Genomic DNA, 55,084 nt, shown 5'->3' on the forward strand with positions numbered 1-55,084 from the left:
TAAAATATCTTCCCTTGCTTCACATCCCGCAAGCGACGTTTATCACGGCTTGTAAGCGTTTCGGAAGAAGGTTGAGGGGATAATCGGCGTAATTCACGCTCATGTTCTCGACGTTTAATGCTCTCATCTGTTTCCGTATACATCGTAGTGGCTACCGAAGCAGGTCCACGTTGTTCAATCAACTGACGCACCTCAACTTCAAAAATGGTTTGTAGTTTTCGAATCGTTAAGAGATCTCCCACAGCGACATTGCGCGCAGGTTTTGCCTCAGAGCCATTGACTTTCACGCGCCCTTTATTGATTTCGTCAGTCGCTAAACGTCGGGTTTTATAGAAACGCGCAGCCCATAACCACTTATCTAAACGCATAAAGATTTCCCTCCATTTCGTTATATTAGATCAAAAAAAAAATTGCAAGCATTTCCCCACAAAAAAAGCCGTTATAACTACGGCTTTTTTTAGATAACTCATTGTTTGATAAAATTTTAATAATATTCAATATAAAATGACACATTACCAAAATACAACCAACACTAACTTATTTAGTCTCTATTGATTCCGATGCGACTTTCTCTGTCAACTTATGTTCATCTTCTGATAAAACAATATTTAACTCAAGTACATCGCAATCACCATCACGATCCATAGAGATATTAATCTGCTCTGCATCTACTGGAATATATCGTCGTACAACTTCAAGAATATCCCGTTGTAAATCTTGCATAAAAGCAGGATTTCCACCCTCGGCATTCTTAAGTCGCTCATGGGCGACAATAATCTGCAAACGCTCTTTTGCAATAGAGGCTGTATTACTTCTTTGGCGTCGACCAAATAGACGTTTTAACATGACTAACCTCCAAAGATTCGACCGAAGAAACCTTTTTTAGGTGCTTCGATAAAGCGATGAGGTAAGTCCTTGCCCAAGAAACGATCCACAATATCGTTAAATGCTTGTCCTGCATCTGAATCTTCATTCATAATCACAGGTTCACCGGCATTTGAGCATTGTAGAACTGCTTGCGACTCAGGCACAACACCTAAAAGAGGGATACCTAAAATATCTAAAATATCAGTAACAGAGAGCATATCACCGCTATCTGCTCGCGCAGGATTATAACGATTAATAATAAGGTGTTGCTTAACCTCTTTCCCCTCTTCTGCACGTTTTGTTTTGCTTGCAAGAAGACCTAAGATGCGGTCAGAGTCGCGAACCGATGAGACTTCAGGATTTGTCGTCACAATCGCATCATCCGCAAAATACATTGCAAGCTGCGCGCCTTTCTCGATACCGGCAGGAGAATCACAAACGATAAATTCAAAGCCCATATCTGCAAGATCCTTCATCACTTGCTCAACGCCCTCTTTTGTTAATGCATCTTTATCACGAGTTTGAGAAGCAGGAAGCACATAGAGATTTTCAAGACGACGATCTTTAATTAAAGTCTGCGCAAGGCTCGCCTCACCTTGTACCACATTGACGAAGTCATATACCACTCGGCGCTCACAGCCCATAATCAAATCGAGGTTACGTAAACCTACATCAAAGTCAATGACTACTGTTTTATGCCCATTTTTCGCAAGCCCGGATGCGATGCTTGCACTAGTGGTTGTCTTACCAACACCACCTTTTCCTGATGTTACAACTACGATTCTTGCCACGTGTCGCTCCCAATTACTGACGCTATTTATTTCATTTTAATCATCTGCAACAAACTCGTTGCCTAATTAATATTTACTATATTAATCAATAGTAAACCAATATAACACCTTTTAAATTCGATACAATATTGCGCTTTATTAAATTTGCTAAAAGTAATATTTAGGTCATATCTTTTGGAGAAAATGAGCTTTTTTGATTACTTCCCAAGGAATGCAATATGATCTTTTAACGAATTAAAGGAATGATCTTCAATTCTTCATCTTCTAAGAAAATTTGTACACTTTTACCCCAAAGTGCAGCGGGGATATCTTCTTGCATTTTATAGAAACCCGCTATCGATAATAACTCTGCTTCCAATGATTGACAGAAAATACGCACAGACTGATTTCCGTTGATGCCGGCTAATGCACGTCCTCGAAGACTGCCATAAATATGGATATTACCATCCACCAATAATTCCGCACCTTCATTGACTGAGTTCACAACCACAAGATCCCCTTTGGGTACTGATAATTGCTGCCCAGATCGCACTTGCTGCACATGTAACGTAGTATCAATGGGCACAAAAACTTCTTCCACTCTTTCAATCACTTTGACTTTCTCTGCCACAGGTTTTGTGGTAGTTGTAGCAGTTTTGGGGGCTTCCGTGGATGCTAAGGCTTCCACTTGTCGAGATTTATTTGCGGAATCCGCTAAGATAGCCCAACCTGAGCTTTTCGCTTTCTCTTGAAGGCTCTCATTAACGTTACGAAGCCCAACAGGCACAAGGTCGCGCGCTAATAATAAATTCTTTAACCAATTGAGATCAATACTGTTGCCCGTTTCAATGGCAATAAGATCAACAACGATGGGAAGACCTTTAAAAAGCTGAGGCGATCTTTCAATTTGTTTTGAAAGATCATCCTCTAAAGCTTTTAGATCGATTCCATTAATATAGAGAACCATCAACGTTGATAGTTCTCCTTTAATTTGAAACGTTTTTTGATGTGACATAGAGATTTTTAACCGCTAACACATAAATAGGTCGATATTAGTGGTCGTGTCCTGCAGCATGAACGTGGCCATGAGAGAGCTCTTGTTCTGTTGCATCACGAAGAGAAACAACTTCCACTTCAAAGTTTAAGTTTTGACCTGCTAAAGGATGGTTGCCGTCGAGTTTGATTTTCTCTTCAGAAACTTCTAAAACTCTAAACGGTTGCATATGACCATCAGGTGTTGTACCTGTTACTTGCCAACCCACTTGAATATCTTCACCCTCAGGGAAAGCTGTGCGAGGAACTTCAATGATGAAATCTTCATTCGCTTCACCGTAACCCTCTTCAGGTGTCACGCTAAATGCAACAGTTTGACCTTCAGTCGCGCCTTCTAACGCTTTTTCAAAGCCAGGAATCATCATACCGTGACCATGGATGAACTCAAGCGCCTCTTGCCCTTTATTAGAATCAAGCACATTGCCTTGATCATCAGTTAATGTGTAAATTACGCCGACTACTTTATCTTTTGCTACTGGCATTCGATGTTTCCTTTATCAATTTTACGAGTATAATTATGATGTACCACTATAACATTAAACGAGGGTTGATATAAAACTCTTTAAATCTTGATAATTTTTGCGGGTCTTTTATAACGGCCATATTCCTTGCAAAAAACCGTTATCACTTCGATGATTTAAATTTTGAGAACTCCCTCATATTCCCTCTTAATCTATTTATTTGTTTACCCCGGAAAGACTAATTTTATGACCTTACAACAGAAACAGAAAGAAGCCGTCGCTCAAGCTGCACTGACTTATATTCAGCCCAATCAAATCCTCGGTTTAGGCACAGGTTCTACCGTTGACTGCCTTATCGCCCTATTCCCAACACTCCCTTTCAAAATTAAAGGCGTAGCTTCAAGCTCAGAGCGCTCCTCTAAACAAGTTGAAGCACTCGGGATTCCGGTCGTGAATCTTGAAGATATTACCAGTATCGATACCTATATCGATGGGGCAGATGAAATCAATCATCATTTAGCAATGATCAAAGGCGGCGGTGGAGCACTTACACGTGAAAAAATCGTCGCCGCTCACGCAAAGCAATTTGTCTGTATTGCAGATGAATCAAAACTGGTTGAAACCTTGGGGAAATTCCCACTTCCTATTGAGGTCATCCCGATGGCTGCACACTACGTGATCCGTAAAATGGAACAGATGGGCGGAAAGGCGCAGATTCGTGAGGGCTTTATTACAGATAATCATAATCTGATTGTCGATGTAGAAGGCCTTAAAATCACAAGCCCAATTCAATTAGAAGCCTCAATCAATCAAATCACCGGCGTAGTGACGAATGGACTATTTGCGGCACGCGGCGCTGATATCTTACTACTTGCGGATCAAAACTTACAAGTTCGAACGCTACGTAAATAAAGGACATCAACAGAGGATCTTACAAGCAGGATTCGCTGTAAGCATCATCTCTTAACACCTTGAAAGCACTCTCTTTTCGGAAAAATAGCGATACAATCAGCATCTTATTGCGAAAGTACGCTAAACACCGCATAATAATGGGAGTGCTTTTATATTACGCTTGCACGAATGTAATGAATGTCCTTCACTAAAAAACAGTCAATAAGGCGCTTATGGTATTTGCGACGATATTTAAACGATTTTTTCAACTTTTCGTACTCGCTGCGCTCTGTTATCTCGCCTGGATTATCTACCGAGATAGCCAAGAAGCACCTGAAATTGCCTCAAATGAACCGCAAATGGTTCTCTCCTCTTATGAGATCAAACGCTATACCCCACAAGGGACATTAGAATACACACTTATTGGCTCTGCTCTACAACATTATGATAACGAGAAAGGCAGCACACTCACAGATCCTCGTCTCTTTCATTACGACATCACCCGAACTGAAAACTCCCCGCCACTTCGCAAAGAATATCCTTATGATTGGCGTGCCGAGAGTGATATTGCTTTGATTAGTCAAGATCGTAACCTCATCACAATGATCAATAATGTTGAACTCTTCTTACCGGATATCCAAGAGCCGATTAACGATCTTACGTTAAATACGGAAAAACTCTATATCCATGATCAAGGCGATCGAGCGACTTCAGAATTATTTGTTAAAATTACGACACCTACTCGTCTATTAACCGGCATTGGCCTTGATGCCTATCCGCCTAAAAAGATGTTTACCCTACTCGATGATGTTCATTCGACTTTCTTAATGAATCAGGAATCTGACCATGAATCAACACCACAATAAATGTGAATCTGTCAAACAAACGCATTTTCATCGCATCATACTCAGCGCACTATTCACCATGATCGGCTTAACGTTGCACACCGCTTTTGCCCTTCCTGAAGATCGGCAATTACCACTCTATATTGATGCTGACTGGTCAGAGTTTACCAATGGAACACCAACCGGAATCTATAAAGGTAATGTTGTAATGGTACAAGGAAATCTTGAGATTTTAGCGGATGAAGCGATTTTCCAAATGGTTGATGGGGAACTAGAATATATTATTGCCACTGGCGATATGGTCAAAATTAAAGATCTCCCTAAACTCAATGAGCCTTGGGTCTTTGGAGAGGGTCGAAAATTAAGTTACTTTCCAAAAAGACAGATTCTAGAACTAGAAACAGATGCACAAGTAGAACAAAATCGCGATATCGTTGTTGCGAATAAGATTATCTATAACCTTGAAACACGTGTTATTAATGCTGAACGCAAAGAGGATGGCCGAGTACACTTCACCATTCAGATGGAAAATAGAGATCAAAAATAGGATATTCACATGCGCTTAACTGCCCAAAACCTTATTAAACGTTTTAAGAACCGTACCGTTGTCAATGGTGCGTCGTTTCATATAAATCAAGGCGAAGTTGTCGGTCTTCTTGGGCCTAATGGTGCCGGTAAAACCACGAGTTTCTATATGACTGTCGGCCTTATTACACCGGATGACGGCAATGTATATCTAGATAAAGAGGATATTTCCAAAAGTCCGATGCATATCCGTGCACAATTAGGGATCGGCTATCTACCGCAAGAAGCCTCTATTTTTCGTAAAATGACCAGCCGAGATAATATTCTTGCGATCTGTCAAACCCGTAAAGACTTAGACAAAAAAGCACAAGAAGCGCTTGCGGATCAATTACTCGAAGATTTCAAAATCACCCATATTGCCCATTCTCAAGGGATTGCATTGTCAGGAGGGGAGCGTCGTCGAGTTGAAATTGCGCGAAGTCTTGCGCTTAATCCCAAGTTCCTCTTACTCGATGAGCCATTTGCCGGCGTCGATCCACTCTCCGTCTCCGACATTCAATCGATTATTATCGATCTCTCTAAACGTAATATCGGCATTTTGATTACGGATCATAATATTCGAGAAACGCTCTCTATTTGTGAGCGCTCCTATATCTTAAGTGCCGGCACAGTTATTGCAGAAGGGGATACAGAGCACTTATTAGGCCATGAAGATGTACGCCGCGTCTACCTAGGGGAGAATTTCTCACTCTAATCCTTCTTTACTAATCCTTCTTTATTCTGTCTTTCTCCACTATTCTGACAATATTAATAATAGAGCCATTCATGACAACGACCTTCTTTTTTTATGACCTAGAAACCTTTGGCCTAAATCCAAAAGAGGATCGCATTGCCCAATTTGCAGGGATTCGTACAGATAGAGATTTTAATATTATCGGTGAACCAGTCAATCTCTATTGCCAACCGCCAGAAGAGTATATTCCTGATCCAGAATCCATACTCGTCACCGGCATTACTCCGCAAGAAGCGATGGAAAAAGGATTGCCTGAGGCTGAGTTTGCGCGGCAAATCCATGCGCTTTTTAGCGAACCCAATACTTGTATTTTGGGCTACAATAATATTCGTTTTGATGATGAGATGATTCGCTATCTCTTCTATCGCAATTTTATCGATCCTTATGCATACACGTGGCAAAATGGGAATTCTCGCTGGGATCTACTTGATGTTGTGCGAGCAACTTATGCCTTTCGCCCTGAAGGGATCGAATGGCCACATAATGAAGATGGTGCTGTGAGCCTGCGCTTAGAACATCTTTCAAAAGCCAACAACTTACTACATGAGAAAGCGCATGATGCATTAAGCGATGTCTACGCTACAATTGGTATGGCACAACTGATTGCCCAAAAGCAACCAAAACTATTCACATACTATTTTGAACATCGGAAAGCAAGAGATCTACAGCCGCTGATCGACTTCGAACGTTTAACACCCCTATTACATGTCTCCGGGATGTTTGGCTATGCACGTGATTACTACTCGCTCATTATGCCGCTCTTCTTTCATCCTCAAAATAAAAATCAATTAATCACGATTGATCTCATGGGCGATATCGAACCCCTCTTAACGCTCGATAGTCCAGCGATCGCTGAAAGGCTATACAAACCAAGCACTGAACTACTTGAGGGGGAATCCCGTATTCCACTCAAGGGTATTTATCTCAATCGCGCGCCCATCTTAGCGCCTGCCTCTATTCTCAAAACACTTCCTAATCCTAAGATAGATGAAGCTTACTGTTTCGAGAATTATCAGAGAATATTGAGTAAACGCACGTTACTGCAAAACAAACTCTTTGAGATTTACCAAGCACCTTCTCCTTTTGAAGCTGAGAATCAAGATGCGCCAGTTGAATCTCTGCTTTATCATGGCTTCTTTGAAGCACAAGATCGTCATAAAATGGCCAAAATTCCTATGATGAATGGTATAGCGCTTCGTGATTTCGAGTTCGATTTTCATGACCCTCGCCTAGAACCTCTACTCTTTATCTATCGGGCACGAAATTTCTTTGCAACCCTCTACACTGATGAACAGGCGCAATGGCAAAACTATGTTCGACTCAAAAGAACTTATTTCATCAATGAATATCAAGCCAAATTCAATACACTTCTACAAGAAGCAGAAACCACAGACAATAAACCGCAGATTGCATTACTTCGCTCACTTCAGTACCTCTATCAATCACAATAGTACATCGAGCTCTTTCCATAATACACATCGATCATTATGCCCATGCCCCCAGCGACAATATTAACCATTGCTTCTTGCAATCTACACAATCTTCATGAAAATTCGCACCCTGATAAAATTGCGCACCTGATCAAAGCGATTACTGAAGATTTACAACTTCCCGATATTATTGCCCTACAAGAGATCGGCTCACAAACGCTTAATATTGAGGGGGAAGCCATTGCGATTGTTGCCGATATCATGATTGATGCCATAAAAACAACCACTCAAACGACCTATCGCTATATTGATATTCCACCAAGAGAGAATAGTAGTGGCGGTGCTCAAGATCTTAATATTCGCCCAGCCTTTTTGGTTAAAGATCATATAACAATCTGCGATTATCATAATCATATTGGCGATGTAAGCGCTTTTGAGGGCGACCTTGAATGCGACTACAAACCTTCTCGAAAACCGCTTCTATTAAGCGTTATAACAGCTTTAGGGCCACTCACACTTATCAACTGCCACCTTAAATCGCAGATGATGCCCACTAAACAGGAAAAACGGATCGCGAAGCGACAACGTAATGAGCAAGCAGCCGCAATTCGTTCTTTTTATGAAAAAAACAATGTGCATCCTACCATTGTACTCGGCGATTTTAACGATACACCTAATAGTGATACGCTCAAAATTCTAACCGGCGAGCGACTCATCTCTATGTGGCAAAATTATAGTGGCAAGCTCTATACCACTCGCTATAAACAGTGCCCTATTGTGCTCGATTACATACTGATTCCAAAAACAGTAATCTATCAAAATCCCCAGGTGCATCATCTTAATACTAATCTTAAGTATCCTTATCGATTTTCAGATCATGACCCGATTACCATTGAGATTACAGAGCTATAAGTAGGTAATAGTAAATAGATCGATCATACGCATCTGAGAATCGAATAATCTAACGACCTTAGAGATTCATCAAGATGCTATTAGACTACCTTTTACCTCGTTATTGTAATCACTGTTTAGATCGTATTAAAACAACCATCATCCCTCATCTATGCCCACAATGTGCCAGTGAAATTCAACCCACTGAACGTAAATGTATCTTTTGCGATACAGAAGGCCACTTTCTGTGTCATTTTTGCAAAAGACTCTACCCTTATTTAACGGATGCCTCAATCTGCTGTCAATATAGCGGACCTATTAAGCAATTGATTAAGCGCTTTAAATATCAATTAAAGCCCTATTTAAGTGAAACACTCATCACCCTCACCGAGCAATATGCCGGTCAATTCTTACAACAACTTCCGGCTAATACACTCATTATCCCTATGCCAAGCGATCGAATTCGCGTGGCACAAAGAGGATTTAATCCCCCAGCACTCATTGGCAAAGCATTAGCAAAAAAATATCAGTATCTCTATAGTGATCAAATTTTACAAAAAAGAGCCTTTTCCCTACCGCAAGCCCATCTCTCTTTTGATGAACGCTTAGATAATCATCACAATAGCTTTATGCTTAACAAACGACAATATTTCAAATTTTTCAATAAAAATCAAAGTGATATTGAATCGACTCCATCTGTCCTCTTTATTGATGATGTCATTACAACAGGAAGTTCTTTTCTACGGGCAATGGAAATATTGAATAATCCTCAGCCAAAAAGCGTTTATGCCCTCTTTATCGCGCAATCTCCATTTGAAAAATAGCCTAATCTATGTAAAACTATTGTTGATGCGTTCCTGTTATGTACGAGCGTTTTTATTGTCATACACCTCTTGATCCTAAATATGATACTTTGGAGTTAGCTGTTATTAGATCGCGGTGTGCAAGCTGATTTAGTTCAGAAGCCTAATGTGATTTATGCAGTGTCCACTTGAACCTACGCGTTCAAGAGTCTTGGCAATTTGCAACCGACTACTACGGGGCGCATCCTTTTTTATTTCTACTTCTGATCTCTATTTTTCGTGATACAAAAGTGAAACAACAAATAGCAAAAAAGCACTCTGAGATTTCAGAGTGCTTTTTTAATACTTTCAGACTATAGAATTAAATCAATTAATTAGTCTACGTTTACTTTTCTTACAGCTTCGATTTTAACGTCTACACGGCGGTTTTTAGCACGGCCTTCTGCAGTTGCGTTATCGAATGTATAGCTGATACCATCGCCTTGAGCTGTGATTAATGATGGGCTAACGCCTCTTTCGATTAAATAATCACGTACTGAATCTGCACGACGAAGTGATAATTTTTGGTTGTAAGCAGCGCTACCTACTGAGTCAGTGAAACCAGTAAGTTGAATTGATTTTACACCATTTTCGTTTTTAACAAGCTCAGCTGCTACTTTGTTAAGTAACTCACGACCTTGTGGACGAAGTGTTGCTTTGTCAAAATCAAAGAAAGTATCTGCAGAGAAAGTAAGATCTTGGATCACAACGCCACATCCAGGAACACCATCTTTTACTAATACGCACTCACCTTGACGGTCTTTAACAAAATCACCTTGTCTATCGATCAACGAATCTGTCGCCGCTACAGCTGTAGAAGTCGCGAATAGACCTGCTAATGCAGCAATAATTAATTGCTTTTTCATATAAGTCTCCACTTAATTACGAATTAAAATAAATGTATTACAGACAGTTGTAACAAGTTACCTTCAAATAATACAAACTAACGGGTTAATCATATCTTATTTTTATTAGAATTGATACATTTTTGCATCAAATTTCCAACATTGTGGGATTTTTAATACAAAAAATTTTTGTGCTATTTCAATACAATCGCTTTAAACTGCTTCTTCTTGCTTATCTACACGATAAAGCTTAGCGTAAAAACCACCTTTTTCAAGTAGATCTTCATGTCGACCAATTTCAACAATTTCTCCTTGATTAAACACAACAATTTTATCAGCATGTTCAATTGTTGATAATCGATGTGCAATAATAATGGTTGTTTTTTCAGTACTAATACTTTTTAAAGCTTTTTGAATCGCATATTCACTTTCATTATCTAAACTACTCGTGGCTTCATCAAAAATGAGAATGGGCGCATCTTTCAATAATGCTCTTGCAATAGCAATTCGTTGGCGCTGTCCTCCCGACAACTTCGCACCATTTTCCCCTATCACTGTATCATACCCTTCCGGCAATGCTTCAATAAAATCAGCAGCATTAGCAAGCTTTGCCGCTCGCTCGATATCCGCTCGAGTATAATCGCTATTACCAAAACCAATATTATTGGCAATAGTATCCGCAAAAAGAATCACATGTTGACCGACATAGCTAATATAGCTACGGTAATCCATCAATTCAATCTCTTCAATGGGATGCCCATCTAGTGAAATCTCCCCTTCAGTAACAGAGTAGAAGCGCGAAAGAAGATTCGCAAAAGTACTCTTACCACTACCCGAGGCCCCCACTAGTGCCACCGTCTCTTTAGGTAAAATCTCAAGATCAATCCCTTTTAAGGCTAATTGTTCACTACGGGCATATTGAAATTTCACATCATGATAAACAATGTGTCCGTTCACTTCTGGCAGAATCACCTTCCCACGATTTTCTTCAGGCTCGGCATCTAAAATACCAAAAACCCCTTCAGCACCTGCGGCACCTCGTTGTAACGACTCATTCATACTCACTAATCGTTTAATAGGTGTTAACATCCCCACCATTGCCGCTAATAATGACAAAAAGCTACCGATGGTAATCGCATCTTCTGTTGCTTGATTCGAAGCATACCAAATGACCATTGCGATAAAAATGACCAAGAAAACTTGTGAAATAGGGCTTGCTAACTGACTAGCCACTAAACTTTTCATACTCAAGTGACGAAGATGATGATTTACCCTGCTAAAGCGATTATTCATCTGCTCATAGGCATTAAAGAGCTTCACCTCTTTTTGTCCCCGAATCCCTTCCTCTAATACGTGGTTAAATTCCCCCATATGACCTTGCATCGTCCGGGCAATACCCCGCAAACGCCTTGAAACATAACGCAAGATTAGATAGAGAACCGGCGCCATCAAAAAGACCATTAAGGTAATGACCCAATCATTGACGAACATGACAATAATCAGACCTAAAATCACAGCACTATCTTTAATAATAGAGACAAGTGTCATGGAACTGACCGCCATTAATTGAGCAATATCAAAAGTGAGTTTTGACATAAAATAGCCCGTTGAGTGTTGGTCATAATCACTTTGTGGTAGATGCAGAATCTTATCGTACATCTGCAACCGTAACTTGGTAATGACTTGTTGGGAAATCCACTGCATTCCAAAACTACCGGCAAAATTGAGCGCACTCATACAGATAAAAGCACCGACTACCATCCATGGCATCATCTTAATAAAGAGTGAATTTTTCTCAACGAACCCTTGATCCAATATTGGTTTTAAAAGCCAAAATAATCCCGCTTCAGAAAACCCACCGAGAATGACACATGTCAGCGCTGCCACAACGATAATAGGATATTGGAAAGAGTACGATAAAATTCGTTTGTATAACCCTAAACTCTTCTGTTTAACCACACATTTTTCCTATACTTCAATAGAAAAGCACTTATAGCCTTGAAATAGAGAATATTCAGAGCGCTATAAGTGCTTTAACTACATTCAATTAAAATTAACAATAAATCAAATTATATTAAATTAATAGACAATCTCTACTCGGCGATTTTGTGCCCAAGCAGCCTCATCGTATCCTGAAACTGCTGGCATCTCTTTACCATAGCTCCGTACACGAATCTGATTTGGATTAGCACCTGACTGTAACATCAATGCTTTTACACTATTAGCACGACGCTCACCGAGCCCCATGTTATACTCATGAGATCCACGATCATCTGTATGCCCTTCAAGCCAAACCCCACGATTTGGATTACGCTTAAGCTCATCCGCATGTGCTTTTACCACGTCGTACGACTCTGCACGCAAACGATCTGAGTCGAAGTCAAAATAGATAATTCTATCTGCCGTACCCCGCTTACCATAATCTGCATCATAGTAAGTGCTTGCAGGACCATTATTATAACCGTATCCTAATGCTCCACCATTCGCGCCATCGACACCATCAATACCACTTCCTGCGGTACTACATGCTGCGATCAAAGCACTACAGAGCAGAACAGAAAATCCCCTTACCACTAACTTACCCATATTTATCCTCTCAAAATCGTCATTAAACTATCGTTACTATTGTCTTAGCGAACATTCGGAGACCAACTTGGTTTACGGACATCTGCCCCTATTCCATAGAATCGTTGCTCAACGTTACCATCAGTTGAAATGATTTTTAGACCACCTCTCCCATCGGAATAGAGAATCATATGGCTATTACCAGAAAAACTCGGTGCTTCATCCTTGCCACCGTTGGTTAAACGTTTTACTTCCCCTGTTGTTAGATCCATGACTGCAATGCCAAATCCTTGTCCCGGTAGACGTTGCATCATAGCTAGCTGTTTACCATCTGCTGAAAGGGATGCATTTGCATTGTAATTCCCGGTATTGGAAACTCGAACAGCAGGACCGCCATTTTCAGACATTTTGTAAATTTGTGGTGAACCGCCACGATCAGAAGTGAAATAGATCATTCCATCTCTGCCCCAAGCGGGTTCTGTATCAATACCAGGGTGATTCGTTAAACGGCGAAGATCACTACCATCAATATTGGCACGATAAATTTCTGGGCTTCCATCTTTAGAAAGGGTAAACGCAAGTTTTGTGCCATCCGGTGACCATGTGGGTGCGGAGTTAATACCCGGTTCACTAATTACAACATGACGCTGACCACTATAGAGATCTTGCACAACGATCTGATTACGTTTCTTCTCAAAAGAAGCATAGGCAATCTTACGTCCATCGGGCGACCAAGTCGGAGAAAGAATCGGTTCAGGTGACTCTAAAATCACTTGTGGATAAGCACCATCAGCATCGGCAACCACTAAGGAGAAATTACGATTATTGTTGCGTGATACATAGGCTACTTTAGAGCTAAATGACCCCGGCACTCCCAAAATCGTTTCATAGATAAAGTCTGCCACTTTATGAGCCACTAAACGCTCACCTTTCTCATCATTAACATATTGGAATTGTCGGCTTGCACGCACAGTACGAGAAAAAGTATCACCTACATCGACCTGGAGCATATTACCTTTTTGCGTCATGATCACAATGAAGTTAATCCCTGCCGCGCGCCAGATACCGCTATCGGCTTGCGCAACGCTCGTTAATTGTTGCGGTACCGCTAAACCTGTTTTAGGGATAAAACGACCTGAACGTTGTAGGTCATTAGAGATCACCGTCAAAAACGGTTGGCTATTAGTCGCCTGATCTACAAGGGCAATGGGATATGCATTACTAGAAGCTTTTACGATTTCCAGTTTCACTTGCGCAGAAACCGGCATGATCGCAACTAATGAGAAGATCATCAGTAACAGCCATTGTTTGAAATATTTCACTCGAAATTGACTCATCTTTTCCTCACCTCATCTAATAAAAACAGATCCCATTAGGTCGTAATTAGGGAATTTAGGTTACTCTTTGAGCGCCCAAATACCCGGCAAATTACGCCAGTATTCATGATAATCCATACCACAACCAAAGATATAGCGATCTTCAACATCCAAGCCGATATAATTCACTTTAAAATCTTTGGGTTTACGATCATGTACTTTATTGACTAAGGCAGCTGTATAAACCACTTGCGCCCCCATCTGGTTGAGTACATTCACAATCTCTTTAAGGGTTGTTCCTTCATCAAAGATATCTTCAACTAAAAGGACAACTCTATTTTTCACATCTACTGAGGGTTTTGCAATCCACTCAAGCTCAGAACCTTCCGTTTTTCCGTTATAGCGTGTTGCATGGAGATAACCGATTTGAAAAGGGAAATTAAGACGAGTTAATAGCTCACCTGCGGGAATTAATGCGCCATTCATTACCACTAATACGAGTGGATCTGACAGCTCTAAATCATAAGTAATCGCTTTTCCCATTGCATCATATGCATTTTGAACTTCTGAAGCGGAGACAATCTCTTCTGATTGAATAATAATATCTTGCGCTTCTTCAAACGTAATTGACATAGTGTTCCTTAAGTAAATAAAAAATCAACTTGGCAATTATAACAAACTTCCGTCATTTTAAACCTTAAATTGCGCAATAAGCTCGGTGACTTTCACTTTTTCATCCGCCTCTTCTAGCGCTTTGAGATGTTCAATCATAGGGTGAAGTAGCCGATTTGTTAATTGAGTCGCCATCTTACGTATCAACTCCGCATCTTTAGCATCATTCATCTGATTCAATAAACGAGTGACCGCTAACTCCCGTTCAGTCGCCGCATAATCTTGTAATGCTTGTACTGAACTTCCTATTTCTGCTAACTGATACCAAGATTGCCAACGGGCAATACCTTCTGCGATATAACGCTCCGCTAAAAGCGCTGCTTCCTCTCTAGCCTTTTGATTATCTTCCACAATTGCATTCAAATTGTCTACAGTATAGAGATAAATATTTGAGAGCTTATCAAGCTCCGGTGAGATATCCCTTGGTACTGCAAGATCGATCAAAAGCATCGGCCGGTTTTTTCGTAATTTAAGCGCATTTTTGACCATCTCTTTAGTAATTAATGCTTCTTGCGCTGCCGTTGAGGCTACCACGATATCCGCGACCGGCAAACAATCTGCCAACTCCTCTAAACTATGCGCACTCGCCGGAACACCCAGCTCTTCAATCATCATCGAAGCTCGTTCTACACGGCGATTAACAATACTTAAGTTTCGAACACCTGCCTCTATCAGATGACGCGCCACGAGTTCAATTGTCTCGCCGGCCCCTAATAATAGAACGTGGTGATGCTCTAAACCATCGAAGATATTCTTCGCTAATTGCACCGCCGAAAATGCCACCGATACTGCAAAAGCACCAATATTGGTCTCAGTTCGAACTTCTTTCGCAATATTAAAACTCATCTGCAAAACGCGCTGCAGATATTTACGCGCCATTTGATGCTCTGTTGCCACACGAAGTGCCTCTTTGAGCTGCCCCATAATTTGAGGTTCTCCCAAAATAAGCGACTCAAGCCCGGAAGCGACACGAAAGATATGCTCAACCGCCCGATCCCCTTCATATTGATAGAGGTGCTTCTGTGCAGTTTTGACATCTAGCTCAGAGTAATTTGCCCATATTTCACAAAACTCTTCCACAGACATTGCAAAATCATAAAAATAAAACTCTGTCCGATTACAAGTAGACAGCACAACGATCTCACTGGCAATGTGATAGGTCTTTGCCATCGTTAAAAATGCGTGAATATTCTCGGGCACAAGTGTTGCACGCTCCCGTATCTCTACCGAAGCTGTTTTATGTCCAATTCCTAATATGAATAAACTCATATGCCCTTTATTAATCCCAACAGTCCAAACATCTTATTTTAGATTAAATTTTTAAAATAAATATTATTTAAGTGAAATCAACTAGTGAAACCTTAAATGAAATCGTTTGATAATATCAAATTTCAGCCGATTACGCATCGGATTCTATGGATAGCAGATCTCTTACCCCAACCCTAATAGTAATAGGGAAAGTAAGGCCCAAAGCCAACGCCCCAATAGGGTTGATAATAGCCAAAGCGCAATGCAGGGCTATTAAAAAATGGCTCATCATAATAGACTTCTCGGCGAGGATACGCCAGAAATCATAATCTGTCGCATTAAGCGTAATCACACGAATGGTTTCACCGCCCATTTTGACATTTTCAGCCTGTTTCACAAGCCCTACCGCCGTAAAGTAATCGCCGGCAGAGTAACCATTAGTGCGCACCGGCCCGTAGATATCGGCAATCATTCGATATTGATCCATCGGTTGATTGCGCATTGGGTAACCATTCTGATCTAACGTATATAACACCACTTCAACACGAATATGATCCCCTTGTGGATTAATCGTCACAATAGAGCCCCCTAGCATAAATTCCTTACCGATGATCTCTTTATTATTAAACATCGTGATTTGACCATCTCCATAAGCATTAGGATTATTGGTCGAAATATTTCCACTATTTAGGGAAGCACAAGCGCCTAACACTATTGTTAAAAGCAAAAAGGTGCTCGTTTTTAAAAGTCGTTGCCACATATTGTTACCTCCTGTTTTATCAGGTTATTTATCCTAATATTATAACCCGTTACGATATTAGGGATGGCATTAATCATTAACTATATTGAAGTGCTAGTCGCCCAACTTTTATCTTGTATCGCATTATCGGTTCAAAATAAGCTTATTGAAATGCCGGTGCATCGGTTGATCGAGGCAAGAAAACTGTTCTATCCGGCATCGTGCAAGTGCTGTTTAGTACAGTTTTATATTCTTTTAAACCTCACAATAGCTGTTTAAAAACCATTTTTCTGAAACCCAATTGACTATATCGATCTTTCATCAATTCAAGATATCAAAATTAAGCTTTATCAAAAATCGCTAAACTCTCCCAAAGATCATCGATTTTAGCGACCACTTTAGGATCTTTAATAATCGGCGTTCCCCACTCGCGATCTGTCTCCCCTGGCCATTTATTCGTAGCATCTAAGCCCATTTTTGAGCCTAATCCAGAAATAGGGGAGGCAAAATCAAGATAATCAATCGGAGTATTCTCCACCATTACTGTATCTCGTGCTGGATCCATTCGCGTGGTAATTGCCCAAATCACGTCATTCCAATCTCGGCAGTTAATATCTTCATCGACAATAATGATAAATTTCGTATACATAAATTGCCGTAAATAAGACCAAACGCCCAACATCACTCGTTTAGCGTGACCTGCATACTGTTTCTTAATCGAAACAACCGCCATTCGATAAGAACAGCCCTCCGGCGGTAGATAGAAATCCACAATTTCAGTAAATTGTTTACGTAGGATGGGGACAAAAACCTCATTAAGCGCCACCCCTAAAACCGCAGGCTCATCCGGTGGGCGGCCAGTATAAGTAGAATGATAGATCGGATTAACTCGCGTTGTCATACGCTCGACCGTAAAGACAGGAAAACGATCAACTTCATTGTAGTAACCTGTATGATCACCGTAAGGCCCTTCATCCGCCATATCATCAGGATAGATATATCCTTCAAGAATGATCTCAGCCGTCGCTGGCACCGATAGATGCGGATGCATTGTTGCTTTGGCAACTTGCGTGCGCTTCCCGCGTAACAGACCGGCAAAAGCATACTCAGAGAGCGCATCAGGTACCGGCGTCACCGCTCCGAGAATCGTTGCTGGATCGGCACCTAAGGCCACGACAACCGGAAAGGGCTCGCCGGGATTTTTTAACCGAAAATCACGATAATCGAGCGCACCACCACGATGTGCAAGCCAACGCATAATCAGACGATTTTTACCAATGACCTGTTGTCGATAGATCCCTAAATTTTGCCGTTTTTTCGAGGGTCCTTTAGTAATCGTCAAGCCCCACGTCACTAATGGCGCCACATCGCCGGGCCAACAGTGCTGAATCGGCATTGCGGTGAGATCAATCTCCTCTTTCTCAAGAATCACCTCTTGGCAGAGTGGTTTTTTGACCCGCTTCGGACGCATCGAGAGCACTTGTTTGAATTTGGGCAATTTATCCATCGCATCTTTAAAATTCTCCGGCGGCTCAGGTTCCCGTAAAAAAGCGAGAAACTCCCCGATCTCCCGAAGCTTATCCACCGATTCTTGCCCCATACCAAAGGCCACACGTTCCGGCGTACCAAACAGATTCGTTAATACCGGCATATTACTCCCTTTCGGATTCTCAAAGAGTAACGCCGGTCCTTGTTGCCGTAAAACACGATCACTGATCTCTGTCATCTCAAGATGAGGATCAATTTCCGCATTAATTCGCTTCAACTCGCCACGCGCCTCTAAAAAAGCAATAAACTCCCGAAGATCCTGAAAGTGCATATTTAAACCACCCTTGTTTTAATTCGTTAAGCTTCCGGTCAATCAAATATCCCAATCCATATTTCAAGAAATAAGAAAAATATCCCGATAGCCTCTATTCGATAAAATATTGCGCTATTTTAGCATATTTCCCATAACAAAAAGCAGAGAGTCATCAGTGCTCCTCTCGATTCTAGCCATTCACCATTCACTTTACTTGAAGAAATGAGCCTTTTATTAGGGGCTTGTAAAAAGGCGCAGTATAATATCGCCTTTATGGATGATTCTCATCAGATAGAACAATAACATATTGTTCTTCGATACCTACTTTGGCAGGTGAAACTTAGGGAAAACTGATGATTATTTTGATTTTTTAGGCACCACGAACGGAACATTATGCGCATTTTTAGTAAAATTATTCTGATTGCTCTCGGATTTATTCTGATCAATTACCCCTTTATTGAGGGCAAAGCATTCTACTATATTAGTATAGAACGCCCTGACCGACTCTTTCGCCACCTACTCACGGCTTTTGTCGCATTAAGTATTATCGAGCTTTTTGCCTTTACTAGAATGCGTTGGCGTGTTCCGCTCTATCTGCTCTTTCTCTTTGGTTCGATGAGTTATCTTATCTACTATTTCGCCACCGGCAGTGAACCTGATTACGAGGACTTTCGCACCTTAATCGATGCCCGCGTGATGATGGGGGAAGCCGCCAAAGGGTATCAAGGAGCGATTCTCAAAGCCATTCTCTATCATATTCCCATTACGATCGGTTTCTTCCTCTTCCCTAAAATTCATATGGGTAGAAAAGGGACGCTCTTCGCCGTTATCCTCTATCTTGTAGCGCTCGGCGGAATGCTCATGATTATCTACAATAAGAGTGGTCGCGGCACCAATGGACGCGCCTCTTATATTACGCCGGTAGCCCAAGTTGCCACATTCACCTACCTGAACTATCTTCGAACCGATGCCGCGGATTTTACTTTCTATCCACGAGAAGCACCGACTCAAGCGGATCTAGGGCAACCACTTGCGAAGAATATTATTGTGGTGATGGATGAATCTATTCGCGGCGATATGATCGATCTCAATAGCCATTTAGGTACAACGCCTTCGCTACTGAACTTTCCTCAAGATCAGCTCCTCAACTTTGGAATGATCGCTTCATTCTCTAACTGTAGTGATACTTCAAATCTAGCAGTGCGCAAAATGCCACGCCTTGGAAAAGAGCCAAGCGATCTCTTCTTAGATGAAAACACGATTTGGAAAGTCGCACAAACCGCAGGCTTTAAGCCCTACATTATCGATGCACAACATAATGCCACAGGTCATAATTTCTATACCGATCACGAATTACAAGGTGTGACCAATATTCACGGCAGTGGCTTGAAAAATGATGGTGAAGTGGTCAATGTGATTGAGCAGATTTTGTCAGAGAATCAAGAATCTGTCTTTATCTATGCCGGCCTTAAAGGCTCCCATTTCCCGTTCCAAAATACGGGATTTCCAACACCGTTTGTGCCGGCGATGAAAAATACCAATCTCGCCGATGCCACGCCGGAAGAAGCGCTTAATTCTTACAAAAACTTAGTCCGCGCCAATACCGACCATTTCTTCAGTGAACTTGCACAGCTACTTGAAAAATACCCCGACACTATCGTGATCTACACCTCAGATCACGGACAAGATCTCTCAGATCCGAAAGGTAAAAAGACGCACTGCGATGCGAAAACCACTTCTATGGAAGAGGGGATCGTTCCCTTCATCCTCTTCGCAGAGCCATCGATCCTGAAGCGCCCCCTTGTTACTGATTTCGTTGAAAACCAAGGTGTTACAAGCCAGATGATTATCGCACCTCTTGTGATGGAATTTATGGGGTATAAACCGGAAATCATTACTCAATTCACAGAGTATCCGGCACTCCTCAATAAAACGGGTACAGAGATCGGCTTTATTTATAAACGCCCAATCCCTCAATTTAGAAGTGAAATAGAACGCTTTGATATGCAACCAGAAGACCTCGAATATTTCAGAGAAAATGGCAAAAGTGGCAAGCAACTCCACTATAATTTCTTTGAGGATTAGAACGCTATCTTCAGGAGAATAGGTTCAATAATCAAAAATAACATAACACATTAAGATTAAAGCCAATGTATCGATGTACATTGGCTTTTTAATTACAAAATATAGTATATTAATAATATTATTAATATTAAAAATATACAAAAAGGATACTTAATGAATACATCCCCTAATCTTTTTAATTATGCTACCTCTGAATTATCTCAAGATGCTATGATCTGTTGGTTACTTGCACATGCTGATCCAAAATATAAAGATAGCACTGACCCGCAATTACAGGCTGTAGCACTCAATTTAATCAATCGATTTCTACAACTTTCAGGAAATGAACCCCTCACCGTTCCCATACGGACTGAAAGCTTTAAAATCAAAAAACAAGTAGAACATATAGATATTGTCGTTCAAGTCAATCAATACGTCATCTTAATAGAAGATAAAACCGTAGCAAATGTTCATGGCGATCAACTTGATAGATACAAAAAAGCATTTGATCAAAAATATAATGATCAAGACTTCATTATCGTGCCTATCTTTTTTAAAACGTTCGATCAAAGTTCTTATCATCAGGTAAAACAAGCTGGATTCATCCCATTTTTACGTCAAGATTTATTAGCAGTCTTATCCCCATTTTCAAAGATCGATAATGATATTTTTCAAGATTATTACCAATATATCTCTCAGATAGAGATTGATGTCGAAGCGTTCCGCACAACTGCCCTAAAAGATTGGAAGGGACGACAATGGATGGGATTCTTTAAGGCCTTACAAAAAGAATTGAAAAACATGGATATCCAATCTCACTGGAAATATGTTGCAAATGCTTCAGGCGGACAGCAAGTTTTATGGATAGAAGGAACGAATAATGCTAATCATCGACAATATATTCAATTACAGAGCCATAGAGAAAAAGGAATAGAACTGGTAATTCGATTATCTAGTAAAGACTCCAAAATCCCTAACAATACTAAATTATCGATTATTCAACATCTTACAAAAAATTTTGAATTACACTCACATGAATTCCCAAGCATTAAAAACATTATAAAAGTCAATAGACTAGGTCATGGAAAAACAGTTGCATTGATGATTATCGAACCTAAAAAAGCGATCTTTTCTGATGCGCCCATTTCTTTAGAAGAAATTACTAATTTTATGACTGAATCTGTACGTTTTTTATCTCAAAACTTGTAAATATCCAATTATACCAATAAATAAAAATAATATTTATGCACATACAACAATTTCGACAAGCGCTACAATACTCACGAGAAACTCTAGCAAAAGAGCTACACGTTTCTGTTATTGATATTGAAAATTGGGAAAGTGGCACGGCTTTCCCTGATATTCGTTATCTACGAGATATAGCGCTTTTATTTAAGACAAGTGTCGAAGAATTAAGGGGCGATTATCCCTTACGGGCGTATCCTAGAACAGGACATTTCTTTGTGAATGACTCAACGCTTGATGCTTTTTGGGGACATATTTGTATCCATTTACAGAACCATGAGAACGCTCTTTGGTTTCCGATCTCTCTTAAAAGTCAGCAATCTATTGTAGAGCAGTTAGCCCAAAGTACAGCAAGCTATCCTTGGATCTCTATTGAGACCTTAAATAATCGCTTACTTTTTATAAATGTGATGCACACTGATTCTATTGAGCTAATTCATCAACAAAAAGAAAATCAACAAAGTACACCTGATGATTGGGATATCCACGGATATAGTTTAGAACTCTACCGCGCGTTAATCCGAAAAGATCAAGATCCTTTCGGATATATGGCTAGCAATCAATATAGTGATTCTTTTAAAGAAAAAATTGAATCAATTTGCGATTACCACGATCTCTATCTTGGTACTCATCTATCTGACCTACTCTATAATACCCATATTATTCAAGCTCAAAAAAGCATCTCCGCCCCTATTGCACCAAATTTTATTGCCGAGATCTATCAGCATATTACAGAGCGACAACTGCCTACGATGCTCAATATTTCAAAGTCTATCGAGAGTAATCAGCATTTTATTCAAAGCGCAGAAATCGCACTGATTAATACGCCGCTTGCATTATTGATTGATTACCAAGTATCTCAAAAAGCAGAAGCCTGTTAATCTGATTGATATCGAGCAGACCTAAATACTATTTTCAAACTATCGAGATCATCACAATGCAAAAATGGCCATTTCTAGTTTCATTACTACTTATCACACTCCTATCTAATGGGAGTTATGCGCAATTGCCTGTTGGAAAATATGTGGGGAATAATGGTAGTAGCGCTCTCACTATTACCGAGAAGCGACATCGGCAATATTTTGAAGTGGATATTTTGGGGGCGAATGGTCACTCTTGTTATGCCGATGGTTATATTAAAGATGCTGATATGATTCAGAATAATGAACAGATTGGTGTTGTAATTGATGAAGATACACCCGATCAATGCCTTTTATCTTTTAAGATGCAGGGCAATCAACTACGGCTAGATGTTCTCAGTGAGCAATATAGTGAAGCTTGCCAGCAATATTGCGGCGCTCGCGCCTTTCTCTTTGGGGAGTTTAAAATTCCTCCCGCTTATTGCACCCATAGTAATATCCAACAAGCGCGCAACCGCTTTAAGCAATTCTATGATCAAAAACGCTATGCAGATGCAGAGAATATCCTGAACAAAGTATTAACTCAATGCGATTTTTATCTTGATTTCATACTCAAAGATTCGATTCGTAGCGATTTAGCGCTCACGCTCTATCATCAACAACAGCCTGAACTCTGCCTTGAAGTATTAACACCAACGATTGCACTCAATGAGGAAGTTTACCTTCCACCAACAGATGCAGAAAACTATAGAAAAACAGAGAAAGGCATTTTATTCAATTACAATCTCTGTCAAAAGGCGATTCGCTAACGAATCATTAAATCTGGTTAATTCAAAAGATTCATTCAAGACTCATCAGAGATGACGCGTAATGGCTATGCTATCCACCTAATTCCACAACAAACTCATCATCATTGATCCGCTGATAACGGCGATAAAAGATATAGGCTACCGGAATCGCAAGGATCACAGTGGCAATCGGCATTGTAAGCCAAACCCCATCGAGCCCCCAGAACTTCGGCAGAATAAAGAGGAAAGGCACTTGCAATAACAGATTCCCAAGCGAGATAAAAAGCGCTTTCTGCCCCTCTCCAATGGCTTGGAAGAACATTGTTGCAGTCACAAATAAACCATCTAAAAAGAGTACTGCTAAATGTAAACGGAGCGCATAAACCGTAACTGCAACAAGCTCAGGATCATCAGTGAACCAACTTGTAAAGAAGTGCGGAAAAATCAGCAATAATGCGGTAATAATGACCCCTAAACCCAATCCTACATAGATCATCAAACGTGTCACAAAACGCGCCGAACGCACCCGCTCTTCCCCATAAAATCGGCTGATTAGAGGCTGTGAGCCATTCGCAACGCCTTCCACGGCAAAGTAGTAGATTGTTAATAGATATCCGGCGATCGTATACGCAGACACAGCAACTGTGCCCCCATATTCCATCAGGAATTTATGGTGTAGCGTCATAATAAAACCGATATAGATAAAGGTGAAAAAAGCCGAGCTTCCCGTTAAAAGAATGGAGCCTAATAGTTTGAAATCAGGCTTAAAATGATGCCAAGAGAGCTTCTCTTCACTCTGTTTAAGCACATAATAGCCGCCTAACACCATTGCCACCATTTCGCCACCGATACTCGCAAGCGCAGCGCCTAAAATACCGATCTTAAAGTAAGAGATCAGCAAAAAGGAGAGTAGGATATTCACCGTTACGCCGGCAGCGATATAACAAGTTGAGCGCAGAGGTGTTCCCACATTACGCACAATAAAGGGCATTGCGAGGCTACCAATCACAAAGGGGGCGGCAAAAGCAAAGGTACGAATAAAAACCTCAGCCATCTCTGCGGCAGTCCCCTCAACACCTAAAATTGTCACTAGCCAAGGGGCTAAAAAGTAGAGTGCAATGCCGATTAAAATACCGGGAATAAATTGAAGAAAAAGCGCTTGCCCAAGGATTTTCCGTGCTTTCTCATCTTCCTCTTCGCCTTTAGCGATAGAGTAGAGACTACCAATCCCAACACCGACCAAGAAGCCAAAACCTAATAGAAGCGTAATATAGGACCAGCCGATATTAATCGCTGCTAATCCTGAAACTCCAATAAAGTGACCCACAAAGAAACCATCAACAATCTGATAAGTTCCACTAATAAACATTGCAAGAACGGTAGGAATCACATAACTTGCGAATAGTTTAATTACAACAACATTGTAACGACGCACAAAAACCCCAAAGTGGCTAATAACCTCCATAGTCTATCCTCTTTCTTGATAAAAAAGGAGGGGGAGAAATAAAAATATATTGCTATCTTGCTGTTTTAAAAATCTAACCTACTATTGCACCATAAAATAGCAATAATAAGGGATTCAAAAAAATGGATTACGAATCTCTTCTATCCCTTCAATACGCATTTCAAGCATCTCATTGGGAAGCAACAATGGCTATGGTAAAATAACGATTATCCATCCCATACAGCTTTCTCAGCGCTTTCTCAGATAACACTACATAAATAGGAGTTTGTATGCTTACCTTTGATCAAGTTTGGTCACTCTATCACGAATATTACAACCCAAAGCGCATTTTTCCGAATCAAGCGATGCCAGAAAAGAGAATGCAAAAGGTCGATTCTCTGCTTTCGATTCAAGATCAGTATGATATTTTACTCCTCGATGGTTTTGGCGTTCTCAATGTCGGCGGCAGTGCTATTCAACATATGCCAGACACGCTAAAGCAACTGAAAGCAGCGGGAAAAGAACTCTTTATTCTCACTAATGGCGCTTCTTATCCGACAGATGTACGGGCGAAAGCATACCCGAAGCTTGGATATGATATTCCGGCAGAGTATATCGTTTCATCTCGAGATGGGGTTGAACGCTTGCTCCCTACCTTACCCCTTACAAAACAAGGTGGCACTTGGGGCGTGATTGTGGGTGAAGATGCATTCATTGAACGATTACCGGCAAAATGTGAGCTCTTGACGCAAGATAATATCGACATCGTTGATGGCTTTATCTTCCTCGCTGCCGGCGTTTGGAATCAAGAGTGGCAAACAAGATTAACAGCTGCTTTGCAAAAACGCACAAGACCGATCATTATCGGTAACCCTGATATCAGCGCTCCGCTTGAAAACAGCTTTTCAGTGGAACCAGGCTTTTATGCGATCGAATTACTAAAAGCGATCCCCGATCTTGAAGTTTACTATTGTGGTAAACCTTTTACAAATACGTACGATGCTGCCTTTGAACGAATTCGGTTTGTCGTCGGAGATTTTGATCCAGCTCGAGTACTGATGGTAGGTGATACGCTACATACCGATATTTTAGGCGGTAATATGGCAGGCTGTAAGACGCTACTAAAAGCCGATTGGGGGTTTTTACGCGGGAAAGATCCTATGCCTTATATTGAAGAATCGGGTATTGTGCCAGATTTTCTGATTCAAAATAGGTAGTCAAATCGATCATAATCTACTTTCGATTTCTATTTCTATTTCGATTTCAAGTTCGATGCCAGTTTTACACAGACAAAAAGGGCGACTAATCATCGCCCTTGTTCTTTTAACATCTTTATTCTTATTAAATATTACGATATCAAGCCATATACTGCTATTGACAGAGAACTACCACGTAAGCGCTGTGCCAATCTGCTTTAAATATTTCTGCTCACTTAAAAGATCTTCCCTGAAAAGAGGATGCTCTTTAAGCCAACCTTTTTCAAATTGTAACTTGATCTCATCTTTCGAGAGGGAGATCTCCACATTCGGAGATTCTTTCAAATAACGACCTCGATTGAATAGGACTGAGATACGAAGTAAGCAGGTGATCAGTAGCAAGTAATCGGGCATCCCTTCAAAAGCAGAGGGATCGATTTTCCGCTGTTGATAACGAATCATTGTCGCTAAAATTTTCTGATCCTGCTTACTAAAACCATCTAAATCTGCGTGCTCAACTAGATAGGCAGAATGTTTATATTGTCGATGATGCGAAATGGCTAAACCTATTTCGTGAAGATAAGAAGCCCATTTGAGATAACGAACTGCTTCATCGGATAATTCAATCTGATCGCCTTTTGAATTTTTCAGCATCTTCACCAATTTCATACTAGTAATCGCCACTCTTCGAGCCTGCTCTTCATCTGCCCCTAATCTTGCAATTAACGCCTGAATCGTCTCATCTCGGCGATCTTTTTGATGAACGCGCCCGAGAAGATCAAATAGAATCCCTTCTCGAAGTGCCACATTGGTCACAGCCATTTTTTCAATAGAGAGCGTTTTAAACGCAGCTTGTAATATGACCAACCCGGCCCCGACAACATCAGCTCGAGGCTCACTTAAATCAAAGCTCTTCGCAATTTTTTTAGTTTTACCGAGCTCAATAAACTTCTCAACGAGATGATCAAGTGATGCCGCCGTAATAAATTCTTCTTGTGGACCGAAAACTGAGACTAATGTTCCGAGCGTTTTAATCGTGCCAGATGCGCCGACAAAATGCGCATTTTTGTAAGGAATTAAATAACGTAGCGATTGTAATTCTGATTCCACATAAGTGAATGCTTGCTCATAATTCGCTCGGGTAAACTCCCCTTTTGCAAAGAACTTGCGAGTCATATTGACACAACCCACATCTTGACTATAAGCAGCTTTAATCTTGCTCTTGTGCCCTAAAATAAACTCCGTACTACCGCCACCAATATCGATCACAAAGAGATCTTGCTCTTGATCTTCTAAGTGAATATATTGTGAAACCCCTAGATAGATCAGCCGCGCTTCTTCTCGCCCTGAAATAATATCAATCGGCATCCCGAGCGCTTGTTCCGCTTCTTTGATAAAACTAGGATCTTTCAGCTTACGAAGTGTTAAGGTTCCCACTGCTCTGCGATTATTGGGGGCAATCGTGACTAAACGCTCCCGAAATTTACGCAAACAATGGAGTGCTCGCTCACGCACAATAGGATCTAAACCACCGCCATCGAGCAAACCATAGCCTAACTGCACCATCTCCTTAATCCGATCGACCACTAAAATCCGACCATTATCTTCCTGCATTACCGCCATGTGAAAACTATTGGATCCTAAATCAATCACTGCATAAATATCATCTTTCATACGTGGTCTCTCGCTATTTCATTGAGCTATTTTGTAAAATTAGAGGCAAACAGACTCTAATTAAGTGCATTACAGTTTCGCTATTATCGCACTATTCTAATATTATCCCTAACAAGAAATAGCAATGATTGATCTCTATCTATCACTATTCAAGTAGCTATCAAATAGTATAAAAACAGGCTTAACTCAGAAATTATCGTTGATTTGAGAAATAATTACTGAGTTTTACAAAATCTTCGATCGCCAAATTCTCCGCTCGAATAGTCGGCGCAATCCCTAAAGCATCAATTTCTGCCTCGGTTAACAACCCTTTTAAATTATTACGAAGCATTTTACGTTTCATCGAAAATGCCGCTTTCACAATCTCAAAGAAATCATCATCATTCTCAATTCCGTAAGGATTCCCTTCATAAGGAATTAAACGTACAAATTGACTCATCACTTTCGGCGCCGGGTCAAAGGATTGTGGCGGAATCTCAAGCAGTGGAACCACTTCACAATAACGCTGTACCATGATCGAGAGTCGGCTAAAGGCACTATCGCCAGGTGCTGCTGCCATACGTTCAATCACCTCTTTTTGAAGCATAAAGTGCATATCACTAATTAAGGCAACGTTCGATAGAAGATGGAAGATAATCGGCGTTGAGATGTTATAAGGTAGATTTCCCACCACTCGAAGCTTCTCTCCTTTAGGTGCTAATTTTGTCAAATCCACCTGCAGTACATCCTCATTAATCACCGTCAAACCATCAAGAGAGCGGAGATAATCAATCAGATCTCGATCTAACTCAATTACCGTCATCTTTTTCGCTGCTTGTAAGAGTGGACGAGTCATTGCCCCTAAACCTGGACCGATTTCAACAAGATGATCCCCCGGCATTGGCATAATACTCTGAATAATTTGAAAAATAATACTCTCATCGACCAAGAAGTTTTGCCCAAAACGTTTGCGGGCGCGATGAGGTTGTGGAGATTTATGCATAAATGACTCTCTCAATGACAAATAAAATATAAAACAGAACACTCAACAATCTAGAACAGATTCTAGATATAAAGTGTACATATAAAGCGTAAATATGAAGCAGAAACGTTCAAATGATGCTTCTCAACCCGTCAATGAATAAAGGTCGTTTATAAAAAAGCCTCAAGTTTGAGGGATTATATCAAACTTGAGGCTTCAATTTTATCTTAACGGTACAACTGTGATTGTCGGATCATTTCCCTTAATCACCTGAGTGTACGTCAAAGATGATCCATTAAAAACTACTTTTGTGTTCCAACCCGTTTCTCGACATAGACATCCGATAACATACGGTTAAGCCACTCATCATATTTCGCTGCAGCTTTCTTTCTAAAATAGAACTCTTTCGCCACATTACGCATCGATTCATTATCTTGGAAGCCTGTACGGCGTTCATCTACGCGAATCAAATGGTAACCATAAGGGGTGCGCACCGGCTGACTAATTTCACCAATCGGCAACGTCACCATCACTTTTTCAAACTCAGGCATAAGCTGACCTTGCCCTACCCAACCGAGGTTTCCCTCATCTGCAGCTGAAACAGGATCTTGTGAGTTTGCACGTGCAACATCTTCAAAACTAATCTCACCGGCTAAAATACGATCCCGAAGACGGTTTGCTTCCTGAAGCGCACGCTCTTCTGATTTATCCTTATTCACTGCAATCAAAATATGTCGCGCTTTATTCTGTGGCGCATTCGCTTTTGCAAGCTGATCTTTGATTTTTTTGAAATCAGCGGTTTTCATGAAAAGATCAATCTCGTTTTCAGTGAAATTCAAACTTTGCACAATCTCATTTTGTAAACGGGAAGCGAGCATCTGTCCACGAATACTTTCACGGTACTGATTAAAATCCATTCCTTGATAGATGATATATTCTCGTAAAGTTTCTACATCCGTCCCATTACGTGCCGCAATTTCATAAATGGCGTTATCTACTTCACGATCTTGGACATAAATTCCGGTCTGTTTGGCAAATGCATCTTGGAATTTTGCCGTAATTAACACACGTGCGACATAATCTTCTAACTCATCACCGGTTAATCTTTGACCAGGTGGTAAATAATTCATCTCTTGCTTCGCTAAACCTAATTCCCGTTGCCATTCAGAGAGCGTGATCACGCCATTATTTACAACAAAGGCAATCCCATCCACTGTTCCAATGCGTGCTGTTGCCATAGGAGAGAACAACAACAGAGATACTAATAGAGTAATTGTACGTATATTCATAAATGATGACTTCTCACAAAATTCATTGAGTTATTTAGAGTATTTATTGCAAATAATATACTCTAAAAGGCTATGTAAACAGAAGAATTTTACCACCTTAATGCAATTAGCGCTAAGATATAATAAAATTGCAACAGCGAAATTTTATTATATCTAGGTTTTGGAAAATAATGTCAAACGAAATTACAACACAAACTACAGCAACTCCTACGCCCGACGAGGCGCCAATCACAGCACAAGAAGCTCGTCAGAAACGCATTGCCGTCTCTCAAGAACTTCTTAAAAAACTTGCTGAAGCTTACCCTACTATCTTTCCTCAACCGAAAGATGGCCGTCCTGTCGCGCTTGCGATTGGCATTCATAAACAATTGATTCCGGTTGTGACTGAATGGGGATTTAGTGCGGTAAATTTAAGATCAGCACTTGCTTGGTACACAAAACAACTTCGTTACCAACAAGCGGTACTTCATGCAAGCCACCGTACAAACTTAGATGGCACTGAAGCTGAAATTATTGATGACACGCATCGTGCATTAGCACAAGAAAATGTAAATAAGATCCAAGCTTATTTAGATAAAAAGAATCCTGAAAGAGCCAAAAAACGTGCAGAAAAACGCAAACCTGCGCCTAAAGGTCCTCGCAAACCAAGATCGGCAAAACCTGGATCAGTAAAGTCGAATTCAGCATCTCCCAAACAGACTGATCATCAAGCGAGTGAACCTCGTTCACTCGATGAAAAAATGCAATCACTACTTAATAAGTTCAATCAGTAGGAGTATCGCATGAAACAGATTCCTATTCGTCTCTTAACCGAGGCGCTTTCAACCCTTTCTGCAGAACATCAGATCGAAATTGATCCTGCACTTGTGCTTAAAAGTGTAGAGCGAACTCGTGATTTAAGCCATGGGGATTTTGCGAGTAATATCGCGATGATGACGGCAAAACAGCTCAAATCTAATCCTAGAGCCATTGCCGAAAAGCTGATTGCAGCAATCGGTGAGCAACCCGAAATTGCCAAAATTGAGATCGCAGGTCCTGGATTTTTAAATTTCACATTCAAGCCTGATATTTACCATGCAGCACTCAATGAAGTGCTTGTAGAAGAAGAGCGTTACGGTACGAATGATCATGGCAATCATGAAAAAGTCCAGATCGAATTTGTCTCAGCGAATCCTACCGGACCGCTGCATGTCGGTCATGGTCGTGGGGCGGCTGTCGGCGATTCAATTGCCCGTCTTTTAGAAGCCAATGGCTACGATGTCACCCGTGAGTTCTACTACAACGATGCCGGTGCACAGATTGATAATTTAGCTGCTTCTGTGAAAGCACGTATCGATGGCATCACACCAGAGGATGCTTCTTGGCCTGCTGACGGTTATCGCGGCGAATATATTATTGAAATTGCTAAAAGCTACCTTGCTAAAGAGAGCGTTGTAGCTGATGATCGGGAAGTGACGGCTTCTGGTAATCCTGAAGATCTCACTGATATTCGTAATTTTGCGGTGGCTTATCTGCGCCGGGAACAAGACTTAGATCTTAAAGCATTTGATATCAATTTTGATGTCTACTACCTTGAGTCTTCGCTCTATAAAGATGGCGCAGTTGATAAAGTCGTCAATCGACTCATCGAAAAAGGTGTCACTTACGAACAAGATGGCGCACTTTGGTTAAAAACCACAGATTACGGTGATGATAAAGATCGCGTGATGCGCAAAAAAGAGGGTGGCTATACCTACTTTGTGCCGGATGTGGCTTACCATGAGAAAAAATGGCAACGGGGTTTCCAATTTGTCATTAATGAGCAAGGTGCGGATCATCATGGCACGATCTCCCGTGTTCGTGCAGGCTTACAAGCACTTGATGTGGGCATTCCACAAGGATGGCCAGAGTATATTCTGCATCAAATGGTGATGGTGCTCAAAGATGGGCAAGAGGTAAAAATCTCTAAAAGAGCGGGTTCTTATGTTACGCTTCGTGATCTCATTGATGAAGTCGGCAAAGATGCCACTCGTTACTTCCTCGCGGCTCGTAATCCTGATTCTCAATTACAGTTTGATATTGATTTAGCGCTGTCACAATCAAGCGATAATCCGGTCTACTATATTCAGTATGCGCATGCTCGTATCTGCTCTATTTTAGCTGAGCGTGAAAAGCGTGATAATGGCTTTGATCTTGCGCTTGCAAAAGCAAATCTTGAGCGCTTAACGATGACGCAAGAGTATAAGTTAATGCGGACCATCACAGCCTTCAGAGAGATCATTAAAACGGCGGGCAATCATCGTGCACCACATCTAATTGCGAACTACTTACAAGAATTAGCATCCGATGTACATAGCTATTACAATGCCAAAGATTCTGATGGCAATGCGATTCGTATCCTTACGGATGATGAATCACAAAAAGGCTTACAAGATGCTAAACTCTTCCTATTAATGGCAGCAAAACAAGTACTTGCGAATGGATTATCGCTTCTTGGTTTATCTGCGCCAGTGAAGATGTAAGCAATCAACGATAAGGACAATGAGTAACGGAGTAACAGTGATCTTTACGCTGATTTCACCGATGAATCGATAAGGATATTCAAAATATGGTGCAACTCGGACAAGTTAAATCTCGCGCAAAAATGCAGTGGCTTCGTTCTACGATACGCTTCTTTTTTAGCCGACCTACCAAAGGGAAGATGATTTTTTTCCTTTTCTTAGGTATTGTCATCGTGGGCACAGGATATCTGATTAGTAGTCATTTAGAGAAAAAAGCGATTGAAAAAGAAGCTCGACGCGTTGCCCGATTAGAAAGACTTGCTGCGCTTGAAGCTGAGCGCAACAAGCCTTTTGATCCTTCTGCAATCGAGATTCCTGAATCAGAGTTCTCCTTTTATAAACATCTTGAAAATAGATCCTTACATGTTGCAGGAGAAGAGAGTAGCGGCGGTATGCAATATATTGAACCACCGCCAAAGCCTAAATTTGAGCTCATTAGTCAATCATCCGGCTATGAAGCGGTCGATAATCAGATCAAAAATGAGTTAGCGCTTGAGCTCCTCTCTCAATCTGAATTAGATAAACCAGCCCCACCACCTGCCGGCAATGAGATCAAGAAAAAGCTGCAGACAGGGAGTTTCTCTTCCACTTTTGAAGCAAATATTCATAAATCGCAATTAGAAACAATGGGCTATAAACCCACTATTCAAAAGGCAACGGTTAATGGTAAAACCACTTACCGCGTACAAATCGGGCCTTTTACGCCTAAAACATTAGCAGAAGTAAAACGTCATTTAGATGATCAACAGATCAAGTTTATCGAAGTTAAACCTTAATAAACTGCATCGTTGAATACCATTTTTCGGCACAATGCCCTATTATTTACAATATACACTATCGAAATACGCAGAAATCACTCGATGATCATCACTCATCATTCATCGCTGAATTCCCTTTCAAAATAGCGTATAGTATCGATAACTCTCCGATTAAGTTATTACAAATTAAAGGTTTAAATATGTCACGAGGAATTAATAAAGTTATTCTTGTTGGACGTTTGGGTAATGATCCGGATGTTCGTTACACCGCTAGCGGTAGTGCCGTTACGACTATCTCTATTGCTACAAGTGAAAGCTGGAAAGATCGCAATACAGGGCAACAACAAGAACGCACTGAATGGCATCGAGTGGTATTCTTCGGAAGATTAGCGGAGATTGCAGGTCAATACCTCAAGAAAGGTTCGCAAGTTTATGTCGAAGGATCACTTCGTACAAGCAAATATACAGATAAACAAGGGATCGAGCGTTATTCAACAGATATTAATGCCACTGAAATGCAGATGCTTGGCGGTAATAGTGGCGGTGGTGGCAACTACAACAATGATGCGATGTCACCTGCCGGTTATCCAAATATGAATCAAGCACCGGCACAAGATCATTACAACCAATCGCCTCCTCGTAATCAAGGACAAGCACCACAACAAAATCAAGGTGGTCCAGCACCCTTTAATCCACCGAAGCAACAAGCAACGGCGAATAACAGCATGTCTGATTTCGATAATCCATTAATGGATGATGATATTCCATTCTAGGGATAAATCTGTTACAGATAGATTTTTCATTAAAAATCAATTAGTGCACTCTAGAGAATATCTCTAGAGTGTTTTTTTATGGTTACCCACTTTAAAGAACAAAAAGCATTAGAAATAGACTATCTGACTTATCATAGCCATCTATTAACAGAGTATTTTTTGGATATATGCTCGAACTTCTGGGAGATCATCTTCAACTGAAAAATTTTTACAGAGTGCTTTGCGAGCAATTAGTCCATCAATAATCGCAATAAGAAAAAACGTCATACTCTCTGAATCTAACGATTTATTAAACTCCCCATTTTCTTTTCCCTCTTCTAAAAGATCGAAAATACCCGCCCGTATTTGCGCATCACCCTCCAAAAAAATGGCTCGCAACTCTTCATTACGCGAAGATTCGGCTAAAATCTCAACCCAAAGATCATGATTTACCGGATAAGCCACTTCCTTTATGCAACTGATAACGATTGAACAGAGCTTTTCGAAACTAGAACCTTGTTTTTGAGTATGATATTTTGCAAGGCCTGTCGCTGTTTCTTCTTGGACAATTGCTTTAATCAATTCTGTTTTACCTGAGAAATAGGTATACATACTTCCTTGACTAATATCTGCTTCTGTCGCTATTTGGCGAATACTAGTCGCATTAAAACCATCTCTTGCAAAACATGTAGAGGCGGCTTGTATAATTTTGGTATAAGTCTCTTTTTTAGTTGTCATAATAACTGCTGGTTTATTAAGGAAGTCATTCTTCTATTCTAAATTATACGCATCCCCATTAAAATAATCAGTAATTGTTGGATAAATAACATCAAAAAGCTCCATGGTCAAAATATGAAAATGGAGCTATCACAATCAACTAGCAATCTATATTCAACATCAATTTAATCATTAGCGACCTATTAATGGTAATTCTTCTAACATCTTTTGAAGGTTCTGGGCATCCCAAGGAAGGTGTTCAGCAATGGTTAACCCCACAACCGTTGAATGTTGATTAGCCTCTTTAACGATGTCTAAAACATCACGAATCATTAATTCACCTTCGGCGACTCCACCAAATTGATCTGCAGTTCGGTAAGGTTTAGCAAACAAAATTGAACGAAATTCTCTACTATCCAATACGTCTAAATCAATATGAATTGCAAGATATTCAATTTTATTCGCAATCAACCACTCTTGAATCACCGCTTGATTCTCTTTTAATTGTTTTGGCGATACCGTTGGAATAGCTAATTCTTTCAATATCTCTTCTTCAACTGGTAAAGGATTATGTAATCCTGCAATTAAGACATTTTTCGAACTAACGGGTTTTACCACAAACTGCGTAAAATCTTTGTCCCCATTTCCGACTAAGTTTCCTAAAACGTAAGCATGAGCATTTTCAAAACTCTGTGAAGTCTGCACGTCAGGATGTGAATCAATCCATAAAATCCCAAACTTATCGCCATACTTCTCGTTTAACCAGGAAAATGGAACTAATGAAACTAAACAATCGCCACCAAATGTAACAATAGTATCAGGATTCTGTTTATTCAAAATACTCAATGCTTTTTCTTGTTGTGCCACAAGCTCATTACGAGCTCTAGTGCCATTTTGAATGTCTAATTCTTGACCAATCGGCGTTACATTAACACGTTCAGTAATACCTTTTTCATCCGGCGCTAACCATTGAAGTAGCTCTGTCCCTAATGGATATAATGAATTATTGCCACCCTGCCATTGTGGAAATAGTAAACGAAGACTTTTTGAAGAACGATTCATAGTATACTCCTTGCATTAAAAATGAATGAACGTTCATTTATTATAAGTGTAAAATAAAAGATATCAAATAGTTATTGTTAAAATCGATGTAATAAGCTTCAATTTATGAGCGCTAGAAAATTTCATATCCACAATTCATGCAAATAGGCTTGCTTCAATTAAGGTACTACATTCACAATAACCAAAATGTACACTGAAAGAACGATGCTCCTTACAGTCACTAGTAATCAACCACATAAAATATGGAATATCCTTTCATGGAAAATAATAAAAAATCTCTCCGAGCGCACTATAAGAGATTGCGGCAAGACTTATCAGAAGAGATGCAGGCGCAATACTCTGCACTTATTTGTGCCGAAATCCTTAAGTCATTGCCGGAAAAGCCGATGAATATTCATCTTTTTCTACCTATGCAAGGTGCCGGTGAAGTCAATTTACATCCCCTATTAGCGACCTTATGGGAACGAGGGGATCGACTCTATATTCCTCGTGTGAAAGGAAAAAATCTTGAGCATATTCACTTTACAGCTGATACCGATTTAGTTTTGAATCGTTGGCAGATTCCAGAGCCTGCTCTGCATCACCCACCTGCATCAATTGATGAGATATCCCACATTAACTGGGTATTAACACCCTTACTAGTCTGTGATGAAGCAGGTTATCGTGTGGGCTATGGCGGAGGATTTTATGATCAATTTTTTCAAACATTCCCACAGGTCGTTAAGATCGGCGTTGGATTCTTTGCACCTATTACCGAAATCAGTGATCGTTATCAAGGAGATATCCCCCTTAATCACTATATCATGCCAGGAAAGAAGCTCACATTTGAACATAGATAATGATAAACTAAAGATCTTCATCGGCTCATTATTAGGGGATTTTAATGCTCTCACTCTATCCGTTGACTCGCGCATTTTATAACAATATCTTCTTCTACTGCCTTAAGATCTTTATCGTCATGAGCGGAGTCGTCATTATCCCTATGGCAATGACCGGTTCACTCCAGCTTCCCCCTATTTTAGGTGCTGTCGCAGCGGCATTAACCGATCTTGATGATCACATTAAAAATCGTATTAAAAATATTGGTTTAATCCTACTTCTCTTTTTTATTGCCTCTGTCCTAGTGGAAATTTTAATGCCCCATCCGGTTTTATTTTTTCTACTCTGTGCATTTGGAACGACGTTACTGATGATGTTCAGAGCGCTAGGAGAACGATTTGCCACCTTGGCCTTTGGCACTTTAGTGATCTCCGTCTATGCAATGCTCACCTTTGATGCAGAACGTGCGTGGTATCTGCAACCATTAATGCTCTTAAGTGGAGCGCTCTGGTTTCATCTCATCTCCCTCCCCTTTCACTTTATTTGGCCTGCACGCCCTGTCACCGATTCTTTAGCACATTGTTATCGGGAGTTAGCTGCTTTTTTAGAGCTCAAAGCGCGCTTTTTTGACCCTGATGAAGTAGAGAGCATTGAATCATTGAAATTGAAGCTCTCCATTGCCGGTAAACAACTCACGATGCGATTAAATCAGACGAGAGAAGTCATCATGCGCCGACTTAGGTTGCAACGCGATGCAGATACAAAACTATTTCCTGAGCTTCTGAATGCTTATTTAACCGCTCAATCCCTCTATGAACGAGCCTCTTCGGTGCATGTGGATTATCTGTTACTGCATGAAAAATTCCGTTATAGCGATCTTCTTTTTAGATTTCAACGCCTTATGATGCAACAAGGTAGTGAAGCACGTACGATTGCGATGACACTTACTGAACATCAGGATTATCATTACTCTAATTATTTGGCGCGTCTAACCCTTCGACTTGAAGAGACCATTACCCAACTAGAAACCACTCATGAAGGGGAAGATCAAGAAATTGACACGCTGCGACATCTACTTCACAATCTCTCTCAGATTAATCTGCTGCTCTCTAAATTAGAGCGTAGTACAAATAGGGAGAAACAAAATCCGCTGGATTCTCATCGATTAGAAGATTTACGCCATAATCTCGCGCTTTTTCTACCGGAACAAGTTGCGACACTCTCTTGGAAAAATCGATTAAAAGCGCATATTGAACGATTAAAGATGCAGTTAACACCTGAATCAGAGATCTATCGCCATGCTATTCGAATGGGATTTGTAATGGGGGTAGGTTACTTAATCATTCTATTGGGAACCGGCATTCATCAATACCTATTCCCAGACACCCCGATGACAACACGAATTTTCTGGATTGTATTGACGGCTATTTTTGTCTGCCAACCGAATTATAGCGCCACTAAAACCCGTATTCTAAAACGTCTATCTGGTACTATTGCCGGCGTTGTGATTACCATTTTATTTCTAGAGCTCTCTCCCTCTATTCCACTCCAAGCTTTAGTCGTTATCGCTAGTGGCACGCTCTTTTTCGCCCTCAGCGCAGTGCGCTACTCTTTCGCTACCGCACTTATTACCATTATGATTTTGATCGGCTTTAACCTCAATGATTATGGTTTTATCGCACCGGAACGACTGATTGATACTCTAATCGGCTGTGCTATTGCTTGGATTGCATCCCACTATATTCTCCCTGATTGGCGTTACTACAATGTGCCGGCAAGCTACTCGAAAGCGGCAAATGCTAATTGTGAATATCTTGCTGAAATTCGCACACAATATCATCAAGGTCGCAATGATAGCCTCGCTTATATCACAAGCCGAATGCGAGCGAATGATGCTGATAGTGAGCTCTCCCTGCTCTTCTCTGCGCTAAGTGATGCTAAACAGCAAAGTCATGAAGCAAAAGAGACTCTCTTCCATAACCTCTGCCTTAATAGCACTTTTCTAGGTTATCTCTCAGCCTTAGGCGCTCATCGCAATCAAATTCAATCACCGGAATTACTCACGACTTTAGATCAAGTAACCGACTTTATTATTAACGCACTTCAAAATAGAACGTTTGATAAAGCGCAATATAGCGCACTAAAAGCCTTACTCGCCGAGCAACTTCAGACAACGCAACAACCTAAGCAGAAAAATCAGCAGACTCATGAAAAAGCGATAGAACGCCTATTACTCCAACAACTTCATCTACTACTTCGTTCATTACCAAGTTATCTTCGAGCGCTCTTTAATGTTTAAATCCTTGATGCACTATGTTATTGCAAAGCTGGTTCAAAATAGATAGCGTCAAAATAGATAGTTTCAAAAAATCGAGTGGATAGTAAATTTGATTTAAGAAAAATGGTTTTAAATAGCTACCGCGAGATTTTAAAAGCCTATAAACCGTACTCAACAACACTTGCAAGATGCCGGATAGAACTGCTTCCTCGCCTCGATCAGCTGATTCGCCGGCATTTAAACAAGCTTATTTTGAATCAATATTATTAATATAAAATTGGTTTTCAAAAAAATAGAGACTTCTTGCCCGTTGTAATCTGTGATCTGTTAGAATTACAAGGGTAAATTCAATTATTTACCCTATTTCTAAAAGGAGCCTTTATTTATGCCTAATCGGATTCACTTTGATATTTATCCACCAAAAGGATCAATGGATCTTATCTCTCATGCAGAGAGTGCGATTTTAAAGAAAACAGCAAAAGGTGATCTTTACCCCCTTTTTAGAAACTGTACCCTTGCTGTCCTCAATACCGGAAGTCAAACGGATGATGCCAATGTGATTTTTAACAAATATCAAGACTATGATATTGAGCTGATTCGTACCGAGCGTGGCATTAAATTACGACTCTTTAATCCTCCTGAAAATGTCTTTGTTGACGGCAAATTAACCGATGTGATTCGTCGTAATCTCTTTTCAGTACTTCGAGATACCCTCTTTATCCGCTCTATTTCAGATCTCTACCATTCATATAAAGAGAATGATGGCGATTTTATTGAGATTCCTCACGAAACACGTAATTCCCTCACAACTGATTTTGTCTTTGCGATTTTACGTAATGCCAATGCGCTCCGGACAGATTTAGATCCCAATATTATCGTCTGCTGGGGTGGTCATTCAATTAATGAGGTGGAATATGAATATGGCTATGCCGTGGGTCAATCTCTCGGGGTTCGTCATTTAAACATCTGTACCGGCTGTGGCCCAGGTGCAATGGAAGCTCCTATGCGAGGTGCGGCTGTCGGTCATGCAAGACAATCAAATAAAGAAAGTCGATTTATCGGGATTACTGAAAACTCAATCATCGCAGCAGAACCCCCTAATCCCTTGGTCAATGAATTAATCGTCATGTCCGATATTGAGAAACGCTTAGAGGCTTTTATCCGTTTAGGTCATGGCATTATTATCTTCCCCGGCGGTGTAGGGACTGCGGAGGAACTTCTCTATATTTTAGGATTATTGTTACTTCCTGAAAATAGAGAGATTTGTCTACCACTCGTTTTAACAGGCCCGAAAGAGAGCGAAGCCTACTTCAGAACGCTCGATACTTTTATTGGTAAAACCCTTGGCGAAGAAGCACAAGGACTTTACGATATCATTATCGATGATCCAGAGGCGGTGGCGAAGAAGATGAAAAAAGGGATGATGGAGGTGAAAACCTGCCGACAACAGCGCGGGGATTCCTACTGCTTCAATTGGTTGCTAAAAATCCCTGAAGATTTCCAACAACCCTTTATTCCTACCCATGACAATATGGCCTCGCTCGATTTAAGTCTTCAGCAATCGAAAGATAAACTAGCGGCAAACTTACGCAAAGCCTTTTCAGGAATCGTGGCCGGTAATGTGAAAGAATTTGGCGTTCGTGAAATTGCTGAAAAAGGACCTTATGAACTTCATGGTGATCCTGAATTGATGCAGTTAATGGATGTTCTACTACAAGATTTCGTAACTCAGCAACGGATGAAATTACCGGGAAGCGAATATATTCCTTGTTATACCATTAAGCAATAATATCTAATACGTTAGATACCAAAGTAAAAGCGCAATATTGTGATGATATTGCGCTTTTTATCATTATAGTAAATTTGGTTTAAGAAAAATGATTTTTAAACAGCTATTGTAGAGTTTTAAAAGAAGATAAAACCGTACTCAACAACACTTGCAAGATGCCGGATAGAACAGCTTTCGCACTTCTTACAACTGATGCGCCGGCATTTTAATAAGCTTATTTTGAACCGATTTCACTATAAAAGAAGATAAAAGCGTACTTAACAACACTTGCAAGATGCCGGAGAGAACAGCTTCCTTGCCTCGATCCGCTGATTCGCCGGCATTTGGGCAATATTACTGTCAAAATATTGTAAGATCGCTTTATTGCGGGCGCACGATAGAACTGGAATTGCAAGCATTCTCTCCCGCCGAGAATCAGATTCTATTAAGCATAACTTAGACAACAAATTCTATCGCCGAAGAGAATAAACAATAGATCATAAAAAAAGAGCGCCGAATAATCGACGCTCTTTTCAATCTATACTGCTTTTTATGTATGGACTTTTAGGTATGAGCTTTTACACTCCGATCATCATCATTCTGATTGAATAATGATTACATCATGCCAGGCATACCGCCCATTCCACCCATGCCGCCCATATCAGGCATACCGCCTTCTTTCGCAGGAAGGTCAGCAATCATGCACTCAGTTGTAATAATGAGTGAAGCCACTGATGCTGCGTTTTGGATCGCTGAACGAGTTACTTTAGTTGGATCTAAGATACCCATTTCAACCATATCCCCATATTCGCCTGTTGCAGCATTGTAACCGAAGGCATCTTCTTTACCTTCTTTTACGGCATTCAACACAACATCTGCTGGCTCACCGGCATTTGTTACGATTTGACGTAATGGCTCTTCCATTGCGCGAAGGGCAACACGAATACCTGCATCTTGCTCTTCGTTATCGCCTTTCAGATCAGCGATACGGGTTAATGCACGCACTAATGCAACACCACCGCCAGGGACGATACCTTCTTCAACCGCTGCACGAGTTGCATGAAGCGCATCTTCAACACGCATTTTCTTCTCTTTCATCTCAACTTCAGTTGCCGCACCCACTTGGATCACTGCAACACCGCCAGCCAATTTTGCTACGCGCTCTTGTAATTTCTCTTTGTCATACTCTGAAGTTGCTTCATTCATTTGTTGCTGAATTTGAGCAACACGCGCTTCGATCGCCGTTTTATCGCCGTTACCATCTACGATTGTTGTAGTCTCTTTATCGACAACAACACGTTTTGCGATACCAAGATCATTAACAGTTGCTTTTTCAAGGCTCATACCAATCTCTTCAGAGATTACTGTACCACCTGTTAAGATTGCGATATCTTCAAGCATTGCTTTACGACGATCACCAAAACCAGGCGCTTTCACTGCCGCTACTTTCACGATACCACGCATATTGTTAATCACGAGTGTTGCAAGCGCTTCACCTTCAACATCTTCAGCGATGATCAGAAGTGGGCGACCTGCTTTTGCCACTTCTTCTAACACAGTGATCATTTCACGAATGTTACCAATTTTCTTATCGCAAAGAAGAATGAATGGGTCTTCTAATTCAGCCGCCATTGATTCTTGGTTGTTGATGAAATATGGAGAGAGATAACCGCGGTCAAATTGCATACCTTCTACTGTTTCTAAAGAGTTCTCTAAACCTGAACCTTCTTCCACAGTGATTACGCCTTCTTTCCCTACTTTTTTCATTGCTTCTGCAATGATCTCACCAATCTCTTTATCAGAGTTTGCAGAGATAGTCCCGACTTGTGCAATAGATTTATCATCCGCACATGGTTTAGAGATATTACGAAGCTCTTCAACTGCTGCAGCAACCGCTTTATCGATACCACGTTTGATATCCATTGGGTTCATACCCGCAGCCACTGATTTCATACCTTCACGCACGATTGCTTGTGCTAAAACAGTTGCAGTGGTTGTACCGTCACCGGCTGTATCTGCAGTTTTTGAAGATACTTCACGCACCATTTGCGCACCCATGTTTTCGAACTTATCTTCAAGCTCGATTTCACGCGCAACAGACACACCATCTTTAGTCACAACAGGTGCACCAAAGCTTTTGTCTAATACAACGTTACGGCCTTTAGGACCTAAAGTGACTTTTACTGCGTTTGCTAAAATATTAACACCCGCAACCATTCTTTTACGCGCATCTTCGCCAAAACGAACTTCTTTAGCCATATCTATTATTCCTTTTATCTTTAATGAATTCTGAAAATCTTAAAATCGTTTTTTGATTGATCGTTTTTGATTAATCATTTAACTATGCTCTGATTATGCTTCAATCACAGCCATCACTTCATCTTCACGCATCACGAGCAATTTCTCACCAGCGACTTCTACTTCAGAACCAGAGAACTTACCGAATAGAACTTTATCGCCTACTTTGACATCTAAAGCTTTCACTTCACCATTGGTTAACACTTTGCCAGTTCCAACAGCGATCACTTCACCGCGAGAAGGTTTCTCTGCAGCAGTGCCTGGAAGCACGATACCGCCCGCTGTTTTAAGCTCTTCTTCTTCACGTTTGATAATCACTCTGTCATGTAAAGGACGTAATTTCATAGTTTGTTCCTCATTTAAAAGATCGTTAATCTAATATTTGCATTTATTATGTTACCCTGTCAGCGATATGCAGGAGCAATCTCCACTGATCACTATCTAATTTATCTTATTGAAAATAGAGAATAATCAAGAGATTTTACTGACAATACCCAACCGACTGGGATCTTCTGTTACGCCCTTATTAATGGGGATCACTTTGCAAGATTCAAGGAAAAAGCCGAAAAAAGTTGATTAAATTTTATACAATAAAGACAATCCCACTCCAATGACGACACTTCTAACACGTTTTAAAGATGCTTGGCAACAACGCTCTATTCATCAACAAGTATGGGCTTTGACGCTGCCGATGATTCTCTCAAATATCTCTGTCCCTTTAGTCGGAACAGTGGATACGATGATTGTCGGGCATCTTCATAGTGCCGAGATGATGGCGAGCGTCGGTATTGCTAGCAGCCTCTATCTCTTCCTTGTCGCAATCTTTAACTTTCTGCGGATGGGAACCACAGGTTTTACAGCGCAAGCGGTGGGTCAAGAAAATGGCGATCATATTCGGCAGATTCTTCTGCAAGGGCTCTTACTTGCGCTTCTTTTTGCTACCATTCTGCTGCTATTCGCATCACCAATTACGACCATCGCATTTCATTTAATGCAGCCATCTCCAGCATTACTCGATAATATCTCCCAATTTTTAAATGTACGGCTGTTCGGCTTACCGGCGGCGCTTCTCAATTTTGCGCTCATTGGTTGGTTTTTAGGAATGCAAAATGCTCGAGTGCCACTTTATATCTTATTAGCCACCAATATCAGCAATATTCTCTTCTCCCTGCTCTTTGTCCTTTATTTTGAGATGGGGATTACCGGCGTTGCAAAAGCCGCCGTATTAGCTGAATGGCTCGGCGTTATCACTGCCTTCTGTTTTCTTCCGAAAATGCTCAAATCCATTATGGGTCAATGGCGCATTGCCCCCTTACAATATTGGCACAATTGGCGACCGCTGATTTTTGTCAATCGGGATATTTTTATTCGGAGTGTCATTCTACAATTTGCCTTTTTCTTAGTCACAATTCAGGGATCTCGATTAGGGGGAGATATCGTAGCGGCGAATATGATTATCCTCAATGGATTATTACTGATCTCTTACCTACTCGATGGTTTTGCCCACGCTATCGAGGCTTTAACCGGTAAAGCCGTGGGAGAGCAGAATAATACGTTACTACAAAATGTGATGTTAGTCGCCGGCAGTTGGGCTTTTCTAGTAGCGCTACTCTTTTTGCTCTTCTTTGGCATTTTTGGGCATTACTTTATCGATCTTATTTCCGATATCCCAGCGGTACGAGAAACCGCTTATCCGCTGATGCCTTATCTCACACTCTTACCCTTAATTAGTGTTTGGAGTTATCTACTAGATGGGCTCTTTATCGGCGCAACGAAGGCTCGAGAAATGCGAAATGGTATGCTGCTTGCTTTTATTCTTGCGCTGCCGATAGGGTATCTGCTTGCCACATTTGGTAATGATGGCTTATGGATAACATTCCTGCTCTTTATAGCACTAAGAGGGGTAATTATGGGTTATTTAACCTATCGTCTCTCAAGTCAGAATCGTTGGTTTGAGGGGATGTAATAGCACTTACCGCCATTGCCGGTAAAATGAGCAAAAAACAGGGCCTTCTCCTCATTAATCTGATTTATTGTCTCACTTGTTCTCAATAAAATCTGATTCCCGGCGGGAGAGAATGCTTGCAAGTCCAGCACTACCCCGCGCCCGCAGATGAGCGATGATCAATCTCTTAGCAATGAATTTGCCCCAACTGCCGGGCGGGATTATTGCAAGAACGGAATTATTCCCTCCGGCGATGAGATATAGTAAGATCGGTTCAAAAGAAGCTGATTGAAATGCCGGCGCATCAGCTGTAATAAGTAAGGAAGCCGTTCTATCCGGCATTTTGCAAGTGTTGGTGAGTCAGGTTTTATACTTTCTTAAACCAAATTTACTATAAATTATCTCAGTTGTTCTCAATAGAATCTGATTCCCGGCGGGAGGGAATGTTTGCAAAGCCAGAAGATCCGAGCGCCCGCAGATGAGCGATGATCAATCTCTTAGCAATGAATTTGCCCCAACTGCCGGCGCTCACTTGCTGTAAGAGCGGGATTATTCCCGCCAGCGATGAAATTGCCTCACTTGCCGGCGCAGGATTTGTGGAGGAAAGAGGTCATTCTCCCCGGCGATGATATTACCCTTCTAAGTAATATCAATAGCACCATAAATAGCTCCTCATTATGAGAGATGGGTCGGATTCTTCTGCATTTCAGGGTTGAGCTGATGGATCTCATCGATAATAGAGCAGTGATCGGCACTGTGATCCTGTTGGCAACGGGCTTGGATTTTACCGAGTTCTGTGCGAAGTAGCGTTAATTCCGCAATCCGTTGTTCAATGTGGTCAAGATGTTTCTGAATAATCTCATTAATCGGCAGGCAATCTCCCGCAGCTTCTGTTGCTTCAATAATTTGCCGGATCTCCTCTAAACTCATATCAAAGGCTCGACAATTCCGAATTAAACGTAAACGCTGAAGATGGCGTGGGCGATAAATACGATAATTATTCTCGGCTCGCTCTGGCTCAGCTAATAATCCCTCTTTTTCGTAGTAACGAATCGTCTCTACTGGTACTCGACTTAAAGTCGCAAGCTCACCGATTTTATAACTTTGTTGTTGCATATTTACCCCCTCTTTCGCTCCTGATAAAACATCTCAAGCAATGGATTAATGAATCCTTCATAGAATACTTGACCCTGTAGTTACTATAGAGTGTTTAATAGTATGAAAGCAAACCTTATTCATCGATATCCCACCATTTTTAAGGGGATAGATAGAGATTCCATCACTACAAAGGATTCCTATGACAGAGCACATAAAAGAGAACAAAAACCCTTGTGGCTGCACCGATCAAACAACTGAACAAGCGATCACAACACAGGCGCATGAGCATGAGCATGAGCATGAGCATGAGCATGAGCATAGCGATCATCACCATGATGAGATCACGATGCAAAGCTGTTGTTCAAATGCATCTGAAGAGAATGTCACACCTAGCACTGATATACCAGCAGGATACCGACAAGATATTCTCTACATTAAAGAGATGGATTGCCCGATGGAATCGAAATTGATCGAACGGGTTTTAGCGGATCATCCCGATGTGGCAGAACTTCGTTTTAATTATCTCAAACGCGAACTCTACCTTATCCACAAAGGCGATCTCGAAGCGATGATCGCAAAGATCAAGACACTCAATATGACGCCACAACTGATCGAAGCAGGCAAACGAGATCATCTGGATACACCACGTTCCTTCTATGAACGTAATGAAACACCGCGATTAATTCTTGCCGGTGTATCAGCCTTAATTTCTGAAATCATTGAATTAGCCGGCGGAAGCGCTTGGATCAGCGCCATTTTTGCACTGCTCACCATTGCCCTTGTCGGTTTAACCACTTATAAAAAAGGTTGGATCGCCCTTAAAAATCGCACCCTCAATATTAATGCCTTAATGAGCGTTGCGGTGACCGGTGCTTTTCTCTTAGGGATTTTCCCTGAGGCGGCCATGGTGATTTTCCTCTTTACGCTCTCTGAATTAATTGAAGCTAAATCCCTTACCAAAGCACAAAATGCTGTGGAAAAGTTACTGAAACTGGCACCCGATGAAGCGAATGTCATTACCGAATCAGGTCTGCAAATTATGCAAGTAGATACGATTCCACAAGGGAGCTTACTCCGCATTGCGCCCGGTGAGCGCCTGCCACTTGATGGAACCATTATTCGTGGTCATTCAAGCCTAGATGAATCGGCGATTACCGGTGAAAGTATGCCTGTGGATAAGTCTGTGGATTCCCCTGTGTATGCCGGCAGCATTAATCTTCAAGGAGAGATCGATTATCGCACAAGCTCCACATCAGAAAACTCAACCCTTGCGAAGATTATTCAAACCATTGAAGCAGCACAAGTGAAGAAAGCACCGGTACAACGGTTTATCGATCGCTTTGCTGCGATTTATACCCCGATTGTCTTTTTAGTCGCTATCGCTATTGCACTGATCTCTCCACTTTTCGGTGTCACTTGGTTTGAGTCGATCTATAAAGCGTTAGTAATCCTCATTATCGCTTGCCCTTGTGCACTCGTGATCTCAACGCCTGTCGCCATAGTGAGTGCTCTAACTCAGCTCGCACGACATGGTATTTTAGTCAAAGGTGGGGAGTTTATTGAAAAAGGCGCGCACTTAACCCATCTTGCCTTTGATAAAACCGGTACTCTTACTATGGGAAAACCCGTACTCGATGAGATCTTCTATATAGAATTACCCAATAATTCATTACCGAGCACCTCCTCAGATGCCGAAGTGCTCAATGATAAGGCTCTCGTTACCCAATTAGCAGTGAGCCTTGCCGCTCGTTCTGATCACCCGATCTCAAAAGCCATTGTCGCCGGCAGTCAAGCTATGCAGAGCGTCAAGGATTCAGAGAATAACGCTCAATCACAAGTCGTTGAAATAGCGCAATTTACGGCGGTTGCCGGTCATGGAACAAAAGGCCAATGGCAAGGTCATCAGATCCTACTCGGTAATCGAGCTATGATGGTTGCTAATAATATTCAACTCACGCCGGCAGAAGAGAAGCTACAAGCCATTGAATCTCTCGGTGCTAGTTTATCGCTCTTTGCGATAGATGGACATATCCGCACGATTTTTGCCGTCGCCGATCCGGTGAAAGAGAATGCCGCGAGCGTGATTCAAGCACTACAATCGATGGGCATTACACCGATTCTTCTCTCCGGCGATCATCAAGGTGCGGTGAATCAAGTAGCCGAGAAAGTCGGAATCAGAGAAGCTCACGGCGCTCTATTGCCGGAAGATAAACTTGCCCGCTTAACCGAAGCACAACAAAGTAATCTCCCCATGAAAGGAAATCCCGTTGTTGGTATGATCGGTGATGGCATTAATGATGCTCCGGCATTAGCACAAGCCGATATCGGGTTTGCAATGGGTGCGATTGGCAGCGATATCTCAATTGAGACCGCAAATGTGGCGATTATGGATGATGATCTTGCAAAATTACCCTATTTCCTCACCATTTCACGCAAAACATTGAAGCTCATTCAGCAAAATATCTTTGTCGCATTGGGAATTAAAGTGATCTTCTTCCTAGCGATACTCTTTGGCTATGAGAGCATGTGGGCAGCCGTATTTGCCGATGTGGGCGCAAGCCTCATTGTAATCGGCAATAGTTTACGGATTTTGAAAATGAAATAAGGGAACCATAGTAGGCTTGGTTTAATAAAAAGAGTTTTTAAACAGCGAATATAGGAGTTTAAAAGAAGATATAATAAATTTGGTTTAAGAAAAATGATTTTAAACAACACTTGCAAGATGCCGGATAGAATGGCTTTCTTACTTATTACAGCCGATGCGCCGGCATTTAAATAAGCTTATTTTGAACCGACATTACTATAAAACTTATCTAAACAACACTTGCAAGATGCTGGATAGAAAGGCTTTCTTGCCTCGATCAGCTGATGCGCCGGCATTTGAATAAGCTTATTTTGAACCGATATTACTCTATTTATGACCATTGAATGATCTGAAAACATAAAAAATCCTAAACTGCCAAAGCGGTTTAGGATTTTAATTTTGATCGATTAGTGACAACCTATCCTCATACAATTTGTAGTAGAAATTAAGTGGAGATTACCAATCTAAGATGACAATCTAAAATCAGATTTTAAGATATCCACTACTCACTTGTTTCAAGATTACGATCATTATCAATCTGATATGATTATGGCTTTAACATAATATGATCAACATCGATATCAGTTGGGCGATGACGATGATGATCTACTTCACCATAGATTAATACTGTATCTTCAGGCGTCACTTTTAAGCCTTTCCAATCATCGTTATCAATTTCTACAATGACTTCACCCGAAGCATCTCTAAAGAGATATTTCTCTTTTCCCACTTGCTCTACGATCTTCCCTTCTAATACAACACGACTATCATCTCTTGCGGCAATTGCATCTTTGACTGAAATGACCTGTCCTGTATTCACCGCAGGTGCATTTTTATTTACGAAGCCACCGGCAGATGATGGACCTGAAAATTGTGCAAATGCTACTGATGATCCTAAAGCACAAGTTGCGACTAAAGTGGTTGCTAAAATAAGTTTACGCATATTCTATTCCTCCATGAAATAGTGAATTTAATAATCTTGCTTCTTTAAAATATTGTTATATTAAGCCGCTACTGGAACGGATACAGGTTTTGGCGCTTCAGGTTTTACTGCATCATGCTTTGGAGCTTCTGGCTTAGGAGCATCACCTTTTGGTCCTTCGTGTTTACGGTGTTCGCCTTTTGGTCCTTCGTGTTTACGATGTTCGCCTTTTGGTCCCTCGTGTTTACGATGCTCACCTTTTGGTCCTTCGTGTTTACGATGTTCGCCTTTTGGCCCTTCGTGCTTACGATGCTCACCTTTTGGCCCTTCGTGCTTACGATGTTCACCCTTTGGCCCTTCATGTTTACGATGTTCACCTTTGGGGCCTTCATGTTTACGGTGTTCGCCTTTTGGGCCATCAGCTTTAGGACCATCGGCTTTAGGACCTTCTGGTTTTTTAGGCTCAGGTTTTCCTGGCTCACCTTTGGGTGCATCAGGTTGTCCTTTTTCCATATGATGTTCTGGTGCTACAGGCTTGGGAGCATCCACCGGTGGTGCTACAAATTGTGCTGAAGCGACTGCAGTGATTGACATTAAAGCGGCTGATAAAATTAACTTACGCATTCTCTAATTCTCCTTGTTTAAGTAGAAAGATCTGTTTCTATGGTCTTATTAAAACAGGCTAACCTTAACGCTATCTTAAGCGGAAAAATAAATATTAATTTTTTAAATCAAATAGTTATACCGCCTTTTCATTTTACTAATCGATTGAAAATCAGGTGAATTCTTCCTTCCCTTACAACAGGAGAATGATAAAGTCAGTTTGTCTACCCTTTTACGCTTATCATAATAACGGCAGATAGAGCGATACTTCAAAGCCATCCACTTCTGGTCGAGAACGCAAACGCAAGCTTCCTTGATGAAGTTCAACAATCTTCTTCACAATCGATAAACCTAAGCCGCTTCCCGTCTCTTCTGTCCCTAACACTCGATAAAAGCGCTGTGTTAGACGTGAGAGTGCTTCTGCATCTACGCCGGTACCATTATCTAAAATAATGATCGCCAAATAAGCCTTCGATTCCCGCCATTCTTGCGATAAGGTAATAGTAATATCGGCACCTCTAGGCGCATATTTGACTGCATTCCCCACGACATTTTTAATAGCGACTAACAATAAATCCTCATTCCCCATCACTACTGGCGCTACATTCTTCGGCATTTGATCTGTTAACGTGAGCCGAATGACTTTATCCATCAATGATTGTGTGAAAAGGGATTCCACATCCGTTAGTAACGGTAATATTGTGACCGGTTTCATCGGTAATTGCTCACCACTCACTAATGTGAGCGGATCTAATCGTGCCAAAATCAAGAGATGTTCAATCAGATGCGTTGCCCGGCGAATATCCTGCTGTAGCGGTTGCAGTGCGCCGGCAAGCTCCGGTTTTTCCCGTTGTAACAATTGCAATTTCATCTGAATCGCACTTAATGGCGTACGCAATTCATGAGAGGCATCAGCCGTAAATTGCCGCTCGTGTTGCCGAGCGATTTCAAGATCGGTTAATAACATATTAAGCGACTCTTCAATGGCAATAATCTCCTTCGCATGAGTACGCACTTCAATCGGTTTCAGGTTTTTCGGCGATAATCGCGACAGTTGGGTAGAAATTGCGGTCAGTGGTTTAAGCCCCCAAAAGACTAAAAGACCATTGAGCAAAATAGAGGTAATTAACGCAATCAACCCCGAAAATAACAGCTCCTCCGTTAAGTCATCAAGAAATTCATGCCGCATTTCCAAAGCATGCCCAACTTGAATTTCATAAGGGGAATGATGTTTCGGCAATACAAAAACCCGCCAAGGATCACCTGCAATCGAGATGTTGGCAAAACCTTTATAGCCTTTAAACCGGCGCACAAAAGGGAAATTGGGCGCACGACTACTTTTCGCAATCACTCGACCATCACTAATCACCTGGAAATAGAAACGATCATCTTCTAAATCGACTTTTCCTCGCACAGGCCGTTCCCGCACCGGTGGCGGCCCACGATCTACTAATTGCGATAAAACCTGCGCGGAGCGTACTAACGCTTCATCCAATACATCTTTCGTCTGATTCCAACTGACATAAGTCGTAATCGCAAGACTCATCCCCCAAAGCAACAATGTCGAGAGCAAAATGCTAGTAATTAAAGTCCCTCGTAGAGAGTAACTTCTTCGACGCGAGAAAAACTGAGTAAAACGAGATTTTTTCTCTGATTGACCTTCATAATCTACTGTTTCAAAGCTTTTTTTGCGCGCCATATTGCCCCAACTCTTTCACTCATTTCACTTAAACTCCCTATTGATATTTATATCATTATGGATATTGTCTCTTGCGACCACTCCTCACCCCATTAATGTATACCCTAAACCTCTGCGAGTTCGGATAAAACCATTGCCGAGCTTCTTACGTAGATGATGAATATGCACCTCAACGGCATTACTCTCCACCTCATTCCCCCACGCATAGAGCTTATCTTCTAAAGCTTCTCTGGTAAATGTACGACTTGGATACTGCATTAAAGTATGAAGCACTGCATACTCTTTGGCCGTCAACGTCACCGATTCACCGGCTTTCTGCACCACTTTAGTTGCCGGATCAAGCGTGACATCTTCATGCACAAACACCGTTTCCACCTGTTGACTAATTCGCCGGGAGAGCGCCCGAATCCGCGCCGATAGTTCCTCTAAATCAAAGGGCTTCACAAGATAGTCATCTGCCCCTAAATCGAGCCCTTCAATACGATCGGCAATACTATCGCGCGCGGTGATCATAATAATCGGCAAAGCTTTCTTTTGACTGCGAAAATTCTTCAAAATCATATCTCCCGATAATCCGGGTAAGCCCCGATCAAGTAAGAGACAATCATAAGTATCAATTAATACATTCTTCGCATCATTCCCATTGGTCAGCCAATCCACCACATAACCATCCATCTGCAACCATTTCTGAATGGTATCTCCCAACGAACGATCATCTTCTACCAACAAAATTTTCATCTAAAATCTCCCCTCAGCATACGCGATATTGTAGTACCTGTTTCTTAAATCCTGCTTAAATGCCATTTTATTGCCAATCTTTTCAAGTCATTATTCATTCTTTCAGAATAACACTTTCAACTTCACCTCCTCGAATCAACCTCAACAAACAGACAAAAAAATACCTAACGCCAGCACGTTAGGTATTCTTAATCTTATTATAATACGACTAGAGCGAGGAACTTAGAGCTCAAACGCAACCCCGGCACCTAAGCCCACTTTGTTTTGCGTATCGTACGACATTTGCAATCTGTAGCGGGCACGATCATTGATCTTACCTTGAATACCGATTGAGATCGCACTCTCACCATCGTAGTAACCGATACCCATACCGAATGAATATTTCGAGTATTCGATATACGGAATCGAACTCATCGCCATAGCACCCGCGATACCGGCACTTGCACGCTTACGATTCTCATATACCGTTTTCTCAATATTGTTCATACGAGTATTGTAGTGGTTTAAGGTGTAGTTGATATTTTGAATATCTTCTTTCACAACATGCAACTGGCTACCGTTGATGGCTTCCGTAGAGTCAGCACCAATATAACCATCGGCAACACCAGTGACTTTTTGAGCAACACCTTTACTATTTGCAAAGCTGATTGCCTTAGCATCATCATGGCCAGGATTAATAACAATAGCCCCTACTTTTGACTCTTTACCGTCTTTATCATAAACGAGAGCTTCACCTTTTCCAAAGATTTGGTTTTGATCTAATGCGGTTAGCGCATCTTGAACATTTTTATAACCATTTCCATTAACAGTAAAGTTTGAATCTCCATAAGTAACGTTTCCATTACCATCGATTTTCGCGCCCCCACCTAGCAAATTAGCAATAGCTGTATTGGAATCATAAAGTTGGCTACCGTTGATGGCGTCGGAAGAACCTTTATTGATTGCACCATCTTTTACACCGGTCAAGGTGCGGTCACCATTAGGATTATCTTCGGATTTAGGACCACCTGAAATATCAAAGGAACCTGCCTTTTTAGCGATATCGTTATCAACAACAATAGTTTCACCATCTTCAGTTAATTGGATAAGACCTGCTTTACCATTGGTGATATTTGTAACATTTTTACCCACGGCGTCTAGTTGGCCTTTATTAACAGCATCTCCTGCATTTACACCATCTGCAACGTTGGTAATTACTTTACCACCGGCATCAATACCTTTCCCAGTAACACTTGGCCCCCCCGCAATCGTTAAACCATTGCCATCAAGCTTAGTATCACCGATAGTAATCGAACCATCAGATGTAAGATCAAGATCTTTTCCTAATTTAACCTCAATATCGTTAGTCTCTTTATTGATATTTACGCCAATATTGTTATCGGTCAAATTATCCTTATGAGCACCACCAATGATTGAAACTGTCTTGCCTAATTTATAATTATTTTCAACCTTATCACCTGATTCATTAACCGTATCAGTTGTAAAAGTTAAGCCTTTATCGATAGACTCTTGATTTGCAGTCAAACGATCTCCAACATTTTTAAACCCATCATAAACGTTAGTAATAGGCTTACTTGAACCTAACGCTCCTGCAAAATCAATAGCAATAGTACCATCACTATTTAATGTGCCATGATCGCCCATTAAACTTTTTGACATGTACTTATTAAAGTAGTAAAGCTGTGAACCGTTGATTGCATCGGTTGAGTCTGATGAAATTTTACCTTCAGCCAAGCCTGTGATTTTCTTATTATTCATGTCAATACCACCAGCTGTGATGCTTGGACCATCTTTAATGATTAATCCTGTATCACCTAATGTGACATTATCTCCTACTTTAACGCCATCATTGTTCATAACGGTATCACCGGTTGTTACTGATCCATCCGCACCAAGCACAAGATCTTTGGAAAGTTTAATATTGAGCTTACCACCCTCAACCACAACACCGATATTGCCTTCAGTTAAATTAGCAAGTGCTGCGCCACCAACAATCGATACCGTTTGGCCTAATTTGAAATTTTGAGGCGTACCACTGTCTCCGGCAAACGTTAAACCTTTATTTGCAATAGTTTGAACTGAATCCAACTGACCTTTGTTCACAGCATCACTATCAGCAACGCCATCAGCAACATTAGAGATCACTTTATCACCAGCATTAATACCACTAGTGGTAACACTTGGACCATTCACAATGGTCAAGCCTGTATTACCTAATGTGACATTATCGCCGACTTTAACACCATCATTATTCACAACGGTATCACCGGTTGTTACTGATCCATCCGCACCAAGATTAAGATCTTTCGCTAGTTTGACGTTGAGCTTGCCTTCGTCATCTACAACAACCCCGATGTTCTTACCATCTACTAATTTTGTTGTATCTGTCTCACCACCAACAATCGATACCGTTTGGCCTAATTTGAAA

General features: G+C 41.0%; 48 protein-coding genes and 1 other RNA gene (1 of these 49 cut by a window edge). 22 read left to right on the forward strand and 27 right to left on the reverse strand.

Annotated features, from left to right (window positions below):
* The 5 genes from DC083_RS05475 to DC083_RS05495 form a co-directional block, all read right to left on the reverse strand.
* Nucleotides 1-368, reverse strand: the 5' portion of a protein-coding gene (locus tag DC083_RS05475; protein ID WP_109189228.1) for an RNA-binding S4 domain-containing protein. Its footprint begins 1 nt before the window's first position; only the first 368 of its 369 coding nucleotides appear in the window; the start codon lies at nucleotides 366-368; only part of the stop codon is in view: it crosses the left edge, with 2 bases visible at nucleotides 1-2.
* Between the two features lie 169 nt (nucleotides 369-537).
* On the reverse strand, nucleotides 538-846 hold the full coding sequence (minE, locus tag DC083_RS05480; RefSeq protein WP_109189229.1) for a cell division topological specificity factor MinE: 309 nt from the start codon (nucleotides 844-846) through the stop codon (nucleotides 538-540).
* Between the two features lie 2 nt (nucleotides 847-848).
* Nucleotides 849-1,658, reverse strand: a complete 810-nt coding sequence (minD, locus tag DC083_RS05485; RefSeq protein ID WP_109189230.1) for a septum site-determining protein MinD — start codon at nucleotides 1,656-1,658, stop codon at nucleotides 849-851.
* A gap of 226 nt (nucleotides 1,659-1,884) precedes the next feature.
* A complete protein-coding gene (gene minC / locus DC083_RS05490; protein ID WP_109189231.1) occupies nucleotides 1,885-2,652 on the reverse strand; it encodes a septum site-determining protein MinC in 768 nt (255 codons plus the stop codon).
* Nucleotides 2,653-2,689: 37 nt separating this feature from the next.
* Nucleotides 2,690-3,172 carry an FKBP-type peptidyl-prolyl cis-trans isomerase gene (locus DC083_RS05495; protein WP_109189232.1) on the reverse strand — a complete coding sequence of 161 codons (483 nt, stop codon included), beginning with the start codon at nucleotides 3,170-3,172 and terminating at the stop codon, nucleotides 2,690-2,692.
* A 225-nt stretch (nucleotides 3,173-3,397) separates the two neighbouring features.
* Between DC083_RS05495 and rpiA the strand changes: the two genes are divergently transcribed.
* From rpiA to ssrS, 8 genes are all read left to right on the forward strand, one after another.
* Nucleotides 3,398-4,063, forward strand: coding sequence for a ribose-5-phosphate isomerase RpiA (rpiA, locus tag DC083_RS05500; RefSeq protein WP_109189233.1), 666 nt, complete (start codon nucleotides 3,398-3,400; stop codon nucleotides 4,061-4,063).
* Nucleotides 4,064-4,275: 212 nt separating this feature from the next.
* Entirely contained in the window at nucleotides 4,276-4,908 is a 633-nt protein-coding gene (gene lptC, locus DC083_RS05505) for an LPS export ABC transporter periplasmic protein LptC (RefSeq protein ID WP_109189234.1), read from the forward strand.
* Complete coding sequence (gene lptA, locus DC083_RS05510; protein ID WP_109189235.1) at nucleotides 4,889-5,434, forward strand: lipopolysaccharide transport periplasmic protein LptA; 546 nt, start codon at nucleotides 4,889-4,891, stop codon at nucleotides 5,432-5,434. Before lptC ends, lptA begins: the two co-directional genes overlap by 20 nt.
* A gap of 9 nt (nucleotides 5,435-5,443) precedes the next feature.
* Entirely contained in the window at nucleotides 5,444-6,166 is a 723-nt protein-coding gene (gene lptB / locus DC083_RS05515) for an LPS export ABC transporter ATP-binding protein (RefSeq protein ID WP_109189236.1), read from the forward strand.
* A gap of 71 nt (nucleotides 6,167-6,237) precedes the next feature.
* Nucleotides 6,238-7,656 (forward strand): exodeoxyribonuclease I, encoded by a 1,419-nt coding sequence (gene sbcB / locus DC083_RS05520; protein ID WP_109189237.1) that lies wholly within the window; start codon nucleotides 6,238-6,240, stop codon nucleotides 7,654-7,656.
* A 36-nt stretch (nucleotides 7,657-7,692) separates the two neighbouring features.
* A complete protein-coding gene (locus tag DC083_RS05525; protein ID WP_109189238.1) occupies nucleotides 7,693-8,547 on the forward strand; it encodes an endonuclease/exonuclease/phosphatase family protein in 855 nt (284 codons plus the stop codon).
* Nucleotides 8,548-8,621: 74 nt separating this feature from the next.
* Entirely contained in the window at nucleotides 8,622-9,350 is a 729-nt protein-coding gene (locus DC083_RS05530; RefSeq protein WP_109189239.1) for a ComF family protein, read from the forward strand.
* 27 nt (nucleotides 9,351-9,377) lie between these two features.
* Nucleotides 9,378-9,573, forward strand: a non-coding RNA gene (gene ssrS / locus DC083_RS10405) — 6S RNA.
* A 130-nt stretch (nucleotides 9,574-9,703) separates the two neighbouring features.
* Here ssrS and DC083_RS05535 read toward each other — a convergent pair.
* From DC083_RS05535 to ubiD, 8 genes are all read right to left on the reverse strand, one after another.
* Nucleotides 9,704-10,234, reverse strand: a complete 531-nt coding sequence (locus DC083_RS05535; RefSeq protein WP_109189240.1) for an OmpA family protein — start codon at nucleotides 10,232-10,234, stop codon at nucleotides 9,704-9,706.
* A gap of 192 nt (nucleotides 10,235-10,426) precedes the next feature.
* Entirely contained in the window at nucleotides 10,427-12,172 is a 1,746-nt protein-coding gene (gene msbA / locus DC083_RS05540) for a lipid A export permease/ATP-binding protein MsbA (RefSeq protein WP_109189241.1), read from the reverse strand.
* A 120-nt stretch (nucleotides 12,173-12,292) separates the two neighbouring features.
* Nucleotides 12,293-12,799 (reverse strand): peptidoglycan-associated lipoprotein Pal, encoded by a 507-nt coding sequence (gene pal / locus DC083_RS05545; protein WP_109189242.1) that lies wholly within the window; start codon nucleotides 12,797-12,799, stop codon nucleotides 12,293-12,295.
* A gap of 44 nt (nucleotides 12,800-12,843) precedes the next feature.
* Nucleotides 12,844-14,115 carry a Tol-Pal system beta propeller repeat protein TolB gene (gene tolB, locus DC083_RS05550; protein ID WP_109189243.1) on the reverse strand — a complete coding sequence of 424 codons (1,272 nt, stop codon included), beginning with the start codon at nucleotides 14,113-14,115 and terminating at the stop codon, nucleotides 12,844-12,846.
* A 60-nt stretch (nucleotides 14,116-14,175) separates the two neighbouring features.
* On the reverse strand, nucleotides 14,176-14,727 hold the full coding sequence (locus tag DC083_RS05555; protein ID WP_109189244.1) for a hypoxanthine-guanine phosphoribosyltransferase: 552 nt from the start codon (nucleotides 14,725-14,727) through the stop codon (nucleotides 14,176-14,178).
* Nucleotides 14,728-14,784: 57 nt separating this feature from the next.
* The gene (gene hemA, locus DC083_RS05560) at nucleotides 14,785-16,035 is read right to left on the reverse strand and encodes a glutamyl-tRNA reductase (protein WP_109189245.1); all 1,251 of its coding nucleotides are present in this window, start codon (nucleotides 16,033-16,035) and stop codon (nucleotides 14,785-14,787) included.
* A gap of 130 nt (nucleotides 16,036-16,165) precedes the next feature.
* Nucleotides 16,166-16,774: a Slp family lipoprotein gene (locus tag DC083_RS05565; protein WP_109189246.1), complete on the reverse strand. Its 609-nt coding sequence runs from the start codon at nucleotides 16,772-16,774 to the stop codon at nucleotides 16,166-16,168.
* Nucleotides 16,775-17,093: 319 nt separating this feature from the next.
* Complete coding sequence (gene ubiD, locus DC083_RS05570; protein WP_109189247.1) at nucleotides 17,094-18,572, reverse strand: 4-hydroxy-3-polyprenylbenzoate decarboxylase; 1,479 nt, start codon at nucleotides 18,570-18,572, stop codon at nucleotides 17,094-17,096.
* Between the two features lie 375 nt (nucleotides 18,573-18,947).
* Here ubiD and DC083_RS05575 point away from each other — a divergent pair, with 375 nt between their 5' ends.
* The 4 genes from DC083_RS05575 (at nucleotide 18,948) to DC083_RS05590 (ending at nucleotide 23,532) form a co-directional block, all read left to right on the forward strand.
* The gene (locus DC083_RS05575) at nucleotides 18,948-20,639 is read left to right on the forward strand and encodes a sulfatase-like hydrolase/transferase (RefSeq protein WP_109189248.1); all 1,692 of its coding nucleotides are present in this window, start codon (nucleotides 18,948-18,950) and stop codon (nucleotides 20,637-20,639) included.
* Between the two features lie 153 nt (nucleotides 20,640-20,792).
* A complete protein-coding gene (locus tag DC083_RS05580) occupies nucleotides 20,793-21,827 on the forward strand; it encodes a PD-(D/E)XK nuclease family protein (protein WP_109189249.1) in 1,035 nt (344 codons plus the stop codon).
* A 35-nt stretch (nucleotides 21,828-21,862) separates the two neighbouring features.
* Nucleotides 21,863-22,744 carry a helix-turn-helix domain-containing protein gene (locus tag DC083_RS05585; RefSeq protein WP_109189250.1) on the forward strand — a complete coding sequence of 294 codons (882 nt, stop codon included), beginning with the start codon at nucleotides 21,863-21,865 and terminating at the stop codon, nucleotides 22,742-22,744.
* A 56-nt stretch (nucleotides 22,745-22,800) separates the two neighbouring features.
* The gene (locus DC083_RS05590) at nucleotides 22,801-23,532 is read left to right on the forward strand and encodes a hypothetical protein (RefSeq protein WP_109189251.1); all 732 of its coding nucleotides are present in this window, start codon (nucleotides 22,801-22,803) and stop codon (nucleotides 23,530-23,532) included.
* Between the two features lie 70 nt (nucleotides 23,533-23,602).
* On the opposite strand, the gene DC083_RS05595 is transcribed toward DC083_RS05590, so the two are convergent.
* The gene (locus DC083_RS05595) at nucleotides 23,603-24,976 is read right to left on the reverse strand and encodes an MATE family efflux transporter (RefSeq protein ID WP_109189252.1); all 1,374 of its coding nucleotides are present in this window, start codon (nucleotides 24,974-24,976) and stop codon (nucleotides 23,603-23,605) included.
* A gap of 269 nt (nucleotides 24,977-25,245) precedes the next feature.
* On the opposite strand from DC083_RS05595, the gene DC083_RS05600 reads away from it, so the two are divergent.
* The gene (locus tag DC083_RS05600; protein ID WP_109189253.1) at nucleotides 25,246-26,172 is read left to right on the forward strand and encodes an HAD-IIA family hydrolase; all 927 of its coding nucleotides are present in this window, start codon (nucleotides 25,246-25,248) and stop codon (nucleotides 26,170-26,172) included.
* Between the two features lie 168 nt (nucleotides 26,173-26,340).
* Here DC083_RS05600 and DC083_RS05605 read toward each other — a convergent pair whose 3' ends face one another.
* The 3 genes from DC083_RS05605 to DC083_RS05615 form a co-directional block, all read right to left on the reverse strand.
* Nucleotides 26,341-27,825, reverse strand: a complete 1,485-nt coding sequence (locus tag DC083_RS05605; RefSeq protein ID WP_109189254.1) for a Ppx/GppA phosphatase family protein — start codon at nucleotides 27,823-27,825, stop codon at nucleotides 26,341-26,343.
* Nucleotides 27,826-28,018: 193 nt separating this feature from the next.
* Nucleotides 28,019-28,807, reverse strand: coding sequence for a 16S rRNA (adenine(1518)-N(6)/adenine(1519)-N(6))-dimethyltransferase RsmA (gene rsmA / locus DC083_RS05610; RefSeq protein ID WP_189364597.1), 789 nt, complete (start codon nucleotides 28,805-28,807; stop codon nucleotides 28,019-28,021).
* Nucleotides 28,808-29,088: 281 nt separating this feature from the next.
* Nucleotides 29,089-30,075 carry a peptidylprolyl isomerase gene (locus DC083_RS05615; protein ID WP_109189256.1) on the reverse strand — a complete coding sequence of 329 codons (987 nt, stop codon included), beginning with the start codon at nucleotides 30,073-30,075 and terminating at the stop codon, nucleotides 29,089-29,091.
* 170 nt (nucleotides 30,076-30,245) lie between these two features.
* Between DC083_RS05615 and DC083_RS05620 the strand changes: the two genes are divergently transcribed.
* From DC083_RS05620 to ssb, 4 genes are all read left to right on the forward strand, one after another.
* Nucleotides 30,246-30,848 (forward strand): ProQ/FINO family protein, encoded by a 603-nt coding sequence (locus DC083_RS05620; protein ID WP_109189257.1) that lies wholly within the window; start codon nucleotides 30,246-30,248, stop codon nucleotides 30,846-30,848.
* A 9-nt stretch (nucleotides 30,849-30,857) separates the two neighbouring features.
* Nucleotides 30,858-32,576 (forward strand): arginine--tRNA ligase, encoded by a 1,719-nt coding sequence (gene argS, locus DC083_RS05625; protein WP_109189258.1) that lies wholly within the window; start codon nucleotides 30,858-30,860, stop codon nucleotides 32,574-32,576.
* 86 nt (nucleotides 32,577-32,662) lie between these two features.
* Nucleotides 32,663-33,391 carry an SPOR domain-containing protein gene (locus DC083_RS05630; protein ID WP_109189259.1) on the forward strand — a complete coding sequence of 243 codons (729 nt, stop codon included), beginning with the start codon at nucleotides 32,663-32,665 and terminating at the stop codon, nucleotides 33,389-33,391.
* 182 nt (nucleotides 33,392-33,573) lie between these two features.
* Complete coding sequence (ssb, locus tag DC083_RS05635) at nucleotides 33,574-34,146, forward strand: single-stranded DNA-binding protein (protein WP_109189260.1); 573 nt, start codon at nucleotides 33,574-33,576, stop codon at nucleotides 34,144-34,146.
* A 144-nt stretch (nucleotides 34,147-34,290) separates the two neighbouring features.
* Here ssb and DC083_RS05640 read toward each other — a convergent pair whose 3' ends face one another.
* Together DC083_RS05640 and DC083_RS05645 are read right to left on the reverse strand one after the other, a co-directional pair.
* Nucleotides 34,291-34,863: a TetR/AcrR family transcriptional regulator gene (locus DC083_RS05640; protein WP_109189261.1), complete on the reverse strand. Its 573-nt coding sequence runs from the start codon at nucleotides 34,861-34,863 to the stop codon at nucleotides 34,291-34,293.
* Between the two features lie 171 nt (nucleotides 34,864-35,034).
* Entirely contained in the window at nucleotides 35,035-35,904 is an 870-nt protein-coding gene (locus DC083_RS05645; RefSeq protein ID WP_109189262.1) for an arginase family protein, read from the reverse strand.
* A 257-nt stretch (nucleotides 35,905-36,161) separates the two neighbouring features.
* Between DC083_RS05645 and DC083_RS05650 the strand changes: the two genes are divergently transcribed.
* The 3 genes from DC083_RS05650 (at nucleotide 36,162) to ppnN (ending at nucleotide 40,790) form a co-directional block, all read left to right on the forward strand.
* A complete protein-coding gene (locus DC083_RS05650; RefSeq protein ID WP_157954897.1) occupies nucleotides 36,162-36,743 on the forward strand; it encodes a 5-formyltetrahydrofolate cyclo-ligase in 582 nt (193 codons plus the stop codon).
* 44 nt (nucleotides 36,744-36,787) lie between these two features.
* The gene (yccS, locus tag DC083_RS05655; RefSeq protein WP_109189264.1) at nucleotides 36,788-39,022 is read left to right on the forward strand and encodes a YccS family putative transporter; all 2,235 of its coding nucleotides are present in this window, start codon (nucleotides 36,788-36,790) and stop codon (nucleotides 39,020-39,022) included.
* Between the two features lie 364 nt (nucleotides 39,023-39,386).
* Entirely contained in the window at nucleotides 39,387-40,790 is a 1,404-nt protein-coding gene (gene ppnN / locus DC083_RS05660; RefSeq protein WP_229822522.1) for a nucleotide 5'-monophosphate nucleosidase PpnN, read from the forward strand.
* A 594-nt stretch (nucleotides 40,791-41,384) separates the two neighbouring features.
* Here ppnN and groL read toward each other — a convergent pair.
* A complete protein-coding gene (gene groL / locus DC083_RS05665) occupies nucleotides 41,385-43,028 on the reverse strand; it encodes a chaperonin GroEL (protein ID WP_109189265.1) in 1,644 nt (547 codons plus the stop codon).
* A 93-nt stretch (nucleotides 43,029-43,121) separates the two neighbouring features.
* On the reverse strand, nucleotides 43,122-43,412 hold the full coding sequence (locus DC083_RS05670) for a co-chaperone GroES (RefSeq protein ID WP_026878961.1): 291 nt from the start codon (nucleotides 43,410-43,412) through the stop codon (nucleotides 43,122-43,124).
* Between the two features lie 265 nt (nucleotides 43,413-43,677).
* On the opposite strand from DC083_RS05670, the gene DC083_RS05675 reads away from it, so the two are divergent.
* Nucleotides 43,678-45,033 carry an MATE family efflux transporter gene (locus DC083_RS05675; RefSeq protein ID WP_109189266.1) on the forward strand — a complete coding sequence of 452 codons (1,356 nt, stop codon included), beginning with the start codon at nucleotides 43,678-43,680 and terminating at the stop codon, nucleotides 45,031-45,033.
* Between the two features lie 654 nt (nucleotides 45,034-45,687).
* Here the strand turns inward: DC083_RS05675 and DC083_RS05685 are convergent.
* A complete protein-coding gene (locus tag DC083_RS05685) occupies nucleotides 45,688-46,128 on the reverse strand; it encodes a MerR family transcriptional regulator (RefSeq protein WP_109189268.1) in 441 nt (146 codons plus the stop codon).
* 181 nt (nucleotides 46,129-46,309) lie between these two features.
* Here DC083_RS05685 and DC083_RS05690 point away from each other — a divergent pair, with 181 nt between their 5' ends.
* Nucleotides 46,310-48,715, forward strand: a complete 2,406-nt coding sequence (locus DC083_RS05690) for a heavy metal translocating P-type ATPase (RefSeq protein ID WP_109189269.1) — start codon at nucleotides 46,310-46,312, stop codon at nucleotides 48,713-48,715.
* Between the two features lie 526 nt (nucleotides 48,716-49,241).
* Here DC083_RS05690 and DC083_RS05695 read toward each other — a convergent pair.
* The 5 genes from DC083_RS05695 to DC083_RS05715 form a co-directional block, all read right to left on the reverse strand.
* Complete coding sequence (locus DC083_RS05695) at nucleotides 49,242-49,637, reverse strand: YgiW/YdeI family stress tolerance OB fold protein (RefSeq protein WP_109189270.1); 396 nt, start codon at nucleotides 49,635-49,637, stop codon at nucleotides 49,242-49,244.
* 60 nt (nucleotides 49,638-49,697) lie between these two features.
* Nucleotides 49,698-50,240, reverse strand: a complete 543-nt coding sequence (locus DC083_RS05700; RefSeq protein WP_109189271.1) for a hypothetical protein — start codon at nucleotides 50,238-50,240, stop codon at nucleotides 49,698-49,700.
* Nucleotides 50,241-50,460: 220 nt separating this feature from the next.
* Complete coding sequence (locus DC083_RS05705; RefSeq protein ID WP_109189272.1) at nucleotides 50,461-51,918, reverse strand: ATP-binding protein; 1,458 nt, start codon at nucleotides 51,916-51,918, stop codon at nucleotides 50,461-50,463.
* Between the two features lie 84 nt (nucleotides 51,919-52,002).
* Nucleotides 52,003-52,656, reverse strand: a complete 654-nt coding sequence (locus DC083_RS05710; RefSeq protein ID WP_109189273.1) for a response regulator transcription factor — start codon at nucleotides 52,654-52,656, stop codon at nucleotides 52,003-52,005.
* 222 nt (nucleotides 52,657-52,878) lie between these two features.
* A partial coding sequence (locus tag DC083_RS05715; RefSeq protein WP_192875281.1) for a YadA-like family protein occupies nucleotides 52,879-55,084 on the reverse strand: 2,206 nt, incomplete at its 5' end.

The organism is Ignatzschineria ureiclastica, from assembly GCF_003121845.1.
Taxonomy (GTDB): Bacteria; Pseudomonadota; Gammaproteobacteria; order Cardiobacteriales; family Wohlfahrtiimonadaceae; genus Ignatzschineria; species Ignatzschineria ureiclastica.

What these genes read in the sequence shown, in the direction of transcription:
- minE (WP_109189229.1), bottom strand. Translation starts at nt 846, where the DNA reads ATGTTAAAACGTCTATTTGGTCGACGCCAAAGAAGTAATACAGCCTCT.
- minC (WP_109189231.1), bottom strand. Translation starts at nt 2,652, where the DNA reads ATGTCACATCAAAAAACGTTTCAAATTAAAGGAGAACTATCAACGTTG.
- DC083_RS05495 (WP_109189232.1), bottom strand. Translation starts at nt 3,172, where the DNA reads ATGCCAGTAGCAAAAGATAAAGTAGTCGGCGTAATTTACACATTAACT.
- rpiA (WP_109189233.1), top strand. Translation starts at nt 3,398, where the DNA reads ATGACCTTACAACAGAAACAGAAAGAAGCCGTCGCTCAAGCTGCACTG.
- lptC (WP_109189234.1), top strand. Translation starts at nt 4,276, where the DNA reads ATGGTATTTGCGACGATATTTAAACGATTTTTTCAACTTTTCGTACTC.
- lptA (WP_109189235.1), top strand. Translation starts at nt 4,889, where the DNA reads ATGAATCAACACCACAATAAATGTGAATCTGTCAAACAAACGCATTTT.
- lptB (WP_109189236.1), top strand. Translation starts at nt 5,444, where the DNA reads ATGCGCTTAACTGCCCAAAACCTTATTAAACGTTTTAAGAACCGTACC.
- sbcB (WP_109189237.1), top strand. Translation starts at nt 6,238, where the DNA reads ATGACAACGACCTTCTTTTTTTATGACCTAGAAACCTTTGGCCTAAAT.
- DC083_RS05525 (WP_109189238.1), top strand. Translation starts at nt 7,693, where the DNA reads ATGCCCATGCCCCCAGCGACAATATTAACCATTGCTTCTTGCAATCTA.
- DC083_RS05530 (WP_109189239.1), top strand. Translation starts at nt 8,622, where the DNA reads ATGCTATTAGACTACCTTTTACCTCGTTATTGTAATCACTGTTTAGAT.
- DC083_RS05535 (WP_109189240.1), bottom strand. Translation starts at nt 10,234, where the DNA reads ATGAAAAAGCAATTAATTATTGCTGCATTAGCAGGTCTATTCGCGACT.
- pal (WP_109189242.1), bottom strand. Translation starts at nt 12,799, where the DNA reads ATGGGTAAGTTAGTGGTAAGGGGATTTTCTGTTCTGCTCTGTAGTGCT.
- tolB (WP_109189243.1), bottom strand. Translation starts at nt 14,115, where the DNA reads ATGAGTCAATTTCGAGTGAAATATTTCAAACAATGGCTGTTACTGATG.
- DC083_RS05555 (WP_109189244.1), bottom strand. Translation starts at nt 14,727, where the DNA reads ATGTCAATTACGTTTGAAGAAGCGCAAGATATTATTATTCAATCAGAA.
- hemA (WP_109189245.1), bottom strand. Translation starts at nt 16,035, where the DNA reads ATGAGTTTATTCATATTAGGAATTGGACATAAAACAGCTTCGGTAGAG.
- DC083_RS05565 (WP_109189246.1), bottom strand. Translation starts at nt 16,774, where the DNA reads ATGTGGCAACGACTTTTAAAAACGAGCACCTTTTTGCTTTTAACAATA.
- ubiD (WP_109189247.1), bottom strand. Translation starts at nt 18,572, where the DNA reads ATGCACTTTCAGGATCTTCGGGAGTTTATTGCTTTTTTAGAGGCGCGT.
- DC083_RS05575 (WP_109189248.1), top strand. Translation starts at nt 18,948, where the DNA reads ATGCGCATTTTTAGTAAAATTATTCTGATTGCTCTCGGATTTATTCTG.
- DC083_RS05580 (WP_109189249.1), top strand. Translation starts at nt 20,793, where the DNA reads ATGAATACATCCCCTAATCTTTTTAATTATGCTACCTCTGAATTATCT.
- DC083_RS05585 (WP_109189250.1), top strand. Translation starts at nt 21,863, where the DNA reads ATGCACATACAACAATTTCGACAAGCGCTACAATACTCACGAGAAACT.
- DC083_RS05590 (WP_109189251.1), top strand. Translation starts at nt 22,801, where the DNA reads ATGCAAAAATGGCCATTTCTAGTTTCATTACTACTTATCACACTCCTA.
- DC083_RS05595 (WP_109189252.1), bottom strand. Translation starts at nt 24,976, where the DNA reads ATGGAGGTTATTAGCCACTTTGGGGTTTTTGTGCGTCGTTACAATGTT.
- DC083_RS05600 (WP_109189253.1), top strand. Translation starts at nt 25,246, where the DNA reads ATGCTTACCTTTGATCAAGTTTGGTCACTCTATCACGAATATTACAAC.
- DC083_RS05605 (WP_109189254.1), bottom strand. Translation starts at nt 27,825, where the DNA reads ATGAAAGATGATATTTATGCAGTGATTGATTTAGGATCCAATAGTTTT.
- rsmA (WP_189364597.1), bottom strand. Translation starts at nt 28,807, where the DNA reads ATGCATAAATCTCCACAACCTCATCGCGCCCGCAAACGTTTTGGGCAA.
- DC083_RS05615 (WP_109189256.1), bottom strand. Translation starts at nt 30,075, where the DNA reads ATGAATATACGTACAATTACTCTATTAGTATCTCTGTTGTTGTTCTCT.
- DC083_RS05620 (WP_109189257.1), top strand. Translation starts at nt 30,246, where the DNA reads ATGTCAAACGAAATTACAACACAAACTACAGCAACTCCTACGCCCGAC.
- argS (WP_109189258.1), top strand. Translation starts at nt 30,858, where the DNA reads ATGAAACAGATTCCTATTCGTCTCTTAACCGAGGCGCTTTCAACCCTT.
- DC083_RS05630 (WP_109189259.1), top strand. Translation starts at nt 32,663, where the DNA reads ATGGTGCAACTCGGACAAGTTAAATCTCGCGCAAAAATGCAGTGGCTT.
- ssb (WP_109189260.1), top strand. Translation starts at nt 33,574, where the DNA reads ATGTCACGAGGAATTAATAAAGTTATTCTTGTTGGACGTTTGGGTAAT.
- DC083_RS05640 (WP_109189261.1), bottom strand. Translation starts at nt 34,863, where the DNA reads ATGACAACTAAAAAAGAGACTTATACCAAAATTATACAAGCCGCCTCT.
- DC083_RS05645 (WP_109189262.1), bottom strand. Translation starts at nt 35,904, where the DNA reads ATGAATCGTTCTTCAAAAAGTCTTCGTTTACTATTTCCACAATGGCAG.
- DC083_RS05650 (WP_157954897.1), top strand. Translation starts at nt 36,162, where the DNA reads ATGGAAAATAATAAAAAATCTCTCCGAGCGCACTATAAGAGATTGCGG.
- yccS (WP_109189264.1), top strand. Translation starts at nt 36,788, where the DNA reads ATGCTCTCACTCTATCCGTTGACTCGCGCATTTTATAACAATATCTTC.
- ppnN (WP_229822522.1), top strand. Translation starts at nt 39,387, where the DNA reads ATGCCTAATCGGATTCACTTTGATATTTATCCACCAAAAGGATCAATG.
- groL (WP_109189265.1), bottom strand. Translation starts at nt 43,028, where the DNA reads ATGGCTAAAGAAGTTCGTTTTGGCGAAGATGCGCGTAAAAGAATGGTT.
- DC083_RS05670 (WP_026878961.1), bottom strand. Translation starts at nt 43,412, where the DNA reads ATGAAATTACGTCCTTTACATGACAGAGTGATTATCAAACGTGAAGAA.
- DC083_RS05675 (WP_109189266.1), top strand. Translation starts at nt 43,678, where the DNA reads ATGACGACACTTCTAACACGTTTTAAAGATGCTTGGCAACAACGCTCT.
- DC083_RS05685 (WP_109189268.1), bottom strand. Translation starts at nt 46,128, where the DNA reads ATGCAACAACAAAGTTATAAAATCGGTGAGCTTGCGACTTTAAGTCGA.
- DC083_RS05690 (WP_109189269.1), top strand. Translation starts at nt 46,310, where the DNA reads ATGACAGAGCACATAAAAGAGAACAAAAACCCTTGTGGCTGCACCGAT.
- DC083_RS05695 (WP_109189270.1), bottom strand. Translation starts at nt 49,637, where the DNA reads ATGCGTAAACTTATTTTAGCAACCACTTTAGTCGCAACTTGTGCTTTA.
- DC083_RS05700 (WP_109189271.1), bottom strand. Translation starts at nt 50,240, where the DNA reads ATGCGTAAGTTAATTTTATCAGCCGCTTTAATGTCAATCACTGCAGTC.
- DC083_RS05705 (WP_109189272.1), bottom strand. Translation starts at nt 51,918, where the DNA reads ATGGCGCGCAAAAAAAGCTTTGAAACAGTAGATTATGAAGGTCAATCA.
- DC083_RS05710 (WP_109189273.1), bottom strand. Translation starts at nt 52,656, where the DNA reads ATGAAAATTTTGTTGGTAGAAGATGATCGTTCGTTGGGAGATACCATT.